At 58.3% G+C, this 56,012-nt stretch carries 54 protein-coding genes (1 of these 54 running past the window's edge); 31 read left to right on the forward strand and 23 right to left on the reverse strand.

Annotated elements, in window-relative coordinates; genetic code table 11:
- The coding region (locus AC2FLX_RS13110; RefSeq protein ID WP_496875444.1) for a thiamine pyrophosphate-dependent enzyme at window positions 1-1,635 on the reverse strand (1,635 nt) is incomplete at its 3' end.
- A gap of 169 nt (window positions 1,636-1,804) precedes the next feature.
- Between AC2FLX_RS13110 and AC2FLX_RS13115 the strand changes: the two genes are divergently transcribed.
- From AC2FLX_RS13115 to grxD, 7 genes are all read left to right on the forward strand, one after another.
- Window positions 1,805-2,713 carry a LysR family transcriptional regulator gene (locus AC2FLX_RS13115; protein WP_480748376.1) on the forward strand — a complete coding sequence of 303 codons (909 nt, stop codon included), beginning with the start codon at window positions 1,805-1,807 and terminating at the stop codon, window positions 2,711-2,713.
- Window positions 2,714-2,985: 272 nt separating this feature from the next.
- Window positions 2,986-5,256 (forward strand): mechanosensitive ion channel family protein, encoded by a 2,271-nt coding sequence (locus tag AC2FLX_RS13120; protein WP_496809645.1) that lies wholly within the window; start codon window positions 2,986-2,988, stop codon window positions 5,254-5,256.
- 61 nt (window positions 5,257-5,317) lie between these two features.
- Window positions 5,318-6,412: a BamA/TamA family outer membrane protein gene (locus AC2FLX_RS13125; RefSeq protein ID WP_496809646.1), complete on the forward strand. Its 1,095-nt coding sequence runs from the start codon at window positions 5,318-5,320 to the stop codon at window positions 6,410-6,412.
- An 88-nt stretch (window positions 6,413-6,500) separates the two neighbouring features.
- Complete coding sequence (purL, locus tag AC2FLX_RS13130) at window positions 6,501-8,660, forward strand: phosphoribosylformylglycinamidine synthase subunit PurL (RefSeq protein WP_496809647.1); 2,160 nt, start codon at window positions 6,501-6,503, stop codon at window positions 8,658-8,660.
- Window positions 8,661-8,808: 148 nt separating this feature from the next.
- Entirely contained in the window at window positions 8,809-9,045 is a 237-nt protein-coding gene (locus AC2FLX_RS13135; protein ID WP_480748372.1) for a BolA/IbaG family iron-sulfur metabolism protein, read from the forward strand.
- Between the two features lie 183 nt (window positions 9,046-9,228).
- Window positions 9,229-9,462, forward strand: a complete 234-nt coding sequence (locus tag AC2FLX_RS13140; RefSeq protein WP_496744146.1) for a hypothetical protein — start codon at window positions 9,229-9,231, stop codon at window positions 9,460-9,462.
- A 33-nt stretch (window positions 9,463-9,495) separates the two neighbouring features.
- A complete protein-coding gene (grxD, locus tag AC2FLX_RS13145; protein WP_480748370.1) occupies window positions 9,496-9,858 on the forward strand; it encodes a Grx4 family monothiol glutaredoxin in 363 nt (120 codons plus the stop codon).
- Between the two features lie 81 nt (window positions 9,859-9,939).
- Here the strand turns inward: grxD and AC2FLX_RS13150 are convergent, their stop codons facing one another.
- The 3 genes from AC2FLX_RS13150 to AC2FLX_RS13160 are packed head-to-tail and all read right to left on the reverse strand — an operon-like array spanning window position 9,940 to window position 11,356.
- Window positions 9,940-10,290 carry an MliC family protein gene (locus AC2FLX_RS13150; protein WP_496744144.1) on the reverse strand — a complete coding sequence of 117 codons (351 nt, stop codon included), beginning with the start codon at window positions 10,288-10,290 and terminating at the stop codon, window positions 9,940-9,942.
- Complete coding sequence (locus AC2FLX_RS13155) at window positions 10,287-10,682, reverse strand: cell division protein ZapA (RefSeq protein ID WP_480748368.1); 396 nt, start codon at window positions 10,680-10,682, stop codon at window positions 10,287-10,289. Before AC2FLX_RS13155 ends, AC2FLX_RS13150 begins: the two co-directional genes overlap by 4 nt.
- On the reverse strand, window positions 10,682-11,356 hold the full coding sequence (locus tag AC2FLX_RS13160; RefSeq protein ID WP_496809648.1) for a hypothetical protein: 675 nt from the start codon (window positions 11,354-11,356) through the stop codon (window positions 10,682-10,684). The genes AC2FLX_RS13155 and AC2FLX_RS13160 overlap by 1 nt, the downstream gene beginning before the upstream one ends.
- Window positions 11,357-11,591: 235 nt before the next feature.
- On the opposite strand from AC2FLX_RS13160, the gene tkt reads away from it, so the two are divergent.
- Window positions 11,592-13,613, forward strand: coding sequence for a transketolase (tkt, locus tag AC2FLX_RS13165; RefSeq protein ID WP_496809649.1), 2,022 nt, complete (start codon window positions 11,592-11,594; stop codon window positions 13,611-13,613).
- Between the two features lie 99 nt (window positions 13,614-13,712).
- Here tkt and AC2FLX_RS13170 read toward each other — a convergent pair whose 3' ends face one another.
- Window positions 13,713-14,300, reverse strand: coding sequence for a hypothetical protein (locus AC2FLX_RS13170; RefSeq protein WP_496809650.1), 588 nt, complete (start codon window positions 14,298-14,300; stop codon window positions 13,713-13,715).
- Window positions 14,301-14,931: 631 nt separating this feature from the next.
- Window positions 14,932-15,882 carry a DUF808 domain-containing protein gene (locus AC2FLX_RS13175; protein ID WP_496806896.1) on the reverse strand — a complete coding sequence of 317 codons (951 nt, stop codon included), beginning with the start codon at window positions 15,880-15,882 and terminating at the stop codon, window positions 14,932-14,934.
- A 183-nt stretch (window positions 15,883-16,065) separates the two neighbouring features.
- On the opposite strand from AC2FLX_RS13175, the gene gap (AC2FLX_RS13180) reads away from it, so the two are divergent.
- The 3 genes from gap (AC2FLX_RS13180) (at window position 16,066) to gap (AC2FLX_RS13190) (ending at window position 18,449) form a co-directional block, all read left to right on the forward strand.
- Complete coding sequence (gene gap / locus AC2FLX_RS13180; RefSeq protein WP_480748363.1) at window positions 16,066-17,067, forward strand: type I glyceraldehyde-3-phosphate dehydrogenase; 1,002 nt, start codon at window positions 16,066-16,068, stop codon at window positions 17,065-17,067.
- A gap of 76 nt (window positions 17,068-17,143) precedes the next feature.
- Window positions 17,144-17,287, forward strand: a complete 144-nt coding sequence (locus AC2FLX_RS13185; protein ID WP_496744133.1) for a hypothetical protein — start codon at window positions 17,144-17,146, stop codon at window positions 17,285-17,287.
- A gap of 82 nt (window positions 17,288-17,369) precedes the next feature.
- A complete protein-coding gene (gap, locus tag AC2FLX_RS13190) occupies window positions 17,370-18,449 on the forward strand; it encodes a type I glyceraldehyde-3-phosphate dehydrogenase (protein ID WP_480748361.1) in 1,080 nt (359 codons plus the stop codon).
- Here gap (AC2FLX_RS13190) and coaD read toward each other — a convergent pair.
- The 3 genes from coaD to AC2FLX_RS13205 all read right to left on the reverse strand — a co-directional run bounded on the left by coaD (window position 18,381) and on the right by AC2FLX_RS13205 (window position 20,380).
- The gene (gene coaD / locus AC2FLX_RS13195) at window positions 18,381-18,872 is read right to left on the reverse strand and encodes a pantetheine-phosphate adenylyltransferase (RefSeq protein ID WP_480748360.1); all 492 of its coding nucleotides are present in this window, start codon (window positions 18,870-18,872) and stop codon (window positions 18,381-18,383) included. The two genes, gap (AC2FLX_RS13190) and coaD, sit on opposite strands and share 69 nt — an antisense overlap.
- A 106-nt stretch (window positions 18,873-18,978) precedes the next feature.
- Window positions 18,979-19,416 (reverse strand): CBS domain-containing protein, encoded by a 438-nt coding sequence (locus AC2FLX_RS13200; RefSeq protein ID WP_496744129.1) that lies wholly within the window; start codon window positions 19,414-19,416, stop codon window positions 18,979-18,981.
- A gap of 61 nt (window positions 19,417-19,477) precedes the next feature.
- Window positions 19,478-20,380, reverse strand: a complete 903-nt coding sequence (locus tag AC2FLX_RS13205; protein ID WP_480748358.1) for a LysR family transcriptional regulator — start codon at window positions 20,378-20,380, stop codon at window positions 19,478-19,480.
- A 100-nt stretch (window positions 20,381-20,480) separates the two neighbouring features.
- Between AC2FLX_RS13205 and AC2FLX_RS13210 the strand changes: the two genes are divergently transcribed.
- Both AC2FLX_RS13210 and AC2FLX_RS13215 read left to right on the forward strand, forming a co-directional pair.
- Window positions 20,481-21,980, forward strand: coding sequence for a CoA-acylating methylmalonate-semialdehyde dehydrogenase (locus AC2FLX_RS13210; RefSeq protein ID WP_480748357.1), 1,500 nt, complete (start codon window positions 20,481-20,483; stop codon window positions 21,978-21,980).
- A gap of 194 nt (window positions 21,981-22,174) precedes the next feature.
- On the forward strand, window positions 22,175-22,771 hold the full coding sequence (locus AC2FLX_RS13215) for a L,D-transpeptidase (RefSeq protein WP_480748356.1): 597 nt from the start codon (window positions 22,175-22,177) through the stop codon (window positions 22,769-22,771).
- 56 nt (window positions 22,772-22,827) lie between these two features.
- Here AC2FLX_RS13215 and AC2FLX_RS13220 read toward each other — a convergent pair whose 3' ends face one another.
- Complete coding sequence (locus tag AC2FLX_RS13220) at window positions 22,828-23,319, reverse strand: fasciclin domain-containing protein (RefSeq protein WP_480748355.1); 492 nt, start codon at window positions 23,317-23,319, stop codon at window positions 22,828-22,830.
- A gap of 50 nt (window positions 23,320-23,369) precedes the next feature.
- The gene (locus AC2FLX_RS13225; RefSeq protein WP_480748354.1) at window positions 23,370-24,206 is read right to left on the reverse strand and encodes a class I SAM-dependent methyltransferase; all 837 of its coding nucleotides are present in this window, start codon (window positions 24,204-24,206) and stop codon (window positions 23,370-23,372) included.
- A 171-nt stretch (window positions 24,207-24,377) separates the two neighbouring features.
- On the opposite strand from AC2FLX_RS13225, the gene AC2FLX_RS13230 reads away from it, so the two are divergent.
- From AC2FLX_RS13230 to AC2FLX_RS13250, 5 genes are all read left to right on the forward strand, one after another.
- Window positions 24,378-25,493 carry a carboxylate-amine ligase gene (locus AC2FLX_RS13230; RefSeq protein WP_496809651.1) on the forward strand — a complete coding sequence of 372 codons (1,116 nt, stop codon included), beginning with the start codon at window positions 24,378-24,380 and terminating at the stop codon, window positions 25,491-25,493.
- A gap of 122 nt (window positions 25,494-25,615) precedes the next feature.
- The gene (locus AC2FLX_RS13235) at window positions 25,616-26,758 is read left to right on the forward strand and encodes an acyl-CoA dehydrogenase family protein (protein ID WP_480748352.1); all 1,143 of its coding nucleotides are present in this window, start codon (window positions 25,616-25,618) and stop codon (window positions 26,756-26,758) included.
- A gap of 8 nt (window positions 26,759-26,766) precedes the next feature.
- The gene (locus AC2FLX_RS13240) at window positions 26,767-27,807 is read left to right on the forward strand and encodes an enoyl-CoA hydratase/isomerase family protein (protein WP_496809652.1); all 1,041 of its coding nucleotides are present in this window, start codon (window positions 26,767-26,769) and stop codon (window positions 27,805-27,807) included.
- Between the two features lie 3 nt (window positions 27,808-27,810).
- Window positions 27,811-28,683 (forward strand): 3-hydroxyisobutyrate dehydrogenase, encoded by an 873-nt coding sequence (gene mmsB, locus AC2FLX_RS13245; protein WP_496809653.1) that lies wholly within the window; start codon window positions 27,811-27,813, stop codon window positions 28,681-28,683.
- Between the two features lie 103 nt (window positions 28,684-28,786).
- Window positions 28,787-29,215: a hypothetical protein gene (locus tag AC2FLX_RS13250; protein ID WP_496809654.1), complete on the forward strand. Its 429-nt coding sequence runs from the start codon at window positions 28,787-28,789 to the stop codon at window positions 29,213-29,215.
- 2 nt (window positions 29,216-29,217) lie between these two features.
- On the opposite strand, the gene AC2FLX_RS13255 is transcribed toward AC2FLX_RS13250, so the two are convergent.
- The 3 genes from AC2FLX_RS13255 to lpdA all read right to left on the reverse strand — a co-directional run bounded on the left by AC2FLX_RS13255 (window position 29,218) and on the right by lpdA (window position 34,505).
- Window positions 29,218-29,802, reverse strand: coding sequence for a VOC family protein (locus tag AC2FLX_RS13255; RefSeq protein ID WP_480748348.1), 585 nt, complete (start codon window positions 29,800-29,802; stop codon window positions 29,218-29,220).
- A 77-nt stretch (window positions 29,803-29,879) separates the two neighbouring features.
- Window positions 29,880-32,738 (reverse strand): excinuclease ABC subunit UvrA, encoded by a 2,859-nt coding sequence (gene uvrA, locus AC2FLX_RS13260; protein ID WP_480748347.1) that lies wholly within the window; start codon window positions 32,736-32,738, stop codon window positions 29,880-29,882.
- A 372-nt stretch (window positions 32,739-33,110) separates the two neighbouring features.
- Window positions 33,111-34,505 (reverse strand): dihydrolipoyl dehydrogenase, encoded by a 1,395-nt coding sequence (lpdA, locus tag AC2FLX_RS13265; protein WP_480748346.1) that lies wholly within the window; start codon window positions 34,503-34,505, stop codon window positions 33,111-33,113.
- A 216-nt stretch (window positions 34,506-34,721) separates the two neighbouring features.
- Here lpdA and AC2FLX_RS13270 point away from each other — a divergent pair, with 216 nt between their 5' ends.
- Window positions 34,722-35,156: a hypothetical protein gene (locus AC2FLX_RS13270; protein WP_496744114.1), complete on the forward strand. Its 435-nt coding sequence runs from the start codon at window positions 34,722-34,724 to the stop codon at window positions 35,154-35,156.
- Here the strand turns inward: AC2FLX_RS13270 and AC2FLX_RS13275 are convergent.
- From AC2FLX_RS13275 to AC2FLX_RS13290, 4 genes are all read right to left on the reverse strand, one after another.
- Complete coding sequence (locus tag AC2FLX_RS13275; RefSeq protein ID WP_480748344.1) at window positions 35,153-35,731, reverse strand: DUF924 family protein; 579 nt, start codon at window positions 35,729-35,731, stop codon at window positions 35,153-35,155. The genes AC2FLX_RS13270 and AC2FLX_RS13275 overlap by 4 nt on opposite strands.
- 109 nt (window positions 35,732-35,840) lie before the next feature.
- Complete coding sequence (locus tag AC2FLX_RS13280) at window positions 35,841-37,112, reverse strand: MFS transporter (RefSeq protein WP_480748343.1); 1,272 nt, start codon at window positions 37,110-37,112, stop codon at window positions 35,841-35,843.
- A gap of 108 nt (window positions 37,113-37,220) precedes the next feature.
- Complete coding sequence (gene queA, locus AC2FLX_RS13285; RefSeq protein WP_496809655.1) at window positions 37,221-38,267, reverse strand: tRNA preQ1(34) S-adenosylmethionine ribosyltransferase-isomerase QueA; 1,047 nt, start codon at window positions 38,265-38,267, stop codon at window positions 37,221-37,223.
- Between the two features lie 44 nt (window positions 38,268-38,311).
- On the reverse strand, window positions 38,312-41,611 hold the full coding sequence (locus AC2FLX_RS13290; protein ID WP_496809656.1) for a YhdP family protein: 3,300 nt from the start codon (window positions 41,609-41,611) through the stop codon (window positions 38,312-38,314).
- Between the two features lie 165 nt (window positions 41,612-41,776).
- Here AC2FLX_RS13290 and AC2FLX_RS13295 point away from each other — a divergent pair, with 165 nt between their 5' ends.
- From AC2FLX_RS13295 to AC2FLX_RS13320, 6 genes are all read left to right on the forward strand, one after another.
- Window positions 41,777-42,241: a peroxiredoxin gene (locus AC2FLX_RS13295; protein WP_480748340.1), complete on the forward strand. Its 465-nt coding sequence runs from the start codon at window positions 41,777-41,779 to the stop codon at window positions 42,239-42,241.
- Between the two features lie 21 nt (window positions 42,242-42,262).
- On the forward strand, window positions 42,263-43,117 hold the full coding sequence (locus AC2FLX_RS13300) for a ferritin-like domain-containing protein (RefSeq protein WP_496809657.1): 855 nt from the start codon (window positions 42,263-42,265) through the stop codon (window positions 43,115-43,117).
- A 183-nt stretch (window positions 43,118-43,300) separates the two neighbouring features.
- The gene (locus AC2FLX_RS13305; RefSeq protein ID WP_480748338.1) at window positions 43,301-44,629 is read left to right on the forward strand and encodes a DUF5930 domain-containing protein; all 1,329 of its coding nucleotides are present in this window, start codon (window positions 43,301-43,303) and stop codon (window positions 44,627-44,629) included.
- Window positions 44,619-45,128: a bactofilin family protein gene (locus AC2FLX_RS13310; protein ID WP_480748337.1), complete on the forward strand. Its 510-nt coding sequence runs from the start codon at window positions 44,619-44,621 to the stop codon at window positions 45,126-45,128. The genes AC2FLX_RS13305 and AC2FLX_RS13310 overlap by 11 nt, the downstream gene beginning before the upstream one ends.
- A gap of 158 nt (window positions 45,129-45,286) precedes the next feature.
- Window positions 45,287-45,976 (forward strand): aquaporin Z, encoded by a 690-nt coding sequence (aqpZ, locus tag AC2FLX_RS13315; protein ID WP_496809658.1) that lies wholly within the window; start codon window positions 45,287-45,289, stop codon window positions 45,974-45,976.
- Window positions 45,977-46,155: 179 nt separating this feature from the next.
- The gene (locus AC2FLX_RS13320; protein WP_496809659.1) at window positions 46,156-46,512 is read left to right on the forward strand and encodes a hypothetical protein; all 357 of its coding nucleotides are present in this window, start codon (window positions 46,156-46,158) and stop codon (window positions 46,510-46,512) included.
- A 12-nt stretch (window positions 46,513-46,524) separates the two neighbouring features.
- Here AC2FLX_RS13320 and AC2FLX_RS13325 read toward each other — a convergent pair whose 3' ends face one another.
- From AC2FLX_RS13325 to AC2FLX_RS13335, 3 genes are all read right to left on the reverse strand, one after another.
- Window positions 46,525-47,487 carry a DUF3179 domain-containing protein gene (locus tag AC2FLX_RS13325; RefSeq protein WP_496744100.1) on the reverse strand — a complete coding sequence of 321 codons (963 nt, stop codon included), beginning with the start codon at window positions 47,485-47,487 and terminating at the stop codon, window positions 46,525-46,527.
- A 124-nt stretch (window positions 47,488-47,611) separates the two neighbouring features.
- Entirely contained in the window at window positions 47,612-48,157 is a 546-nt protein-coding gene (locus AC2FLX_RS13330; RefSeq protein ID WP_496809660.1) for a peptidylprolyl isomerase, read from the reverse strand.
- The gene (locus AC2FLX_RS13335) at window positions 48,150-48,656 is read right to left on the reverse strand and encodes a peptidylprolyl isomerase (protein ID WP_480748332.1); all 507 of its coding nucleotides are present in this window, start codon (window positions 48,654-48,656) and stop codon (window positions 48,150-48,152) included. Before AC2FLX_RS13335 ends, AC2FLX_RS13330 begins: the two co-directional genes overlap by 8 nt.
- A gap of 133 nt (window positions 48,657-48,789) precedes the next feature.
- Here AC2FLX_RS13335 and AC2FLX_RS13340 point away from each other — a divergent pair, with 133 nt between their 5' ends.
- The 5 genes from AC2FLX_RS13340 (at window position 48,790) to AC2FLX_RS13360 (ending at window position 54,317) form a co-directional block, all read left to right on the forward strand.
- The gene (locus AC2FLX_RS13340; RefSeq protein ID WP_496809661.1) at window positions 48,790-49,986 is read left to right on the forward strand and encodes a phosphoglycerate kinase; all 1,197 of its coding nucleotides are present in this window, start codon (window positions 48,790-48,792) and stop codon (window positions 49,984-49,986) included.
- Between the two features lie 144 nt (window positions 49,987-50,130).
- On the forward strand, window positions 50,131-50,430 hold the full coding sequence (locus AC2FLX_RS13345; RefSeq protein WP_480748330.1) for an FtsB family cell division protein: 300 nt from the start codon (window positions 50,131-50,133) through the stop codon (window positions 50,428-50,430).
- A gap of 180 nt (window positions 50,431-50,610) precedes the next feature.
- A complete protein-coding gene (pdhA, locus tag AC2FLX_RS13350; protein ID WP_496744093.1) occupies window positions 50,611-51,600 on the forward strand; it encodes a pyruvate dehydrogenase (acetyl-transferring) E1 component subunit alpha in 990 nt (329 codons plus the stop codon).
- 15 nt (window positions 51,601-51,615) lie between these two features.
- Window positions 51,616-52,989, forward strand: a complete 1,374-nt coding sequence (locus tag AC2FLX_RS13355) for a pyruvate dehydrogenase complex E1 component subunit beta (RefSeq protein WP_496809662.1) — start codon at window positions 51,616-51,618, stop codon at window positions 52,987-52,989.
- A 14-nt stretch (window positions 52,990-53,003) separates the two neighbouring features.
- Window positions 53,004-54,317 carry a pyruvate dehydrogenase complex dihydrolipoamide acetyltransferase gene (locus AC2FLX_RS13360; protein WP_496809663.1) on the forward strand — a complete coding sequence of 438 codons (1,314 nt, stop codon included), beginning with the start codon at window positions 53,004-53,006 and terminating at the stop codon, window positions 54,315-54,317.
- A 44-nt stretch (window positions 54,318-54,361) separates the two neighbouring features.
- Here the strand turns inward: AC2FLX_RS13360 and AC2FLX_RS13365 are convergent, their stop codons facing one another.
- On the reverse strand, window positions 54,362-55,051 hold the full coding sequence (locus AC2FLX_RS13365) for a winged helix-turn-helix transcriptional regulator (protein ID WP_496809664.1): 690 nt from the start codon (window positions 55,049-55,051) through the stop codon (window positions 54,362-54,364).
- Window positions 55,052-55,147: 96 nt separating this feature from the next.
- On the opposite strand from AC2FLX_RS13365, the gene AC2FLX_RS13370 reads away from it, so the two are divergent.
- Window positions 55,148-55,954, forward strand: a complete 807-nt coding sequence (locus AC2FLX_RS13370) for a class I SAM-dependent methyltransferase (protein WP_496809665.1) — start codon at window positions 55,148-55,150, stop codon at window positions 55,952-55,954.
- Window positions 55,955-56,004: 50 nt separating this feature from the next.
- Here the strand turns inward: AC2FLX_RS13370 and cysE are convergent, their stop codons facing one another.
- Window positions 56,005-56,012, reverse strand: the final stretch of a protein-coding gene (gene cysE, locus AC2FLX_RS13375; RefSeq protein ID WP_496809666.1) for a serine O-acetyltransferase. 802 nt of this gene lie beyond the right edge of the window; only the last 8 of its 810 coding nucleotides appear in the window; its start codon lies beyond the right edge, outside the window — the gene reads right to left on this strand; the stop codon is at window positions 56,005-56,007.

Raw genomic sequence — 56,012 nt, forward strand, 5'->3', positions numbered from 1 at the left:
GTCGGCAGTCAGATCGCCTTCGTTGTGCTGGCCGCCGGTCATGGCGACCGCATCATTGAACAGGATCTTGAATGTGATGTTCGTGCCCGCAGCCAGAGCGGCCCGGATCGCCTGAACGCCGGAATGGTTGTAGGTTCCGTCGCCCAGGTTCTGGAACACGTGTTTGGTGGTCGAAAACGGCGCCTCGCCGATCCAGTTCGCACCCTCGCCGCCCATCTGGGTGAAGCCGGTCGTGCTCCGGTCCATCCATTGCACCATGTAGTGGCAACCGATCCCGGCATAGGCCCGGCTGCCGTCCGGCACCTTGGTCGAGGTGTTATGCGGGCAGCCCGAACAGAAATACGGCAGGCGGGATGCGATTTCCTGTGCATTGTCGGCGCGGCGGGCATCGTCAAGTTTGCTCAACCCCGCGCGAATGCCGTCGGTATCGTGCCCCTCTTCGATCAGGATGTGTCCGATCTTTTCGGCAATCATCACCGGATCAAGCGCGCCGCGGGTCGGGAACAGTTCGTCGCGGTGCATGGTTCCTGCCCCACCCTTGTACCAACCATAGACGCGACGGCCGCGGCGGTCGTCAAAGATCGCCTCCTTGACCTGCACCTCGATCAGCTTGCGTTTTTCCTCGACGATGATGATCAGATCCAGGCCCTCGGCCCAGTCATGGAATCCCTGCATGTCCAGCGGGAAGGTCTGGCCGATCTTGTATGTGGTGATCCCCAGCCTCTCGGCTTCTTTCTCGTCAATGTGCAGCAGCGACATTGCATGCACGAGATCGAGCCAGTTCTTGCCAGCCGCCGCGATGCCGATCTTGGCGCCGGGTTTGCCCCACATGCGCTTGTCCATCTTGTTCGCATGAGAAAAGGTTTCGGCGGCAAACCGTTTGAAGTCGATGATACGCCCCTCTTGCAGGTGCGGAGTATCCCCCAATCGGATGTTCAGGCCGCCTTCGGGCATGTTGAACTCGGGCACCACCAGGTTCATGCGGTCGGGTCTGCCATCCACGACCGATGTCACTTCGATGGTGTCCTTCATGGTCTTGAGACCGACCCAAACGCCGGCGAACCGGCTGAGTGCAAAGCCGTAGATACCGTAATCGAGGATTTCCTGCACGCCCGCCGGGCTGACCACGGGCATGTACATATCGACCAGCGACCATTCCGATTGGTGCAGCACGGTCGAGCTTTCGCCGGTGTGGTCGTCCCCCATGGCCATCAGCACACCGCCATGCGCGCCGGTTCCAGACATGTTGGCGTGTCGCATCACGTCGCCTGAGCGATCGACCCCCGGCCCCTTGCCGTACCAAAGGCCGAACACGCCGTCGTATTTGCCATCGCCGCGCAACCCCGCCTGCTGACTGCCCCACAGGGCAGTCGCGGCCAGATCCTCGTTCAAGCCATACTGAAACACGACGTCATTCTGCGCCAATTGCTTTTGCGCGCGGCTCATCTGGAGGTCGACTGCCCCCAGTGGTGATCCGCGATAGCCGGTGACAAGCCCTGCGGTATTCAGGCCCGCCTGACGGTCTCGTTCCTTTTGCATGAGCATCAGGCGCACCAGCGCCTGCGTTCCGTTCAAAAGGACCGGGCTCTTTTCCAGATCGAACCGGTCATTGAGCGAAATCTTTTGCTGACTCATCCGACGTCTCCCCTCGCCAAACAGCGTGCTACACGTTGCCTCAATATTAGGTCATAATTTCTGACCTGTATAGGTAATTTTCTTGTTTCCGTTACAACGTCATCGTTTGAATGTGGAAATTGTTACCTCTTTCATATAGGGCTGCTGGCTCATAACGAAAGTTGCTGCGATGGATTGGGACAAGCTCAGAATATTTCACGCGGTTGCCGATGCGGGCAGCCTGACACATGCCGGGGACAAACTGAATCTGTCGCAATCTGCGGTCAGCCGACAGATCCGAGCACTGGAAGAATCACTCAATTCGACCCTGTTTCATCGCCATGCACGCGGGCTGATTCTCACCGAACAAGGCGAATTGCTGTTTGACGCCACATCCGCCATGTCCAAGCGGCTGGACGCCGCCGCAGCGCGTATTCGAGACAGCGAAGACGAGGTATTCGGCGAATTACGCGTCACCACGACCTTTGGGTTCGGAACTTTGTGGCTGGCGCCACGCCTGCCCAAGCTTTATGAGAAATACCCCGATCTGAACATCGATCTGATGCTGGAGGAGCGTGTGCTGGACCTGCCGATGCGCGAAGCAGACGTGGCGATCCGGATGAAAGAGCCCAGTCAGGCTGATCTTGTCAGAAAACGTCTGATGACCGTGCAGATGCAGCTTTACGCCACAAATGGCTATCTCGACAGTCACAACGGAATGCCGCAATCCCTGAGCGACATGGTAAACCACCGCCTGATCTGCCAGAATCCGTCCGCCGCACAGGTCGGTGCCAGCGCGTCACTTGTCCAACATCTGATGACGTACAATCCCGGCTCGTTGTTGACCGTGAACAATTATTTTGGGGTGTTGCAGGGCGTTCTGCACAATCTCGGAATTGGCGTCCTGCCTGACTACGTAACCGAAGATTTCCCGGATCTCGTTCGGGTTCTGCCTGATATCGAAAGCGCGGATGTTCCGGTGTATCTTGCCTATCCCGAAGAACTGAGACATTCACAGCGCATCGCGGCGTTTCGCGATTTCGTGCAGGATGAGATCATCGCGCACCGCAAGCATCTGAGGCAACTCGGAAAACTGTAGCTATGCACGCTGATCATATCGGACATGAGGCGCTTGCACCCTAGTTTCTCTTGAACGGTCGGTAACTCATTACTAAATGACATCTCGAAGGCGGTGATGCTGCAACGCTTACTTCCTTCATACCTCCCTGTTGGACTTTGGCCGAGCTTAGAGCTCGGCCTTTTTTTTGCTTTTTCCCCGACCCGCCGGATTCTATGGATTTCTCTGGAAAATATGTGGCAACAGCATATGATCGCGGAAAACAAACACAATTTCGTTACCGAGGGTCTTATATGTTCCGCTTCTTCCGCTTGGTTGTGGCAGCCTTTCTTTTTGCCATCCTGGGAACTGTGTCGATCGCGCAGGTACCTGGCAGCAATTTGTCGGCCAGTTCCGCAACAACACCCGTCGTTCCCGAAGATCTGACACCAGATCAGGTGGACGATCTTGTGGCGCGAATGTCGGACGACCAGGTCAGGGCGCTCTTGCTGGAACGCCTTGATGCGGTGGCGAAAAAGCAATCTGACTCCGGCAGCCCGAAAAAAGGCCTCGTCACTTCCATCACAGATACCGTCAATGCGATGGCTGCATCCTGGGTAGACGTGATCAGGAAATTGCCATCTCTCTTTTCCAAACAACTTGAAGCGATTACCAATTTTGCCACCACTTTCGGGTCAGGAAGGCTGCTTTCGCTTTTCGGATACACCTTGCTGGCACTGGCAATCGGATATGCTGCCGAAAAGGCCGTAGGCCTGTGGACAAGGAGATGGACCAGAGCCGTTCCCGGCGATGCGTCCGCCGACCTCCGTGGGGCAGTGACTTTCCTGTTCCGCCGTTTCTGTCGGGAACTGCTGGGCCTGGTCGTGTTCTATTATGTCTTGGTGTTCGTCGGACGGAGGTTGCTTGACGAACAACAGATCGCCCATGTGGCGCCATTCGTCTTTTATCTGATCTGGTTTCCAAGACTTGGTGCTGCGATCTCGCGCTTTGTTCTGGCCCCCGAAAAATCTTCGCTGCGATTGGTCAATGTCAACGATCACTGGGCGAAGTACCTGCACCGCAACTTGATCGGCCTTTTCCTGCTGATCGGTTTCACCTTGTTCATCATCGTATTCAACGTCGAAAATGGTGTATCGATGGCCGAAACCCGCCTTGGGTTCTGGCTGAACACCTCTATTCACATCTATATCGCGCTGATTGCCTGGACCGCCCGCGACGGCCTGAGCGATATGATGCGCGGGACGGATCCGGACCGCACCCAATTCGATGAACGCGTGGCGGAACTTTATCCTTACTTCGCCATCGGCGTATCGGTCGTGATGTGGTTCGTCGTCGAGTACCTGTCAGCAATCCGCAATCCGGAGGTTCTGGCCACTTTGGCGGAAGGCGCCCATTTCACGACCATGTTCTGGCTTTTGATCGTGCCGGCCATCGACACCCTGATCCGCGGGCTGGTGCGCCACCTGCAACCTCCGATGATCGGAGGCGGGCCGATTGCCGAGCGCGCATACAAGTCGACAAAACGCAGCTACATCCGGATCGGGCGCGTTCTTGCCGGGGTTTTTGTTGTCCTGATGATCGCAAATGCATGGGATCTGGACTTGCAGGAAATTGCCGGTGTCGGCACGGATGCCGGTGGCAAGGTGATCCAGTTCTTCATCATCGCGGCCATTGGCTATATTCTGAACGAAATCGTCTCTTTGTGGATCAACCGGCGTCTGGCCAGGGAGCAGACCGCGTCGGAACAGAGCCCGGACGAAGAAGCCGGCGAAGGCGGCGGTGCCGGCGGTTCAAGACTGGCAACGGTGCTGCCCTTGCTTCGGGTGACGGCTCAGGTCGCGATTGCCGTGATATTCGGCCTCTTGGCTCTTGGAGCGCTGGGCCTTGACATTACGCCCTTGCTGGCAGGGGCCGGGATCATGGGATTGGCCATCGGTTTTGGCGCGCAAAAGCTGGTCTCGGACATAGTCGGCGGCATCTTCTTCCTGATCGACGATGCATTCCGCGTCGGTGAATATGTCGATGTTGGTGGCACCACCGGGACCGTTGAAAAAATCTCGATCCGTTCGATGCAATTGCGCCACCATCGCGGCCCGGTTCACACCATCCCGTATGGCGAAATCCAGAAACTGACGAACTACAGCCGCGACTGGGTGATCATGAAGCTCAAGTTCACGGTGCCCTTCGACACTGATCCGAACAAGGTCAAGAAGATCTTCAAGAAAATCGGTGCCGAAATGATGGAAGATCCGCTCCACAAGGAAGGGTTCCTGCAACCCTTCAAGTCGCAGGGTGTGTTCGATTTCGATGACGTGGGCATGATCATCCGGGGCAAGTTCATGGCAAAGCCGGGCAAGCAGTTCACCTTGCGCAAGGAGATTTTCAACAGGGTCAAATCCGCATTCAAGGAAAACGGTATCGACTTTGCCCGCCGCGAAGTTCGCGTCGCGATTCCGGGACTGGAAGAAGCCGAACACCTGACCGACGAACAGAAAGCTGCGGTCGGAGCGGCCGCCGGAGAGGCGGTGAACCAGCAAGTCGCGCAGCAGGAGCAGAAAAAGTGAGGCTTTGGATGCAAGGTGTCCCCGACGAGGAGTAGATTTGGTTCGAAGTGCGGCGAGCATTGTGACGGCGTTACTGCTGCTAATGGCAGGAAGTGTTTCCGCCCAAAATGCGCGCGGGGTGGTCGATGCCAATGTCGGCGGCCTGGAACATGCCAGCGAGGATGAGAAATACGGGTTCAGGCGCGGTTCATTCGTGGTGGCCCCTATCCCATTTTCCAACCCTACGATTGGCTCGGGGCTGGTGCTGGGAGCCGGGTATTTGTTTCAACTCGACGAAGGTTCCGACCCGTCCTTCATCGGTGGAGGGGGGCTTCGTTCGGACAATGGCAGCAAGGCAGGCGCCGCGGCAATCAGCCTGAAACTTGATGACAACCGGTGGATCATCAAGGCGCTCTATGGCAAAGCTGACCTTCGATATGATCTGTATACCGGCACGGGGATCATTCCGATCCGGCAAGACGGAACGCTGGGCAAACTGAGCGTATCCTATGGGGTGACGCCGGATCTGTCATTTGGGGCCTCATTCCGCTATCTGGATACAACCATCACCCCCGCCTTTGCGGGGTTGCCGCCAATTCCTCCACCATTCGATCAGTTTCTGAGGGCGGAGATCGGCAATGTCGGCGTTGTATCCGACTGGGACACACGCGACGACACGATCTATCCCACTCGCGGCCACGCGCTGCATTTCGAGGCATTTCGCGGTTATGGCCTCAGCGGGCTGATTCAGGATTACTCCAAATCCTATGTGAACTACACTTTCTATCTCAGCCCCTGGGACCGCTCGGTCATAGCCAGCAGGTTGTCGTTATGCGCGTCATCCTCAGAGACGCCATTCTTTGATCAATGCGGGCTTGGCACCGTGGATGCGTTCCGCGGTTTTTCCGCCACCCAGTTCCTCGATCTGCGTTCGGCTTCGCTTCAGGTCGAGTTTCGTCAGCGCCTTTCCGACCGCATCGGGTTGGTCGCGTTCGGGGGCGTCGGGCAAGTAGGCCCTCACTTTCAGGATCTCGACGCCGACGGAACGCACGCAGCCTTTGGCATCGGCGCGCGCTACAGGGTGTCAAAAAAATTTCCGCTGGACTTTTCCGTCGATGCCAGCCGGAATGACCAGCACGAAAACACGCTCTATATATACGTCGGCCAGCGTTTCTGATCCATCTGCGCGTTCTTGGCACTTTCCCCCGGCACGCCCTTGCCCTAAAAGGCCCGCAATATCGGCCAGCTTGGGGACAGGACAGACGATGCAAGAGCCCGCCATCACACCGGAACTGATCGCAGCCCATGGGCTGAAACCCGATGAATACGACATGATCCTTGAAATCATCGGGCGCGAGCCGACCTTTACCGAGCTTGGAATTTTCTCGGCGATGTGGAACGAGCACTGCTCTTACAAATCCTCCAAGAAATGGCTTCGCACGCTGCCCACCTCGGGTCCGCAAGTGATCTGTGGTCCGGGCGAGAACGCGGGCGTCGTCGATATCGGCGATGGTCAGGCGGTGGTGTTCAAGATGGAAAGCCACAACCACCCGTCCTACATCGAGCCGTACCAAGGTGCGGCAACTGGTGTCGGCGGCATCCTGCGCGATGTTTTCACCATGGGCGCGCGCCCTATCGCCTCGATGAACGCGCTGAGCTTTGGAGAGCCCGGCCACCACAAGACCCGCCAGTTGGTCAATGGCGTCGTCGAGGGCATCGGCGGCTATGGCAACTGTTTTGGCGTACCTTGCGTTGGTGGCGAAGTCCGGTTCCACCCGGCCTACAACGGAAACTGCCTTGTGAACGCCTTTGCTGCGGGTCTGGCTGACAGCGACAAGATTTTCTATTCTGCCGCCTCGGGCGTCGGCATGCCGGTGGTTTACCTGGGCGCCAAGACCGGTCGCGATGGTGTCGGCGGCGCCACCATGGCCAGCGCCGAATTTGACGACACGATCGAGGAGAAGCGTCCCACCGTTCAGGTCGGCGACCCCTTTACCGAAAAACGCCTGATGGAGGCCTGTCTGGAATTGATGCAGACCGGCGCCGTCATTTCGATTCAGGACATGGGCGCGGCGGGCCTGACCTGTTCGGCGGTGGAAATGGGCGACAAGGGCGGTCTGGGCATCAAGTTGGACCTCGATGCAGTACCGCAACGCGAAGAGAACATGACCGCGTATGAGATGATGCTCAGCGAATCTCAGGAACGCATGCTGATGGTCCTGAAGCCCGAGAAAGAGGCCGAGGCCCGTGCAGTTTTCGAGAAATGGGATCTGGATTTCGCTATTGTCGGGGAAACGATTGCCGAAGACCGTTTCCTGATCGAGCACAATGGCGAGATCAAGGCCGATCTCGTTTTGTCAAAGCTGTCATCCACCGCGCCGGAATATGACCGCCCCTGGGCGCCCACACCTGCGGCGGAACCTTTGGCCGATGTACCGCAGATCGATCCGGTGGACGGCCTGCGCGCCCTGCTCTCTTCGCCCAACTATGCGGCGAAGCAGTGGGTCTATGAGCAATATGACACCATGGTCATGGCCGACAGCAGCCGCACGCCCGGTCTGGGCGCAGGCATGATCCGGGTGCACGGCACCGGCAAGGTGTTGGCCTTTACCAGCGATGTGACCCCCCGATATGTGCGTGCCAACCCCGAAGAAGGCGGCAAACAGGCAGTGGCCGAGGCCTATCGCAATCTGACGGCCGTTGGCGCGAAACCACTGGCGTCCACTGACAACCTGAATTTCGGCAATCCGGAAAAGCCGGAAATCATGGGGCAGTTCGTTGGTGCAATCAAAGGTATCGGCGCGGCCGTGGCCGCACTGGACATGCCGATCGTATCGGGCAACGTGTCCTTGTATAATGAGACAGATGGTCAGGCGATCTTGCCAACCCCGACAATCGGCGCAGTTGGCTTGCTGACCTCGACCGACGAGATCATAGGCAACGAAGTACGCGAGGGTCATGTGGCGCTGGTGATCGGTGAGACCGCGGGCCACCTTGGCCAGTCTGCGCTTTTGGCCGAAGTGTTCCACCGCGAAGACGGCGACGCGCCGCATGTCGATCTTGAGGCCGAAAAGCGCAATGGCGATTTCATCCGAGCCAATCGCGGCATGATCAAAGCCTGCACCGACCTCGGCGACGGCGGCCTTGCACTGGCGGCGTTCGAGTTGGCCGAAGCGGCGGGCGTGGGCGTTCATCTGGATGACGCACCGACCGAATTCCTGTTCGGCGAAGATCAGGCCCGCTATCTGGTTGCCTGCAACTTCGATCAGGCCGAAGCGCTGATGATCGCCGCTGGTCAGGCGGGCGTGCCGCTGGTATCCGTCGGCCGCTTCACCGGCGACAGTGTACGCATCGGTAGTTCCGAAGCCTCGCTGGCGGAGTTGAGTGAGATATTCCGCTCCAGCTTTGCCACCGCCGTGGCCTGATCGTCCGGCTGTACTTTCTGTCTGAAATAGCGGCAAATCCTGTGCTCTGACAATGGCGCAGGCTTTGCATCTGCGCGCAGCCGTGACGCACTTGCGCCCCTCTGCGCATCGCTCTACATCTTGGGAAAGACCTATTGGAGTTACCTACATGCCGATGAGCGCTTACGAAATCGAAAAGCTGCTGCGCCAAGCCTTTCCGGATGCGGACATTCAGGTCGGTGGCAATGATGGCGTTCACATGTCCGCCATGGTGGTGGATGAAAGCTTTCGCGGCAAGAACCGGGTTCAGCAACAGCGTGCGGTCTATGCGGCACTCAAAGGCAAGATGGACGGCCCGGACGGAGAGTTGCACGCACTGGCATTGACGACAAAAGCGCCGGAGTAGTGGATGAACCAATCGGATGGGCGTTACTACGGCTCGTTTATCTGATTTTGGATATTGTCAATTTCGTCGCAATACTCTTCTGCGACCTGCCAAAGCTACTGAAACACGGGCCTAGATATTGGCGCGTTACACGAAAAATGAGACGCCGCGCTTACGAACGACGCAAGGGATGAGTATCGATACATGACGTCTTGGCTGATATGGATCGGTTGCGGAATTGTCGCCTTGGTGGTTGCCGCCGCTGTGATTGAGGCTTATCTCAAACGCAACATCAGACGCCGGTTGTCGGATATGCGCCCTGACCCCGAAACCCTCAAACGCCGCCCGTGGGAGGCCGATGGGGTGTCAAAGGTGCATGACGAGAACCAAAGGTTGGAAAAAGGAAACTGGTGGCTTAGCCGCCGGATGACGAAATGAACCGCCCGTTGGGCAGATACAAGGACACGCAAGATGAGCGATGCAAAAACCCGGATCGACGAAACCGTCAAAGCCAATGATGTCGTGCTCTACATGAAAGGCACCAAGGAGATGCCTCAATGCGGCTTTTCCAGCCGCGTCGCCGGTGTGCTGAACTACATGGGTGTTGATTATACCGACGTCAACGTTCTGGCGGATGACGAAATCCGCCAAGGCATCAAGGACTATTCCGACTGGCCGACCATTCCGCAGCTTTACGTCAAGGGCGAGTTTGTCGGTGGCTGCGACATCATCACCGAGATGACCCTGTCGGGCGAACTGGACTCGATGTTCGACGAGAACGGCGTGAGCTATAACAAGGAAGCCGCCGACAAGATCCGCGAAGCCAACGCTTGATCTGACGGTCAGAGCGGGTGGTCATCGGGCTGCGCGCTCTGGCATTCCAATAGGCCGGCGTCACCGCTTGCCTGTCATGCTCTAGCGACTGGAACAGTTCCTGTACAAGATCCGTTCAGGGGCTGTTGATCCCGTCGCCTGATGAGTGATCGTCGCATCCCAGCCTTTCGAGCGCAGGACATAGGTGCCAACCGCATCAACCGATTCATAGCGGATGCCCGAACCGCTGGGGGCTTGCCGCATCGATACGAGCACCCCGTCAACAACCATGGCCGCCGCCGACGTTCCGTCTGTTGCATTGAAATAGGACACCGGGATCTGAGTACCGCCTTCGCAAGTGAAGCTGACAGAAAGAATGTCGATCTCAGCCACGGCACTCGTGGCAAGAACTGACAGTGCCACGCCGCAGGCAAAAAAACGCGCACCCCTCATTTGCCTGCCTTCTCTTCAATAGCCGCGGCAAGAGACTCGGCCCGCGCCGCCATTTCGGCCAGCGTGTCCGTCACCGAAGGCGGGATGACTGCAACCTCGATCCTTTCGGGTTCCGGCATTGGTGCGTTGCGTAACGCCACCAACTGCGCCTCGCGTTCGGCAAGTTTCGCCTCAACCGCCTTGATCCGGTCCTCGGCTGCCGCGGCCTTGTCTGCAAGCATCAGCCCGGCCATCAGCAGCATGCGGGCTTCGGGCATCCGCCCGATCTGATCGGACAGAACCTGCGCCTCGTCATCGAGCATCTTGGCGGCTGCGTGCAGATAGGATTCCTCACCCTCCTGACAGGACACGTCGAAACCGCGCCCGCCGATATGAATGGTCACGTCCGGCATTACTCCACCTCTCCTTCTGCCAGGTTGGCATTGGCCAAAAGCGGTTCCAACCGGGCCAGTACCGCGCGCGCTTCGGCGGCATCGGTCGCCCGTACCGCGCGCAAGGCTTCCAGTTCCTTTTCGGCCGCTTCGTTGAGCAGTTCATGATCGGTCAATCCGGCTTCGGCCGCCGCCTTGAGCTTGGCGATCGTGTCGCGCAGCTCGTCATTGGATTTCCGCAAACGTCGAAGATCGCCGTCCAGCCGGACCATCGCCTCTGCGTGGCTGACCCGTTCAGCACGAAGCATTTCCAGTTCCGCACTCAACTCCGCCACACGCTCGGAATTGGCCAGTTCTGCCTTGAGCGCCGCAATCTCGGCCTTGAGCGGACCCACTTCCTCTACCGCGTCCAGGGCGGCTTTGGCCTCGGCCAGTTCAGACCGCAACGCATCGGCCATTTCGCCGCCGCTCAACTCATCTCGCAGCGCCGCAATCTCGGCAGAATGGCGATCTCTCAGCGTATTGAGACGCTCTTCAAGTTGCGCGTTTGCCAGCCGTTCTTCCTGCAAGGCTTCGCTCAGCCCTGGTTCCTGACCGCCGTCAGTCGAGGCCTTTCCTTCCAGTGCGTCGACACCGGCACTGATCCGCTCCATTGCGGACAGGATGCGGTGGTGCAATTGTTCGATCTGGCTCATGCCTGTTTCACCTTTGATCCAAGGTTCATTGTTTTGCCTGCCGCCACGAATCGGAGGGGGCTGGCGATAGCACTAGTCTAACGAAACGGGGCGGAAAATACCCCCCTTTTGCTTTCAACGACTTGCAGGCCACAGTTGAGGTCCCCGCCCCGTTTCGTGCCGGGTTCTGCTTGCACTTTGAGGGTTGGATGCTATTGAGCGCGCAATTCGCCCGTAATTCAAAGGAACAAGTCCCGTGGACCTGACTGCGCTGCGCAATGCCAACCCCGAACACTGGGCCAAGGCCTCGGCCATCCGCTCTCTGACCCTCGACGCTGTGGCCACTGCCAATTCCGGCCATTCCGGCATGCCGATGGGCATGGCCGATGTGGCGACGGTTTTGTTCGAAAAGCATCTGAAGTTCGATGCCGCAAATCCGACATGGCCGGATCGTGACCGGTTCATCCTGTCTGCTGGCCACGGTTCGATGCTGATCTATTCGCTGCTCTATCTGACCGGCAGCGCTGAAATCACGCTGGACGAGATCAAGAACTTCCGCCAGTTGGGCGCCAAAACCGCGGGCCATCCGGAGAATTTCCTGGCAAGCGGCATCGAAACCACCACCGGCCCGCTGGGCCAGGGCATTTCCAATGCCGTGGGCTTTGCCATGGCCGAGGAAATTCAGCGTGCGCACTACGGCGGGAAAGTTGTCGATCACTATACGTACGTGATTGCAGGCGACGGCTGTCTGATGGAAGGCGTCAGCCAGGAAGCGATAGGTTTGGCGGGGCGTCACGAACTGAGCAAGCTGATCGTGTTCTGGGACAACAACAACATCACCATCGATGGCACCGTCGAATTGTCGGACCGCACCGATCAGGTGCGCCGTTTCACCGCCTCGGGCTGGCATGTTATCGAAATCGACGGTCATGACCCCAAAGCCATTGACGCCGCCATCGAGCAGGCCAAGAAATCGAAGAAACCGTCGATGATCGCCTGCAAAACCCATATCGCGCTTGGTCACGCGGCGCAGGACACTTCGAAAGGCCATGGCGCGCTGACGGATGCCGAGCAGCTGAAAGCCGCGAAAGCAGCCTATGGCGCACCGTTGGGCGCCTTCGAGGTTCCTGCCGACGTCAAGGCGGCGTGGGAAGCTATCGGGGCACGTGGCGCGACCGAACGGGCAGCCTGGGAGGAGCGCTTTGCCGCCCTTTCGGACCGCAAGCAGGCCGAGTTCAACCGCGCCTATGCCTTTGAAGCACCCAAAAAGCTGGGCAGCGTCATCCGGGCGCTGAAAAAGCAGGTCTCGGAAGACCAGCCCAAACTGGCAACCCGCGCTGCATCGGAAAAGGTGCTGAGCGTGGTCAACCCGGTGATGACCGAAACGGTGGGCGGCTCGGCCGATCTGACCGGCTCGAACAACACCAAGACCGGCGATCTGGGCGTGTTCGATCCGGAAAACCGCAAGGGCCGGTACATCTATTGGGGCATTCGCGAACACGGCATGGCGGCAGCGATGAACGGCATGGCGCTGCACGGCGGTATCCGCCCCTATGGCGGAACCTTCATGTGCTTTACCGACTATGCCCGCCCGGCGATGCGTTTGGCCGCGCTTATGAAAATTCCGACGGTTTTCGTCATGACCCATGACTCAATCGGATTGGGCGAAGACGGCCCCACCCATCAGCCGGTCGAGCATCTGGCGATTTCTCGCGCGACGCCCAACACCTATGTCTTCCGTCCCGCCGACACGGTGGAGACCGCTGAAAGCTGGGAAATGGCGCTGACGTTCAAGAACAGCCCATCAGTGCTGTCGCTGACCCGTCAGGGCGTTCCGACCGTGCGCACCGATCACAAGACCCGCAACCTGACCTCGCAAGGCGCGTATGTTCTGGCCGAGGCAGAAGGTAAGCGTCAGGCCATCCTGATCGCCACCGGGTCCGAGGTGGCCATTGCGATGGACGCCAAGGCAAAGCTGGAGGCCGAAGGGATCGGAACCCGCGTCGTTTCGATGCCTTGCATGGAACTTTTTGCCGAACAGGACGAAGCCTATCGCAAAAAGGTTCTTCCCGCAGGCCCGGTTCGCGTCGGCATCGAGGCTGCCGTGCGGGCGGGCGGCTGGGATCGCTGGCTGCTGGGCGAACGTGGCCGCGAGGCCAAGGCCGCCTTTATCGGCATGTCGAGCTTTGGCGCGTCGGCCCCGGCGGATGAGCTGTACAAACACTTTGGCATCACGGCAGACGCAACGGTTGCCAAGGTGAAAGAGTTGCTAACTTAGCCCAAACCGCGATCCAAGAAAAAAACAGGAGCCCTCGGGCTCCCTCTTACTTTCGACTATTCACTCAAAGTCATCGGAATTCGAATCTGACCGATGTACCTACTGCAGCAAAACCACAGACACGCCACTGCGCCTGGCCAGCTCTTTCATCAAGTATTGCCTGTTCTTTTTTAGCGGAAAAGGAATTCCGCTCATTCCCAATCCAAAGGGATCGCCACGAGTGTATTCCTCTTCAGCCAAGATGTGTTGATTTGCTTTGATGCAATTATACTCTCCACCCCTCCCCCCAGTTACCGGATTAATTGTCTGGGGTCCGTACTTCCAACAGAGCTGCGCATATTTCGATCCACGAACAGGTGCTTTAACAGTCCATTCCCCCACTACCACATCCGTATTTCCTGGATACCACAAAAAGGCTCGACCTTCTGGGTCGAGATATTCAACCTGAGTTCCGTGCTGGACATTGTAGTCCAGATATGTCGCACCTGAATATCGTTCACGCATTCCTGCAACTGAAAAGGTTGCAGAGGGATACCTTTCAATCTCAGCAGACCATCGGGCCTGATCTATCTTAAGCTTTTCTTGAAACTCTCTAGGGGTCAAACCACTTGAACAACCACAGATCGAACCAGAAAGGACTACAAGGATAAGGGTTTTCGTCAGCGGCACCAGAGGTTTACGCTCCATCCAAATCTCGAATACTCGGCTGCGGGAATGGATTTTCCGATGGCCCCGGTCGGTACCGGTTGGCCAAGAACGGGAACAGTGCCGGGCGGAACTGAGTATTGTCGTCCAAACGAATTCCTTGTCACCTTCCGCCCCTGACACACCGTTTGAAGCGCAATGTCCTGTCCCATCTTGAAGGCGTTACTCGCGTTCTCATCGGTGCCGTAAGCCGCAGCAAATCTTTCGGCGGTCTCACGATTCAGCGGTGACAAAAAGATGTTGGACTTAGAGTAGGAGGTTCCTTCCGAAACTATGAGTCTAACACTTACTGGATAACCCGCGTGTGGACCGTCGTTTGGTCTTTTAGAAACCGAGGCGCTTATGTAGCGCAACTTCTGCTGTTCGGTCGGCATTTTAATAATTACATACGAGCTAACAAGGCTAGGGTCTGAGTAGGTTGGCGCGGGCGTTCTTGTTGTCTGGTGTGAAGCAGAACAAGCCGAAAGAAGAGAGACGGAAACAGCCAGTACGGCGATGGCTCGCTTCGATATGCGATTCAACAGTTTTACTCCTAGAAACAAAAGGTTGTTTAATTGCCTAACCACAGAGGCAGGGTTTCGTTTTGAACGTATGGTCCTTGGCTTATTATACTTCAAGTCTTAAAAAATACCGGCCCCACAACCTTGGTTGCCAGCGGGATCAACAGCAGCCCCAGCGCCACCCCGAACACCCCGTCCATCGCCGCCTTGGCTGTCCACTCAGCAAAGCCGGCCCAGCCGGCGGGCACGGAATGACCGACGGCATAGGCCCAGTCGTGGATCAGATGGCCCAGCCAGCCAAAGCCCAGCACCTCCAGCCCGTGGATGATGATGGAGCCGCCGACCCACAGCATCGCCGCGGTGCCGACCACCGACAGGATCTTCATCAGCACCGGCATGAACTTGACCAGCCCGCGCCCCAGGCCACGGCCCACAGGCGTCGGCGCGTTTTGCGCCAGGAAAAGGCCCACGTCGTCCATTTTCACAATCAGCCCGACCGAGCCATAGACCGCGACAGTCACGCCAACACCGACCACGGCCAGCGTTGCCGCCTGCATCCAGACATTGGGCACCTCGATGGCCGCCAGAGCAATCGTCATGATTTCCGCCGACAGGATGAAATCTGTCTTGATCGCCCCCTTGACCTTCTGCGCTTCCAGGTGGCCGGGATCCTTGATGCTCATGTCCTCGTCGATGGCATGACTGCCATGCGGGAAAAGCACGTGAAAGATCTTTTCCGCGCCTTCGAAACACAGATAGGCGCCGCCAATCATCAGAAGCGGTGTGATCAACCAGGGCGCGAAATTCGCCAGCAACATCGCCACCGGCAAAAGCAGGATCAGCTTGTTGAACAGCGAGCCACGCGCAATTTTCCAGATGATCGGCAGTTCCCGCGCCGGAGCGAAACCCTGCACGTATTTCGGCGTCACCGCCGCATCGTCGATGATCACGCCTGCGGTTTTGGCGCCAGCCTTCCCCGCAGCTGCCGCCACGTCATCGACTGATGCCGCCGCGACCTTGGCAATTCCCGCCACATCATCCAGCAAAGCCAGAAGACCACTCATTCCCGCGTCCTTTCGCTCATCCTGCCGCTTTGGAACCCTACCTGATCCAAGGCTTAGCGCAAGCGTTAGCGCAACCGCTCAAGTTTTGCGCTAACATATTCAATTTACGCCGCTTTTGATCTTTCTGTACAGGTCTGGCGCGTCTATATGGCCTGCAAGTTTCACGTCATTCGGAGTCGCAATATGACCATCAAGGTTGGCATCAACGGTTTTGGCCGCATCGGTCGCTGCACCCTGTCCCACATCGCCGCTTCGGGTCGCGATGATATCGAGGTGATCAAGGTCAACGCGACCGGCCCACTGGAAACCGCCGCCCACCTGATCAAGTATGACAGCGTGCATGGCCGCTTTCCCGGCGATGTGACCATCGGCAACGGCACCATGAACCTGGGTCGTGGCGATATGCAGATGTTCTCGACCTACGACATGAACGAGCTGGACTGGTCGGGCTGCGACGTGGTTCTGGAATGCACCGGCAAGTTCAACGACGGCGAAAAGGCCAAGGCGCATCTGGAACGTGGCGCCAAAAAGGTGCTGCTATCCGCGCCCGGCAAGAACGTCGACAAGACCATCGTCTTTGGCGTCAATGACGACCAGCTGGAAGCCGGCGACAAGATGATCTCGAATGGCTCCTGCACGACCAATTGCCTGGCACCTCTGGCCAAGGTTCTGGACGAGGGCGTCGGTATCGAGCATGGAATCATGACCACCATCCACGCCTATACCGGCGATCAGCCGACGCTGGACCGCCGCCACAAGGATCTGTATCGCGCCCGCGCTGCAGCCATGTCGATGATCCCGACCACGACCGGCGCCGCCAAGGCTTTGGGTGAGGTCCTGCCGCGTCTCAAGGGACGTCTGGACGGCTCGGCCATCCGGGTGCCCACCCCGAACGTGTCAGCCGTTGACCTGACTTTCCGCGCAGGCCGCGACGTGACCGCTGAAGAAATCAACGCATTGGTCAAGGCGGCCGCCGATGGCCCGATGAAGGGCGTGTTGGGGTATGAACCCGCGCCGCTGGTGTCGACAGACTTCAACCACACCGAAGAAAGCTCGATCTTTGCGCCCGATCAGACCCGCGTAGTCGATGACCGCATGGTGCGCGTGCTGGCCTGGTACGACAACGAGTGGGGTTTCTCGGTTCGAATGGCGGACGTTGCCGTAGCCATGGGAAAACTCGGCTGAATTTGACTTAACACCTTGAGATGAAACGCCCGCTCAGGTTATCTGGGCGGGCGTTTTCAATTGCACCGGGGCCCACATGACCAACAGAATCGCCGTCTGGTTTTTGGTTCTGCTGCTGGGAGCCGTCATGCTTGATTACAGCCTGTTCGGCACCGAGCACCTGCTTTTCCTTGGCAAGAAACTTTACGATTTTCTGGATTGGCTCGCCTTTTGGCGATGACGAGCGTCAAGTCTTGACATTTGGTGTTACTTCGCGATGTTAGCGCTAACTTTTCTTGGGAACGCGAACTTTCGGAGCGAATATGACAATCAACCTTGCCATAAATGGATTTGGCCGCATCGGTCGGGGGATACTTCGTGCGTCCATGGAAAGCGGGCGCAAGGACGTGCAAATCGTCGCGATCAACGACTTGTCTTCGCCACAGATCAATGCGCATCTCTTTGAATTCGACAGCGTCCATGGCCGATATTCGAAGCCCGTGAAACTGACCGACACGCATCTGGATGTTGGGGCCGGGCCGATCCGGTTGACCGGCATTCAAGCTCCTGAAGATCTGAATTGGTCTGACGTGGACGTTGTTCTGGACTGTACCGGAGTATTCCGAACCCACGAAGGCGCCGCGCGCCACCTGAAGAACGGGGCAGGCAAAGTTCTGATTTCCGCACCGGCCCGAGGGGATACTCCGGTCAAAACCGTTGTTTTTGGCGTCAACGATCATGAACTCACCGATGAGCATCGGATCGTGTCAAACGCCTCCTGCACGACGAACTGCCTGGCTCCTGTCGCTGCCGCGTTGGATGCAGGTGTTGGTATCAAGCACGGCTCGATGACGACGGTGCACGCCTATACCGTCAGCCAACCCGTCCACGATACGGCGACCAAGGACCCCTATCGCTCGCGCGCTGCAGCCTTGTCGATGATTCCCAGCACAACTGGCGCCGCTGCGGCGGTCGGTCTTGTCCTGCCGCAATTAGCCGGAAAGCTCAGCGGGCAGGCAATCCGGGTGCCTACCCCGAATGTCTCGGTTGTCGATCTGGTTGTCGAGGTGTCGCGCCCCACCACGGTTGAGGAAGTCAACCGGATGCTGTGCGAGGCTGCTGCCAGAATACCGCAGGTTCTTGCGGCGGAGGACCGTCCCCTCGTTTCGGTCGACTTCAACCACGATCCGCATAGTTCCACAGTGTCCCTGTCCGAAACCACCGTTACCGATGGCACTCTGGTTCGGGTTCTGGCCTGGTATGACAACGAATGGGGCTTTTCAAACCGGATGCTGGATACGGCTGCGGTGATGGGAGCGATTGGTTCGCGATCTTCAGTGAAGCCGGTCCACCAAGGCGTCGCGAACTCGGGGCGTGACGAACTTCGACACGTCCCCGCCTAAGCGGGCAATTTCCTTGACCAGTTTCGAGGCGATGGCCTGGTGCCGCGCCTCGGCCATCAGGAATACGGTTTCGACGGAACTGTCCAATGCCCGGTTCATGCCGACCATCTGGAATTCGTACTCGAAATCCGCGACCGCGCGCAGACCACGAATGATGATTTGCGCGCCTACGTCATTTGCGCAATCGATCAGAAGGTTCTCAAACGGGTGCGCAACGATCTCAGTTCCGGTTTGTTCACTCAACTGCGCGCATTCGGCCTCGATCATCGCCACACGCTCTTCCAGATTGAACAACGGACCCTTGTCCCGGTTGATCGCAACGCCGATCACCAGTTTGTCCACCAATGCTGCGGCACGGCGGATAATGTCTATATGACCCAAGGTAATCGGATCGAAGGTACCGGGATACAATCCAACCCGCATGTCGCTCTCCTGCGCAAGATTGTTTCTGCGGAAGCAAACACAACTTCGCTGCAGGTGCAAGAGGGCACGCCGCCCACGGCGCACCCATGCTTCAACCCGCAGTGAATCAGTGACCCATGATCATACCTTCCAGGGCATCCTTTTCCATTGCCAGTTCAGCAAGTTGCGCCTTGACCGCGTCACCCAGGGTCACGATGCCGATCAGCTTACCTTCTTCGACCACAGGCATATGGCGGAACCGCCTTTCAGTCATCTGTGAAAGAATATCCTGAACGCTGGCCAGACTGGTGCAGGTCACAAGATCGGATGTCATGTACTCGCTGACGGCCTGTGTCAGGCATCCACTCCCGCTTGCGGCAAGCTCTCGTACGATGTCGCGTTCGGATAGAATCCCGACGGCTGTCTGCCCGTCATCATCCGACACCACGACCGTCCCGATGCGCTTTTCCGCGAGGATTTTCGCAACCTCCGACACAGTCGCGGAGGATCCAACGGTGACCACGCCCGAGGTCGCCTTGGATTTCAGAATGGCCTGTACGAGCATATGCAATACCTCCGAAATATAATTGCCGTATTACAAAGCGTTGCTGCATTGCATGGCCCTGTCAAGATGAAGCTGCCGCCTCCAGCCGCGCTACCTCGTCGCGTATGCCGCGGCTGAGCGCCTCGGCGAACCGGTTCAGACGCTCGTTGCGCTTGTCGCCCAAATGCCGCACCAGATGAAACCCTCGGGTCAGACTGATCTGATCGGTCAGGATTTTCCTGAGCTGCGGATGGAATGGCAAAGTGAAATCATGGGCCACGCAAACCCCGGTTCCCAACGTCACCTGGCGCAATTGGACAGAGACCGAATTGGACGCGAGTGGAACCCGTTCGATACCAATGTCGTTCAGGTAATCCAGTTCCCGGTCAAAGATCATATCGGGGATGTAACCGATCATGCGATGGCCCTTGAGGTCCTCAACCGAATTGATCCGGGGATGGGAGGCGAGGTAATCTTGCGTGGCAACCAAGTGCAGTTTGTAGTCACTGATCCTCTGCACCAGCAATTGCCCCGCCGTGGGCGCGCTCACTGTCACCGCCATATCCGCCTCGCGGCGAGACAGATTGATGATCCGAGGCAATGCAAGAATCTGGATGTCGAGATCGGGATTCGCGTCGCTGATCCTGGCGCAGACTTGTGGCAACAGATAGTTGGCGCTCCCGTCCGGTGCCCCGATGCGGATCTGGCCTGACAGTTTTTCAGCCGGTCCAGCCATTGCCCCTGCTGCCAGTCGCATCGCCTCTTCGGCCTGTTCACCATGTTTCAGCAACCGTTCCCCGGCGGGCGTCAGCACATAGCCCTGTGGCGATTTCGTGAAAAGCGGAGCACCGAGAGCGGTTTCAAGGCGCGATATCCTGCGACCGACAGTTGCCGGGTCCAGTTTAAGCTGCTTTCCGGCACCTGACAGGCTTTCCTCCCGCGCTACGGCAAGAAACACCTTCATGTCATCCCAGTTCGGCTCCATTCCGCACCTACAAATTTGCAAAACTGCTTTGGAATATTGCCTCTGTTCAGTTGATTTATGCAAGCCTATGGTGCGCGCAACGTCACCGGAGGAGTTTCACATGCAAGAACTTTATCACTTCATCAATGGCAAACACGTCGCTGGCACGTCCGGCCGTACTGCCGATGTCTTCAACCCCGCAACTGGCGAAGTGCAATATCAGTGCCCGATGGCCAGCGCAGCCGAAACCACGGCCGCCATCGAACAGGCAGCTGCCGCACAGCCACAATGGGCCGCCTTCAACCCCCAGCGCCGCGCTCGCGTAATGATGGCCATGGTCGGTTTGATGAACCGCGACATGGACAAGCTGGCCGAGGCGCTGAGCCGAGAGCATGGCAAGACCCTGCCCGACGCCAAAGGTGACCTGCAGCGCGGTCTCGAGGTGATCGAATACTGCATCGGCGCGCCGCAGATGCTGAAAGGCGAATTCACCGACAGCGCCGGCCCCGGCATCGACATGTATTCGATGCGCCAGCCGTTGGGCGTGGTGGCCTCGATCATGCCGTTCAACTTTCCCGCCATGATGCCGCTGTGGCACGTGGGCCCTGCACTGGCTTGCGGCAACGCCGTGGTGCTGAAGCCCTCTGAACGCGACCCATCGGTGCCGCTGATGTTGGCGGAACTGTTCGTCGAGGCCGGACTGCCCGAAGGCGTCTTCCAGGTCGTCAACGGCGACAAGGAAGCGGTTGATACCCTTCTCGACAGCGACATCATTCAAGGCGTGTCTTTCGTGGGCTCCACCCCGATCGCGCAGTACATCTATGCCCGCGCCACCGCGAATGGCAAACGGGCCCAGTGTTTCGGCGGTGCCAAAAACCACATGATCGTGATGCCCGATGCCGACATGGATCAGGCGGCAGACGCTCTGGTCGGCGCCGGCTTCGGCGCGGCAGGCGAACGCTGCATGGCCGTATCGGTCGCCGTGCCGGTGGGCGAGGAAACTGCCGATCGTCTGATCGAAAAGCTGGTTCCGCGCATCGAAAAGCTGAAAGTTGGCCCTTACACTGCCGGTGACGACGTCGACATGGGCCCCGTCGTGACTCGTGAGGCAAAAGAACGGATCATGGGCTTGATCCAGTCCGGTGTCGATCAGGGTGCGGAGCTGGTTGTCGATAACCGCAACTTCTCATTGCAGGGTTACGAAGACGGCTTCTTTGTCGGCCCGCACCTGTTTGACCGCGTCACCCCCGACATGGACATCTACAAAACCGAGATTTTCGGCCCGGTCCTGTCCACTGTGCGCGCCGGATCTTACGAAGAAGCCATAGGTTTGGCGATGAGCCACGAATATGGAAACGGCACCGCGATTTATACCCGTGATGGCGACACCGCCCGTGATTTCGCCAGCCGCATCAACATCGGCATGGTCGGTATCAATGTTCCGATCCCGGTTCCGCTGGCCTATCACACCTTTGGCGGCTGGAAGAAATCCATGTTCGGCGACCTGAACCAGCACGGCCCCGACAGCTTCAAGTTCTACACCCGCACCAAGACCGTGACCGCCCGCTGGCCGTCCGGCATCAAGGAAGGCGGCGAGTTCAACTTCAAGGCCATGGATTGATCGACCTGCAACAACCGTCTTGACGACCCCGGCCAAACGGTCGGGGTCTTTTGTTCAGGCAGTTCTTTGCCGGACACAACCTGATTTCGCATCACGCTCACGCAAATTTCGAAAATTCCATCTTTAAAAGTGAACGCGCAGCGCATAATTTCCCGCGCAAATACATATCGAGCAGCGACATTCCGGAGGCAATCTTGTCCCAGCCCAAAATATCACGCCGCAGCATTCTATTGGGTGCCGCCACTACTTTGGCCACCCCTGCCCTCGTTCGCGCGCAGAGCGCTTTTCCGGCAGAGGAACCTCCGATCGAGACGCAGGTGCCCGTACGTCGCAATATCTCGTCTTTCTCGCAACAAAGCTGGCAGGACCATTTTGACCAACTGGGTGTCGGTTGCCTGCTGGCGGACATCACCAGCCGCGCGGTGCACTATTGGGGTGGCGATGGGCAGACGTATCGCCTGTACCCGTCCTCGGTACCGATGAGCGAAGAACTGACAAAGCGCGGCTATACTGAAGTTGTGCGCAAAACCGAGAACCCAAGCTGGACCCCGACGGCGTCGATGCGCGAGCGGGACCCGACCCTGCCTGTTCGTATCGATGGCGGCGACCCAGGAAATCCGCTTGGCTCCCGCGCCATGTATCTGACCTGGCCCGCATATCTGGTTCATGGCACGCACGACACCCGAAAGATCGGGCGTCAAAGCTCATCCGGTTGCATTGGCCTTTACAACCGCCACGTCGAGGAACTGTATCAACTGGTGCAGGTCGGCACCCAGGTCCGGCTGGTTTAATAACAAAAAGCCCCGGCCACCAAGGGCCGGGGCAGTCTGCCTGAACACAGGGGTGCTCACTCAGGCAGCAGGACCGTATCTATGACGTGAATCACTCCGTTCGACGCTTCGATATCGGCCTGAACTACCTTGGCTTTGTCTACCTTTACGCCATTGCGAGCGTTTACGCTCAGCCGGTCGCCCTGCACGGTCAGAACTTGCGCGCGTTTACCGGCAATATCACCCGACATGATCTCGGCCGGCACGACGTGATAGGTCAGGATGGCGACCAGTTGATCCTTGTTTTCCGGCTTCAACAGATTTTCCACCGTTCCCTCGGGAAGTGCCGCGAAGGCTTCATCCGTTGGGGCGAATACCGTGAATGGCCCTTTGCTTTTCAGCGTTCCCACAAGGTCCGCAGCCTGAACCGCCGCAACCAGAGTGTTGAAAGAACCTGCTGCGACCGCTGTGTCGACAATGTCCATTTCTGCTTTGGCCTGCAACGGCACCGCGCCCGCGAATGCAACGCTTGCCGCAGCTACGGCTCCCAAAAACCCTCTTCGAAACATATCGGAAATCTCCTCTCCCGCTTGTGATGAAAGGAGATACGCAGCCTTTTTCAGATCGGATCAAAATTAATTTGAGTAATTTTCTGAACCCAGAGGCTTTGGGCCCTGCCAGCCTTGAGAAATGGCAATTCCTCTACTGCATCCGGGCGGGCTTGCTGCAAGTAATAACCGGGCCAAAGCATCTCGAATCCACCGGACTGAAGCAGGGCGTGCAACACGTACTGTTCGGCCCATCCCGGGCAATCATAAAAAAACCGTTTCGGGTATTCATAGGGTAGGAACACGTCATGCACGTGGATGACCACACCAGGCTTCAATTGCGGGATGATGCGGCAGAACAGATGCGCCACGTCGTTGCTCATCCTTACGACATGGCTGGAGTCGATGAACAGGATGTCATCCGCTTCGAGCTCGGCAAACAGCTCCGGCTCCACGTCTTCAAGGCGCTTCTGTTCAAACCGATCCACCACATGCGCGATGTCGGCCCTTGGATACGGGTCGATCGCGGTAATCCGGGTATCCAGCCCGCCGTCGATGCTGGCCTGACGTGTTACCCTGGTAGAATTGCCGCATCCAACCTCGATCACGCGCTTTGGCTGATACCGTCGGACCATTAGGTAAAGCGCGTCCGCATCTGGACTGTCGAAATAGCCGTTTTCAGTGCGGTATCCTGTCTGGTTTTTGGATGGGTCCTTCAACGCTGCAAGTGCATTGCCGTGGGCCTCATAGTCTTCGACCAGGCTGGTGATATCGAAATCCTGCATCCCCGGCGACAATGTATATGCGGGGCGATCCAGGCCTCCTGCCCGTTCAAAGGCTTCAAGCCTCGCGCGCTCGTCCAATTCTCTGGTCTTGTCGATCAGTTTTACCCCGAATGAATCCAGCATCGCGTTTATCCGGGGGAACTTTCTGGGCTTCACCTGAGCGGTCCTTTTTCATTGCGGCTTCGCGCCTCAATACCCGGCCCACAGCGCCTTTCGCAAGAACCTGCGCCCAAACCCTTGGCAAAAAGGGCATTTCCGTATTCACTAGACGAAATTTCGAACGGGAGGCACGACATGCAGCAGGAGTTTACGCTGGGTATCGAGGAAGAATACCTGCTGGTCGACAAGGATTCCCTGCAACTTTCCGAAGCACCTGCGGCATTGATGGAAGCGTGCCAGAGTGATTTCGAAGGTCAGGTCAGTCCGGAGTTCCTGCAATGCCAGATCGAGGTCGGCACCCGCCCCCACGCCACGATTGCCGGCGCACGCGACGACCTCAAGCGTCTGCGGTCCTGCGTGTCCCAACGCGCCGCAGAGCACAATCTGGCGCCGATCGCCGTGTCATGCCATCCCTTCGCCAACTGGAAAGATCAGCATCACACCCGCAAGGAACGCTATGACGCATTGCAGCATGCCCTGGGCGGCGTTGCCCGACGCATGCTGATTTGCGGAATGCACGTTCATGTCGGCATCGAAGACGCATCCCTGCGCGCCGATCTGATGCCCCAGTTGTGCTATTTCCTGCCTCATCTTCTTGCCTTGTCGACCTCGTCACCCTTCTGGAATGGCGAGGACACAGGCCTGTCCTCATATCGCCTGACAGTCTTTGACAACCTGCCGCGAACCGGATTGCCGCCGAGTTTTGGCAGTTGGGCGGAATACCAGCGTACCACCGGTATTCTGGTTGAACTCGGCGTGATCGAGGACACGACAAAAATCTGGTGGGATTTGCGGCCATCGCATCGGTTTCCGACCCTTGAGACCCGGATCATGGATGTTCAGCCGAGACTGGAACATACGCTGTCGCTGGCCGCAATGAACCAGGCGCTTGCGCGCATGCTGTGCCGCCTCAAGGACCGCAACCTGCGCTGGCGCCACTATGACCGTTTCCTGATCGGAGAGAACCGCTGGCGCGCGCAACGCTATGGTGTAGGCGAAGGCCTGATCGACTTCGGTGACCGGTCGATCAAGCCGATGATCGAGTTGATGGACGAATTGATAGGCATGTTGGCCGAGGATGCCGAAGCTCTTGGAACGCTGCCTGAGATTGCTCGTCTGCGCCAGATTGCCAATACCGGCACCTCCGCGACCCGCCAGCGCCGGGTCCATGCTGAAGCCATTTCCAGAGACGAAGATGGCGGTCAGGCAGTCGTTAGACACCTGATCGAAGAATTCCACGCAGACCTCTAGTCTGTCGACAAGCCAAGTCAGGCCGCATCAAACAGCAATGGCTCTTTCTGTCGTTGAAAAACTTCTGTAAGAATTCAGAAATAAACAGTCGTTCAATTCATCGCGCGCAAGGGAGACAGGCCATGGATTTCGCACTGACCGAGGAACAGACAGCCATTTTTGACATGGCCCACGCCTTTGGGCAGGAAAACATCGCCCCCTTTGCCCGTCAATGGGAGGCCGAGGGCACGATCCCAAAAGAGCTGTGGCCACAGGTTGGCGAACTTGGGTTTGGCGGCCTTTATGTCTCGGAAGAAAGTGGCGGCTCGGGTCTGACCCGGCTCGACGCGACGCTAGTCTTCGAAGCCCTGTCGATGGCCTGCCCCTCGGTCGCGGCCTTTCTATCGATCCACAATATGTGCGCCAAGATGCTTGACAGCTTCGCCAGCGACGAGCTGAAGGCGCGCATCATGCCGGATGTGTTGAGCCTCAACACCGTGCTCAGCTATTGCCTGACCGAACCCGGCTCGGGGTCGGATGCGGCAGCCCTGAAGACCCGTGCCGAACGCACCAACGAAGGTTACACGCTCAACGGCACCAAGGCGTTCATCTCGGGTGGCGGATACTCCGACGCCTATGTCTGCATGGTGCGCACCGGTGAAGACGGTCCCAGGGGGATTTCAACCGTTTATGTCGAGGATGGCACCCCCGGCCTCAGCTTTGGCGCGCTGGAACAAAAGATGGGCTGGAAAAGCCAGCCGACAGCGCAGGTCCAGTTTGACGATTGCAAGATTCCCTCCGGTAATCTGGTGGGAACCGAAGGCGATGGTTTCAAATACGCGATGATGGGCCTGGATGGCGGGCGCCTGAACATCTCGTCCTGCTCACTTGGGGCCGCGCAGACTGCGATCAACATGACCCTTCAGTACATGTCCGAGCGCAAGGCTTTCGGCAAATCCATCGATCAGTTCCAGGCGCTGCAATTCCGGCTGGCGGATATGGAGATCGAGCTGCAGGCGGCACGCACCTTTCTGCGCCAGGCCGCATGGAAACTGGATCAGGGCACGCCGGATGCCACGAAATTCTGTGCGATGGCCAAGAAGTTTGTAACCGAGACCGGATCGAAAGTCGTGGATCAATGCCTGCAGTTGCACGGCGGATACGGTTATCTTGCTGATTACGGGATTGAAAAACTTGTCCGTGACCTGCGCGTGCATCAGATCCTCGAGGGAACGAACGAGATCATGCGCGTCATTGTGGCCCGACACATGCTTGCCAACCGCTGAGGGATTCCATGGCTGACATCGACATCCGAGTGACCGGACGAGCCGGCCGGATCACCCTGACCCGTCCGCATGCGTTGAATGCGATGAGTTATGAGATGTGCATGGCAATCGATACCGCCCTGCGCAATTGGCGCGAGGATGATGATGTCGATCTGGTGATCCTGGATGCCGAAGGCCAAAAGGCTTTTTGCGCCGGTGGTGATATTGCCGAGCTTTATGAAACCGGGATCAAGGGCGATTTCGGCTATGGCCGCACGTTCTGGCGTGACGAATACCGCATGAACGCGATGATTTTCGAGTACCCCAAGCCGGTCGTGAGCTTCATGCAGGGCTTTACCATGGGCGGCGGTGTCGGCATCGGGTGTCATGGCACCCACCGGGTTGTTGGCGAAAGCTCCAAAATCGCCATGCCGGAATGCGGCATTGGCCTGATCCCCGATGTGGGTGGGACGCTGATGCTTTCACTGGCGCCGGGCCGGGTGGGTGAATATCTGGGGTTGACCGCCGGGCGCATGGGGCCGGACGACGCCATTTTTGCGGGCTTCGCAGACCACTATATCCCGCAGGAAAAGTGGGGCGGCCTGATCGAAATGCTCGAAGCCTCGGGCGATGCCGAACACGTCGCAACCCATTCAGAACCCGCGCCCGAAGGTACCCTGCGCCCAGCTCAGACGGACATCGACCGCCACTTTGGCGGCGAGTCATTGGGCGATATCCTGACATCCCTGCGGACCGAAGATACCGATTTTGCCAAAGGCACGCTCAAGGCGCTTGGACGCAACTGTCCGATTTCCATGGCATGCACGGTTGAAATGCTCCATCGGCTTCGCGGCCCGTCCCTGACGATCCGCAAAGCGTTGGAGATGGAATACCGGTTCACCTATCGGTCGGCGGAACACGGCGATTTCCTTGAAGGTATCCGTGCACAGATCATCGACAAGGATCGCAATCCCAAGTGGCAATATGCCGACATGAACGTTCCCGCCGTGGCCGTTTCCAAAATGCTGCAACCACTTGGCGCAGACGCACTGACATTCAAGGAGGAATGAAAGATGAAAATCGGGTTCATTGGTCTGGGCAACATGGGCGCGCCGATGGCCGCCAATCTGGCCAAGGCCGGGCACGAGGTTGTTGGCTTTGATATGGCCGACGTGTCGATCGACGGTGTCCGGATGACCGACAGTGCGGCAATGGCTGCAACGGATGCCGAAGTGGTCATCACGATGCTCCCCAACGGTCAGATCCTGCGATCGGTGGCTGGTGAGGTGATCCCCGCCATGTCCAGGGGCGCGGCGCTGGTCGACTGTTCCACCGTGGACGTGGACAGTGCCCGCGCGGTGGCCGAACAGGCAAACGCGGCAGGGTTGCTGTCGGTCGACGCCCCTGTTTCGGGCGGCATCGGCGGCGCGGCAGCCGGGACGCTCACATTCATGGCTGGAGGCTCGGCCGAAGCGTTTGCCAAAGCCGCACCGCTGTTTGAGATCATGGGGCAAAAAGCCGTACATTGTGGCGAAGCCGGAGTCGGACAGGCGGCCAAGATCTGTAACAACATGATCCTCGGCGTCACCATGATCGCCACATGCGAAGCCTTTGCGCTGGCCGACAAGCTGGGCCTGGACCGGCAAAAGATGTTCGACGTGGTTTCAACTTCTTCCGGCTACAGCTGGACCATGAACGCCTATTGTCCCGCTCCGGGCGTCGGTCCGCAAAGCCCTGCGGACAATGACTACAAGCCGGGTTTTGCAGCTGAACTGATGCTCAAAGACCTGCGTCTCAGCCAGCAAGCCGCCGAAAGCGCCGATGCGGATACTCCAATGGGCAAGGCCGCCACCGCGCTTTATGAAGCTTTTGTCGAAAACGAAGATGGCAAGGGCATGGATTTCAGCGCCATGCTACCCCGGTTCGAAAAGCGGAGTCGTGACTGACGGCAGGTTTTCGCCCAGTGGTTTGAAAAGCGGGCGCAATTCCCCATCTGATGAGGTAACGCTAGTTCAACAGCCTCAGCGTTACCGCATAGGAGCATGATCGATGAAAATGCTAGCCTTTACCGCCGCGATTCTTGCGCTGGCCCTTAGCCCGGCAGTTGCTATGGCTGGCAATGGGAACGGCAAAGGAAAAGGCAAGGGAAACAACAACAACAACAACAACCGTGTGAAGATTGAGCGCGTATCGCCAGACTATGGCCGCGATGATCGCCGGTACTACGGTTCTGGCGGTCATTGCCCACCTGGCCTTGCCAAAAAGGCGGTGCCTTGTGTTCCGCCCGGTCAGGTCAAGAATCGCTACTACACCGGGGACTACATCTATCGCGACTACATCCGGATCGACGATCCCTATCGCTATGGTCTGAGGCGCGATGGTTATTATGTCCGCGCTGGCGACTACGTCTACAGCGTCGACCGTGATACCCATAAGGTGTTGAACCTGATCGGCGCGGTTGCCGATATCCTGAACTGACTTCAGCGATACGGGTTCTTTGGCGAGCGGTCCTGTGACAGGCTGTCTTGCCTGCTTTGCACCAAATCTCCGATTGCATCCGCCAAATGGATGCGGTCGATGTTGTAGTCGCCTCTTTCGACCCGCAACCGGTGTGCCCGGATCAGAACATCTGCGTGAGTACAGCCTGTCGGCGGATCGAACCGATAGCTTGCCAGTTCGATCAGCAATCCCAGCGGGTCCTTGAAATAGATCGAATCCATGAACCCCCGATCCTTGGGGCCGGAATGGCCGATCCCCCGTTCCTCAAGCCGCTCGACGGCCTGCCAGAACGTCGCTTGAGACACATTGAAGGCCAGATGGTGCACGCAGCCCGGATCGGTCGGTGTACGTTCGCGACTGCCTTGTCGATTTTCATTGGTGAATACCGTGATCAGCCGCCCGTCACCGGGGTCGAAATACAGATGACCTTCGTCCGGATTATCAAGGTTGGGCTGGTCGAACACAAAGGGCATGCCCAGCACGCCCTCCCAAAAATCAAGGCTGGTTTGCCGGTCCGCTCCGGTTAACGTGATGTGATGCACCCCTTGGGTCTGCAACTTGCGCATCTTCTCTCCTCCCTTGTTACAAAGAGGGTGCCACAGTCTGGCACGCGTTGCAGCCCGGAAATGATTTGGTCGATGCCCTACTCGGCCGCAACCCGTTCGGGATTCAACATCGGCTTCAGATACCGCCCGGTATGGCTGCGTTCGCATTCGGCCACGTCCTCTGGGGTGCCTTCGGCAACGATCCGTCCACCGCCGTCACCGCCTTCGGGGCCGATATCGATGATGTGGTCGGCGGTTTTCACCACGTCCAGATTGTGCTCGATCACCACGACAGTATTGCCCTGTTCGACCAATTCATGCAAAACTTCCAACAGCTTGCGCACGTCTTCAAAATGCAGACCTGTGGTGGGTTCATCCAGAATATAAAGAGTGCGACCTGTCGAACGCTTGCTGAGTTCCTTTGACAGCTTCACCCGTTGCGCCTCACCGCCGGAAAGCGTTGTGGCCTGCTGACCGACCTTGATATAGCCCAGCCCCACCCGCGCCAAAGCATCCATCTTTTCGCGGATCGACGGCACCGCCTTGAAAAACTCCTGCGCATCCTCGACCGTCATGTCCAGCACATCTGCGATGGATTTGCCCTTGAACTTGATTTCAAGCGTTTCGCGGTTGTAGCGTGCGCCCTTGCAGGTTTCGCAGGTGACATAGACATCGGGCAGAAAGTGCATTTCGATCTTGATGACACCGTCACCCTGACAGGCCTCGCACCGCCCGCCCTTGACGTTAAAGCTGAACCGACCGGGCTTGTAGCCGCGCGCCTTGGCCTCGGGCAGACCGGCAAACCAATCGCGGATCGGGGTGAACGCCCCCGTGTATGTCGCCGGGTTCGACCGCGGTGTGCGCCCGATGGGGCGCTGGTCGATGTCGATGACTTTATCCAGAAACTCAAGCCCCTTGATCGTTTCGCATGGCGCTGGGGTTTGCCGCGCGCCATTCAACCTCATCGAGGCGGTCTTGAACAGCGTTTCAATGGTCAACGTTGACTTGCCCCCACCCGAAACGCCGGTCACACAGACGAATTTGCCGAGTGGGAAAACGGCGGTCACCTCCTTGAGGTTATTTCCGGTGGCCTTTACCACAGTGACCTTCTTGCCGTTGCCGACGCGACGATCCGCCGGAATCGCGATCTCGCGCATGCCGGACAGGTATTGGCCGGTGATCGAAGCAGCGTCCGCCGCGATGTGTTCGGGCGTTCCATGGCTGACCACTTGCCCGCCATGCACCCCAGCGCCTGGGCCGATGTCGAAAACGTAGTCCGCCTCGCGGATCGCTTCTTCGTCATGTTCGACCACAATCACCGTATTGCCCTGATCGCGCAGGTTCTTGAGCGTGCCCAGAAGCCGGTCGTTGTCGCGCTGGTGCAGACCAATCGACGGTTCATCCAGCACATAAAGCACCCCGGTCAGACCCGAACCGATCTGGCTGGCCAGACGGATGCGCTGGCTCTCGCCGCCCGACAAGGTCCCACTTGAACGCGACAACGTAAGATATTCCAATCCCACATTGTTCAGGAACCCCAATCGTTCGCGGATTTCCTTGAGAATGGCGCGCGCGATTTCGTTCTTCTGCATGCTCAGATGGTTCGGCGCGTCCTCGATCCAGGCCAAAGCTTCGCGGATCGACATCTGCACCACGTTACCCACATGCTGGCCCGCGATTTTCACCGCCAGCGCTTCTTCGCGCAGGCGATGGCCACGACATGTTCCGCAGGGTCGGTTGTTTTGATAGCGCTCAAATTCCTCGCGAATCCAATTCGAATCCGTCTCGCGATAGCGGCGCTCCATATTCGGGATTACGCCCTCAAAGGTGCGGGTGACTTGATAAACCCGCCCACCCTCGTCGTAGCGGAAGGGAATTTCTTCGTCGCCAGAGCCATACAGGAACACTTGCTGCACCTTCTCGGGCAGATCCTTCCAAGGGGTGTTCTTGTCAAACTCGTAGTGGCGCGCAATGGCCTCGATTGTCTGCAGGAAATAAGGCGACTTGCCCTTTCGCCAAGGCGCCAGCGCCCCGTCGTAGACCTTGAGCGTCTGGTCGGGCACCACGAGGCGTTCGTCAAAAAACAGCTCGACCCCCAGACCGTCGCAATCCGGGCAAGCCCCGAATGGCGCGTTGAATGAAAACAGGCGCGGTTCGATCTCAGGGATGGTGAAACCACTGACAGGGCAGGCAAAATTCTCGGAAAACGTGATCCGCTCCGGATCACCGTCGCGCGGTGCGGTCTCCAGAATGGCGATGCCATCGGCCAGATCAAGCGCGGTTCGCAGGCTGTCGGCCAGACGAGTCTCCATCCCTTCACGGACCACCAGACGATCCACCACCACATCGATATCGTGGCGGAATTTCTTGTCCAGCACCGGAGGCTCGTCCAACTCATAGAACTGACCATCGACCTTGACCCGCTGGAAACCCTGCTTGCGCAGCTCCAGAAACTCCTTTTTGTACTCGCCCTTCCGGTCGCGCACGATCGGCGCAAGCAAATAGCCGCGCGTGCCCTCCTCCATCGCCATAATCCGATCAACCATGTCCTGCACCTGCTGCGCCTCAATGGGCAGGCCGGTGGCCGGGCTGAAGGGAGTGCCTGCGCGGGCAAACAGCAGACGTAGATAATCGTAGATCTCGGTTACCGTGCCAACGGTCGAGCGCGGGTTTTTCGAGGTCGTCTTCTGTTCGATCGAAATCGCGGGGGACAGGCCGCTGATGTGATCCACATCCGGCTTTTCCATCATATCGAGGAACTGGCGCGCGTAGGCCGACAGGCTTTCGACATAGCGCCGCTGCCCTTCGGCATAAATTGTATCGAAGGCCAGCGAGGACTTGCCCGAACCCGACAGCCCAGTGATCACTACCAACTGGTCGCGCGGAATATCCACGTCGATTCCCTTGAGATTGTGCTCACGCGCGCCACGCACTTCGATATTCTTCAGTTCCGCCATGACCTACCTCGGCAACAATTCCTAATAGATAGTTGAGACAGCCTGAGTCTCCAACCAAAAAATAAGAACATACAAAGAACATTCATACAGTACCATGGATAGACCAACTGGGGCTCTGCCCCAGACCCCGGGATATTTGAGGCCAGATGAAGTAACGGATCCTTAACCCGTTTTCGGCAGAGTGACCCCGCGGTGCAGGCGGGGACGCCGATGACCGCGCCAGGTGAAGCGCCCCGACCGGTTCGGGGCGCGGATCCCGTGTTCATCTGGCCTCAAATATCCCCGCCGGAGGCACTGGCTTTCGCCAGAAAGCCCAACAAAAAAAGCCGCGCCAGAGGCGCGACCTTTTGAGAATCCAATTGTTTTTCGGGATCACATGTGGATCACCCGCCCGTAAGCGTCCAGCACGCTTTCATGCATCATTTCGCTGAGCGTGGGATGCGGGAAGACGGTGTTCATCAAATCTTCTTCCGTGGTCTCCAATTGGCGGCCCACCACATAACCTTGTATCATTTCAGTGACCTCGGCACCGATCATGTGTGCACCCAGCAATTCGCCGGTCTTGGCGTCGAACACGGTTTTGACCAGCCCTTCGGGTTCTCCCAGCGCAATCGCCTTGCCGTTACCAATGAAGGGAAAACGGCCCACCTTGACTTCATACCCCAGTTCCTTGGCCTTGGCTTCGGAATACCCCACTGATGCCACCTGCGGGTGGCAATAGGTGCAGCCTGCAATGCTTTCAGGTTTGACCGGGTGCGCGTGCTTGCCCGCGATCAGGTCCGCCACCATGACACCCTCGTGGCTTGCCTTGTGCGCCAACCACGGCGCACCCGCAATATCGCCGATGGCATAAAGCCCCTCGACCCCGGTACGGCAGAATTCATCCGTCACCACATGGGTGCGATCGATCTTGACCCCCAGGGCTTCGAGCCCGAGGCTTTCCACGTTGCCAACAATACCCACGGCGGAAATCACCGTGTCGAACTCGTGCTTTTCGATCTTGCCCTTGACCTCGATATGGGCGGTGACCTTTCCCTTGCCGCGATCAAGTTGCTTGACCATCGCCTTTTCCATGATGGTCATGCCCTGTTTGGTAAAGGCTTTCTTGGCAAAAGCGCTGATTTCGGCATCTTCGACAGGCAAGACACGATCCAGAACTTCGACCACGGTCGTATCTGCGCCCAGAGTATTGTAAAAGCTCGCGAATTCGATGCCGATCGCGCCCGAACCGATGACCAGAAGCTTCTTGGGCATGCGCGGTGGCTGCAGCGCGTGCTTGTAGGTCCAGACCAGATCGCCATCTGCCTCCAGTCCCGGCAATTCCCGGGCGCGTGCACCGGTAGCAAGGATGATGTTATTTGCGGTCAGTTCCTCGGTGCCCTTGTCGGTCTTGACGCTGACCTTGCCCTTGGCGGGGATCGTCGCCTCCCCCATTACAACGGTGACTTTGTTTTTTCTCAACAGGTGGCCGATACCACCCGACAACTGCGCCGCCACCCCGCGCGAACGTTTGACCACCGCATCCAGATCGTAACCGATATTTTCAGCCTTCAACCCGAAATCCTTGGCCCGCTCCATCAAGTGGAACACTTCCGAAGAGCGCAACAGAGCTTTGGTCGGAATGCACCCCCAATTCAAACAGATGCCGCCCAAATGTTCACGTTCGACAACAGCGGTTTTCAGGCCCAGCTGCGCTCCACGAATGGCGGCGACATAGCCGCCGGGGCCTGCGCCGATTACGATCAGATCAAAGGATTGTGCAGCCATGTTTCCCTCTCGGCGCCGGTCGTTTCAAAACTAGTTTACCATTAAACTAATTTTCCAAGCACATCAACAACACTTCCCCGCGACAAATGCGACGCGAGGTCAAACAGTATGTGACAAGCGGTTTCCAGCCTATACGCGACCACACCGTTTGGCTAGAAAAGAAGGCGTACTGATTGGCATAGCACAATTTCACATCCGGGTTCAGAGGGATCAGATATGGCCAGGACACTCAAAGACTTGCTTCTCGCGATGCTCAACGCGACATTGATCCTTTTGGCGTTGTGCCTGTTTCTGGGATGGAAACTGCTGTCGACCCTCGACGGTTTCAAGGAAGATTTCGCCCAAAGGCTCGAGCTGCTACAGCCGCTGCGCACGCAGACACAAGACATCACGGGCGAGCTGAAGGGACTTAGAAATGATCTGAAGGAGCTTGGTGAGAATAACGGGGAGATTTCGCCAGCCGTGGCCCAGAGAATTCTGGGAGTGCTGGCCCGAACAAATGCGATTGAGCAGAGGCTTGAAAAAACTCAGTCTCAATTGGCGGATCTGGCGGATGCCCCAGAGAAACTGATCGATCACGCCATCGACGCGTCCGCTGCGGCCATAGCCAACAGCATAAACGACATCAGAAGTTGCACCCCAGCGTCTTAGATCGCGGCTTGCAGTTCCCGCACGGTCTGACCGTATCCACCACTGCTGACATAATCAGCTTCCTGCGGTGTCATCTCGCGATGGAGAGCTTCGTTGCGATACGGAAAACGCCCGAACTTGCGGATGATCTCGCGATGCGCTTGTGCGTGCAACAGATTGCCGGCACCTGATTGCGGCATACGCTGATGCAGCAGACGAACGCAGCGTTCCTGATCGCACAGGTTTTCCGAATGCATCAACGGCATATAGAAAAACTGCCGTGCCGGCTCATCGATCCTCAGATCCCAGCCCCTGTCGATCGCGCATTTCGCGGCGGACAGAGCCGCGCGGTCTGATGCGAACGCGCGCCCCTCGCCCCGGAACATGTTCCTCGGAAATTGATCCATCAGGATGATGTATGCCAACGTCCCGCTTGGATAGGTCAGCCACAGCGCAAACTTGCCCTGACATGCACCATTCCAGCTTTCGAGAAACTTGTCGCGAACAAGCGCGTCCAGCGCTTCATCCTGCTTGTACCACCCTTCGGGCCCAACTTCATCTAACCAAAAACTCAATACTTCTTCAGGACTTACCATTGCCCTTGCTCCACTAATGTTCCCCCCCAGGGGCACTACTTGTATTAAAATGACTTTTACCAACTTGTTACAATAAAATATTGCAACATTCGCGACACATTTCCAACCACTAAGCTACATCCTGTGCGTCGCGCTCTTCCTGCCCGGCTTCGATCGCAACCTCTTGTGCAACCTCCAGCACGACGGGCGATGCTGTCGGATAGAGCGTGGTCATCGCGCTTGTCTCGTCTATCGGGGTCGAGGCACGCTGCGTCATCCGGTAAAGAGCGTAAAGTGTCATCACGAACAGAAGTCCCGAGAAAAACAGAAAAAAACCGGACGGACCAAAAACACTGTCCCCCATCATCCACCCAACGATCACTGGGCCGGCAATTGCGCCGAGACCGTTGATAAAGACCAACCCACCCGAGGCGGCGGCCATGTCTTCGTGCTCAAGATAGTCGTTCGTATAAGCGATGAGCAGGGAATACAGCGGGTTGGTCATGCCCCCGATCACGAATGCCGCAGTAAGAAGAACATGGAAACTGTTGCCGAAAATCATCGCAATTAGTGCGGTTCCACCGCCAACGGCGGCGGCCAGCATGATCAGAACGCGCCGATCCATGCGATCCGAGAACCACCCCAGCGGATACTGCAATACCACTGCTCCTACATAGAAAGCCGCAACAAAGGTCGAGATTTCCACAAGGCTCAAGCCTGCCCGCGCGCCATAAACCGCAGACATGCCGAACTGAGCGGAAAAGACACCGCCTAACAGGAACATCCCTACACATCCCAGCGGCGAGATGTTCATCAACTGTTTCAGCGTCATCGGTTTTGTGGTGTCGAACGCAGGTGTCGGCGAGATCGACAGAAGAATCGGACCGAACGAAATCGACACCAGGATCGACGCGATGACAAAGGTCTCATACCCCGCAGGATCGCCAAGCAAAAGCAGGCCCTGGGCGGTAATGATCCCGGCCATCTGTACGATCATGTACAGCGACAGTGCCTGCCCACGGTTTTCATTACTTGCCGCGTTGTTCAGCCAGCTTTCAGCGGTGACATAGACCCCGGAAAAGCAAAACCCGATGATCACGCGACCAAGCGACCATGCGACCGTGTTGGCCAGCATGGGATACATGATCATCACGGCAGAAATGAACGAGGCCAGCGCCGCAAACACACGTACATGGCCAACCCGACGGATCATCTCGGGCGCGAGCCGCGACCCACCAAGAAAGCCCAGGAAATAGGCGGACATGACAAAGGACATCTCAAGGGTCGTAAACCCCTCGATCTCGCCCCGAACGCCCAGCAATGTACCTTGCAGACCATTGCCAACCATCAAAAGGCCCATGCCCAGCAAAAGCGCCCACGCGCTGGAAAGTACCTGAATCATCGGAGCCTCTGTCTATTTCTGCCGCGTTTCGCGTTAGTGTCCACGCAGATATCATTTGTAGGCGCTTTTCGACAACATTTGCCGAAATTGCGCTTTGGAACACGCCATTCAGGGGAACAAAAGCGACGCATCCCCGTAGGAAAAGAACCGGTATTTCGTTTCGATTGCGTGGGCGTAAACACGCTGCATTCGATCACGCCCCATCAGGGCTGAAACCAACATCAGCAAAGTCGATTTGGGCAGGTGAAAATTGGTCATCAGGGCATCTGCGACGTGAAATTCGAATCCAGGGTAGATGAAGATGTCCGTCTCACCTTCCCAGGGTTCGATTTCTCCGCCTCGCGCGGCACTTTCGATGAGTCGCAGCGCGGTTGTGCCAACCGGAATGACCCGACCGCCCGCCGCCTTGGTGGCCCGGATCTCGTCGACCGCCTGCGCACTGACCCGCCCCCATTCCGCGTGCATCCTGTGGGTGGTCACATCCTCGACTTTCACCGGCAAAAAGGTTCCGGCCCCCACATGCAAAGTGACATGAGTGAACGCTATCCCCTTGTCACTTAGCGCCTGCATCAGCGCATCGTCGAAATGCAGCGAGGCTGTCGGGGCCGCCACCGCTCCGGAATGCCGGGCCCAGATGGTTTGGTAGTCCGTCTTGTCCTGCTCGTCTGCGGGCCGTTTCGCGGCGATATAGGGCGGCAAGGGCATTGCACCCGCCTCTTCCAACGCGCAGTCAAAGTTTTCTCCCGCGAGGTTGAAGCGCAAAAAAGCCTGCCCCTCGTCTACTCGCTCCAGAATGGCGCTGAGCCTGTCGGAAAAGACTATCTCCTCACCGAGTTTCACTTTCTTCAGTGGCTTAATCAGCGCTGCCCATGTGCCCTCGGCCTGAGGGTCGAGCAACGTCGCCTCTATCGCGGCCGAAACCGGGCCTTGCGAGCTTTGCCTGTGCCGACGCCCGCTGAGCCGAGCCGGGATAACCCGCGTGTCATTCAGCACCAACCGGTCTCCCGGTCGCAACCAGTCCGGCAGATGAATGGCTGTGGAATCCGTGATCCGATCGGCCTCTGCCACCAGCAAACGCGCAGAAGAACGCGGGCTGGCAGGGCGGGTGGCGATCAGGTCTTCGGGCAGGTGGAAATCAAAGTCGCTCAGTTTCATGCGCGCGCTTTATCTTGCCCAAAAGGATTCGACCATCACCCACTTCATCGATCGCTGCCTTGCAAGCGTTTCGTTGGCTTCTCTGCCGCCTCGTTCTCGGGGGTCAGCAGTTCACTCGCGTCATCCGGCAAGGCTGGTGGCGGTGTGCGCAAAAGGTTTCGCAAAAAGACAGGAGCCAGTCCGGACAAGGGATTTACGCCCACTTTCGGATCGGATAGCGGGCCGCTCAGTGTATAGTTGAATGCGAACACACCCTCGCCCTTGCGGGTCAGAACACTGCCGATCGCATTCAGCAGGTAAACCGGCGTCACTGCCCCCTGCAAATCCAGCCAGCGGCGCTCTGTATCCACCTTTCCGTCAAATGAAAGCCCGATGGACGGGCCAACCGCACTACCGCTCAGCACCGTGACCTCGGACGGTGAAATCCGCATCTGACTGTCGATGCCAGTGAAATATATTCCCTGCCCCGTCATTTCATCCAAGAGACCAACCAGGCTGATTGCATTAAGCAAAGCCGCCATAGCCGGGGCGTCCTTGACCCGGGTATCTGTAATTCTCAGTACGGCATCATAGTGTCCAGAGGCCTGAACCGGTTCGAGAGTAAGGCGAAAGTTGCCCCCATGCGCCTGCGTCAGAATTTCCGAAGACCGCATGACCCCGCCGGCATCCGCCGACTGCAGAATGATACTGCTGCGATCTGCGCGGGGCACCAATTGCCCCGAAACCGATGTTCCGCCATTGACTTGCGCTGTGAAAGTTCCGCCAAGCCCTCCAGACGTGCTGAAGCCGCCCTGAAACCCAGTCAAGGCAATCGTGTCGGTAATCTGCAACCTGTCGAGCCGTACTTCCAGATCCGGGCCACTACCGCCCACAGCGGCCCTTCCACCAGTACCACCAGAGCCGAAAGTGGCGGTTCTCATATCCATTCGACCTCCAAGAATGCGAATGTCGGGCGCCTGATTTCCTCGGCTCACCAACTCCACAGGGATCGACAACCAGTCGTCTATTTCAAAGGAAGAAAGCCGCACGCGATCCATCTGAGACTGATTGGTGAACGATATGGTTCCGGTCGTCTGCAACCCCGCCGCATCGACTGTTAATTCGTCCACGTTCATCCGCGCACCCAAGACAGCTTTCATGGAAAGCGCCCCGGAAGTGTTCGGAGCCTTGCGCCAGCCCAGTTCCGGAATTGCAAGCCCAACCCCGACCAGATCAGACTGTGCTGTCAGTCTCGGAGCTTCACCACCTCCCAGGTCAACGGTCACCTCCGCGTTGCCTTTGCCAGTTAACATCCCATCCGGAAGCCCCGCCTTGATCTCGGCCATCAACCGTGGCGACAACTCGATCTGGCCCACCAACTGGCTTTGTTCCGGCGTGGAACCGCCAATGGGCTGTGTCCAGCGACCCCGCATCGGAACCGACCCGAAATACCCCTCCCCCGAGATCGAGACTTGCGTCTGATCCCCAGCAAGGTCGAGACGGTCAGCGCGCACCTTGATACCGGGAACAAGCTTGTCGCTGCTCACATTACCCAGATCACCGGTATAGTGAAATTCCATATCCTCCAGCTCGACCCCGTCCCGCAAAGGCAGGGCCAGCGTTCCCTCAAAATCCACCAGACCTTGCGCCAGATCCACAGGCAGGCCGGCTTTGGTCATGACTTCCAATGGTGGAAGGTCCAACAATGAAAGCGCCGCCGTGGCGCTGCCGTGCGCGCGGATTCGAGCAATACCTGGCGCAGCTTTCTTGATGCCGATGTCCGGAATGATAAAGGACGTACCTGCCGCATCGATCGCACCGCCCTGATCCGGAACCACCCGCCCCCGCTGGGCGGTAACCGTAAACCTGCGCCCCACCAAACTGGCCTGCCCCTGGGCATCGACGATAGGCGGAAGGGTCTTGGCAAATTTGATCGTGGCGTCCTTGTAGTCGAAATCGGCATAAAGCTCCGGGGGCGATCCGGGCTTTAGCCTGACGGCAAGATCGAGATCTTCCAACCGCCCATCCAACAGGTTTTCCGACACCCATTCGCGAGGCTTGATAGCGGCTTTTTCCGGCCAGTATTGCAACAATTGTGCGGGCGTCAGATGATCCAGTTGCGCATCCAGATCCACGCCCCATCCATTCGGCAATCCTTTCAGGTTCCCGAAGGCTTGCAAACGGCGGTCCTTGTCCTCGACAACCAGTTGCCCGATCCGCAATTCGAAAGGCGCAAGTTTCAATTGAAAATCGATCGCCGCGCCTGACAATTCCAGTGCTTCGGCATATACTCCGGCCGGGTTGGCCTTGATCCCCGACGACCGGAACTGTGCGGTAAGGCTGTGCAGTTGGCCGGATTCCACACCCTCAAGATCCGCACGGCCGTCGATCATGGCAGACCCCCACGGCGAGGCAATGGAAATCTCGCTGAAATCCAGAAACTGCCGTTTGGGGTCATAAGAGAAATATGTCCGGGCGGTGTCGAATGGAATGGGACGCACTTCGGGATTGGGCTGCAGGACGCCCTTGGCGATCTGCAACGTCGCAAAGACCGGGTCCAATGTTCCGTCTGCCCCGACGCTGCCACGCAACGCGCCAGACAGCGGCGCGCGCAATACTTGCAGCCAGGCCAGGACCGGGCTTTGCACCGCAATGTCTTCGGCCGGCAGATCGGTGACGCTGACACCGAAACTTGCCTCGGGCGAACCCAGCTTGCTGGTATAGTTGAGCTCGACGGTACTTGCATAATCACGCCCGCCCAAAAGCGAAAAGCCGGTCGCGATGCGGATTTCATCGGCGCCGCGCGTGATCTGGATGCGCCCGCCGTCCATTGTCCACGATCTGTTCTGGCGAAGATCGCTGTAGTGCAGCGTAATCGCGTCCAATTCGAACGAGGTCAGCGCGGACAATGTCGGTGACAGAAACAGGGTGTCGGCTTCTTCGATCAGCTCCCTGATACTGGGCGCTCGTTCCACGGGGGCGCTGTTTTGACCAACGATCAAGGACAATTGGCCGCTCTTTTCGCGTTGCAGAACGATATTCGCTCCACTCATCATAATGCGTTTGGGGCGAATTTCCCCGCGCAACAACGGGCGCATCGCGAGGCTCGCACGCATGTCGGACAGTTGCGCGATTTGGTGCCCCTCACTGTCGCTCAGGGTCACATCCCGCAGCCTCAGACGCGGTCGCCAGCCCTCGTGAATGATGAAACTTACATCCCCGAACTTGATCTGCAGACCGCCGGTGACCTGTTCCAGACGTTGCTCGACGCGGTCCCGCAGCCATTGCGGCGCGTGCATTGTCTGTCCGACAACCATAAGCGCCGAGATCACGGCCAGAACGATCAGAACGAAGCTTCCACGCATTGCCCACACTGCGGCCTTGCGCCTGCGTGAACGGTGACGAGCGGGCTTGTTACTCCCGCCTTCCGGTTTTTCGGATTCGCCTTTGTGTATCTCGGCGTCTTTCAACTTGCCCGTCCCGGCCTAATATGTTGAGCAACATGCACTGATTTCCGCCGGAGAATACTCATGCCCGAAATATCCGATCCCGCTCCCGAATTCACCCTGCCCCGTGACGGCGGCGGAGAAGTCACGTTGTCAGCCCTGCGTGGCACTGCCGTGGTTCTGTTTTTCTACCCCCGTGATGATACTCCGGGCTGCACCAAGGAATCCATTGGATTTTCCGAGCTTTTGCAGGAGTTTGCCGATGCGGGCGCAAAAGTGTTCGGGATTTCCCGCGATAGCGTGGCCAAACATGACAAGTTTGTCGCCAAGCACAGCCTGACCACCCCGCTTTTATCTGATGAAGGATCGACCGTATGCGAGGATTATGGCGTCTGGGTGGAAAAGAACATGTACGGTAAAAAATCCATGGGCATCGAACGCTCGACATTTCTGATCGATCCGCAAGGGCAAATCGCGCAAATCTGGCGAAAGGTGAAGGTGCCCGGCCATGTCGAAGAAGTGCTGCAAGCTGTCCGCAACCTGACTTGAGCCAATCCTTGCGCATTGCGAATGGAGCAAAAAGACGTGCCCCTGACTCTGACTGAAATGGCAACCCAGGTTCTGACCACAGCGGATGGGCACGCCAAGACCGCCCTGTCGCAGAAACATGCTGCGGCGTGGTTCGCCTTTCGCGCCGGGAACGCTCCGGCAATCGATATCGGCACGGCGTCTCCTCCGCTGCATCCGGCCCGTCCTGATCGCCCGGAGCTTCTGTCGCCGCGAGATGTTCCCAAGCGGAGACCCGGATCCGAGGCTGGTCGGATCGCGCTTTTGCATGCCGTTGCGCATATCGAGCTTAACGCAGTGGACCTGCATTGGGATATCATTGCCCGCTTCGGGCACATCCCGATGCCAGTCGGATTTTATGACGACTGGGTAAAATGCGCCGCCGAGGAATCACGCCACTTTGAGCTGGTTTGCGAATGTCTGGACTCGATGGGCAGCCACTATGGCGCTTTGCCCGCACATGCCGGGATGTGGCGCGCGGCCGAGGACACGGCAGAAGATCTGATGGGGCGTCTGGCCGTGGTTCCGATGGTGCTCGAAGCCCGCGGTCTGGATGTAACCCCCGGAATGATTGACATTTTCCGCAAAGCCAGGGTGCAGAAAGCCATTGATGCGCTGGAAGTGATCTATGCCGAAGAGGTCGGCCATGTGGCCTATGGGTCAAAATGGTTCCATTTTCTTTGCGGGCGGCAAAACACCGATCCCAAAGAGGTGTTCCACCAGCTCGTGCGGCGCTATTTCCACGGGGCGCTAAAACCCCCTTTCAACGAAGAAAAACGCGCCGAGGCGGGGCTGCCACCCGATTTCTACTGGCCCTTGGCAGATGAACTGCCGCCCCCGGGAAAGACGATCGTCTAGACCTTTCGGACACCCGAGATCGGCAAGAACCCGCTCATCCCAAGCGTGTTTCTTCTTCGTTTTTCGACCGACTGGTTAACAAACTTGCCCCAATCGCCTCACCTCGCTATGCAAGCGCCCCAAGGGACGGTCGCATCCACTCTCGATCTGTTCCTTCACAGGGGATGAAAAGAGGAAAGGCGCGTGCGGACACGTCTGACGATCAGAATTCACGCTCTGCTTGAGAAACATTTTCCCGAGCGCAGAGTGTTCCTCAAATCGGACAACGATACGCGCTTCATCCGGTTGCGGCCGGAAACTCAGATCGTCGCATTTTCCGGCGTCACCCTGACGCTTGCCTGGACCATCGTGGCCACGGCCATCATCCTGATGGACAGCATCGGATCAGGCAATTTCCGAGAGCAGGCAAAAAGAGACCAGGCGACATACCAGGAAAGGCTCAACATCCTGTCACAAGAACGGGATATGCGCGCCGAAGAAGCCCTGGCAGCGCACCAACGGTTCAACGCGGCCCTCGAACAGGTTTCAGCAATGCAATCGGAACTGCTGAAATCCGAAAACCGGCGGCGCGAGTTGGAAACCGGGATCGAAGTGATCCAGACCACTTTGCGTGAAACCATGAAGCAGCGCGAAGTGGCCCGTTTGGCGCTGGCAAATCTCGAGCAGAATACAGGCGAAGACGCGGCCAGTGCAAAGCTGGCCGCGTCGGCCCCTGTTCAGATGGCGTTCATGTCCGAAGCTTTGTTGCGAACCGCGCAGGAGCGCGATCTGATTGAGGCCAACGCACAGTCGGCTTTGGATCAACGCGACGATCTGGAACTGGAAATTCAGCTTATGCGCGAACGCAGCGACCAGATTTTCCGTCAACTCGAAGAGGCAATGGCCATCTCGGTCGAACCGCTGGACAAGATGTTCCGGCAGGCGGGTATGCCCACTGACCGCATCCTCGAAGAGGTTCGACGCGGCTATAGCGGTATGGGCGGTCCGCTGACCCCTTTGTCGTTCAGCACGCGCGGTGAAGAACCGACCGCCGACGAGATTCGCGCCAACAATTTGCTAGAGCAGATGGACCAGCTCAATCTTTACCGCATCGCGGCCGAAAAGGCGCCTTTCGCCAGTCCGGTTCATTCCGCAGTTCGGTATACCAGCGGCTATGGCTATCGCCGGGATCCGAAATCCGGCGGTAAGCGCATGCATAACGGGTCGGATTTCGCAGGCTCACACGGCACCGATATCTTTGCCACCGCGGATGGCGTTGTCACTCATGCTGGCTGGCAATCAGGTTTTGGACGGCTTGTGAAGATCAAACACGCTTTCGGAATCGAGACACTTTACGCTCATAACACGTCTATCCGCGTCAAGGTCGGACAAAGGGTCTCGCGCGGGGATCATATAGCTGATATGGGTAGCACCGGACGGTCGACCGGCACACATCTGCACTATGAGGTGCGCGTGAACGGGAAACCCGTGAATCCAATGACTTACATCAAGGCTGCGAGAAATGTTTTCTAAGAGCAAAATCAACGAGCCGGCATCCAAGGCACCCGAAGCGGCCAAGCCCGCAACTCCATCGACCCCGCCAAGCCCGGCACCTGCAGAAACCAAGGCAAGCGCGCCCAAGCCAAAGCCGCCCGCATCGGTGCTGTCGTCGGATCTTCATATCACCGGCAACATCAAGACCACCGGCGACATTCAGGTCGAAGGCACGGTCGAAGGCGACATTCGCGCCCACCTGTTGACCATTGGCGAAACGGCCACAATCAAGGGTGAAGTCACGGCTGACGATGTCGTGGTCAATGGCCGCATCGTGGGCCGCGTCCGTGGACTGAAAGTGCGCCTGACCTCGACCGCACGGGTCGAAGGCGACATCATTCACAAGACAATCGCAATCGAAAGCGGTGCCCATTTCGAGGGCTCGGTGCAGCGTCAGGACGACCCGCTGAACCCCGGTCGTTCCGGCAACAAGGGCGCCGGCAATCCAGCCGCGGCAACAGCTGAAGTCAGCCAGTAATTCGGCTGAAATTACGACCTTTGAGCGCCTCGGGAAGCCCCGGGGCGTTTTTAGTTGAAAGACGGCTTCACGCTGCAAGCGGATTGCTGAACATTTTTCTTCCAATTGAAACAAATGCCTGCCTACTATCATGCATTCAACTTTGGGAGGAACGTTGGATGTCTTCAAAGCTTTTAGCGGAATTTTTCGGCACGTTCTGGCTGGTTCTGGGTGGGTGCGGCAGCGCAGTTCTTGCAGCAGGTGTCGCAGACGTTGGCATCGGCTGGCTGGGCGTGGCGCTGGCCTTTGGCCTGACCGTACTGACCATGGCCTTTGCCGTCGGCCATATCTCGGGTGGGCATTTCAACCCTGCCGTCAGCCTTGGTCTGATGATCGCGGGCCGGTTCGAGGCGAAAGACCTGATCCCCTACTGGATTGCCCAGGTCGTGGGTGCAATCGTTGCGGCGGTCGTTCTGTATGTGATTGTCTCTGGCGCGCCCGATTTCACCGGCGTCGGCGGATTTGCGTCAAATGGCTATGGCAGTGCTTCGCCCGGTGGATATTCGATGATGTCCGGATTTGTGACCGAGGTCGTGATGACCGCCTTTTTCCTGTTCATCATTCTAGGGGCAACGTCCAAGGGCGCCCCAGCCGGGTTTGCGCCGATCGCCATCGGTCTCGGCCTGACGCTGATTCATCTGGTTTCAATTCCCGTCACCAACACTTCGGTCAACCCGGCGCGGTCGACCGGTGTGGCGCTGTTTGCCGACGGACCAGCGCTGACCCAACTCTGGATGTTCTGGGTAGCTCCGCTAATCGGAGGCGCAATCGGCGGCCTGATCTGGAAAGCTGTCTCAACCGACGACTGAAAGATTGCGCGACACCTTACAAACGCCGCCTCATCGGGCGGCGTTTTTCATGAACGTCTCCGGCCCGCCCCTGGTATATGGGTCAGTTCCGTACGCCGAACTCTCGAACACATTTCCGATTCAGGTTCCCGCGTGATATCATGCCCGGGTTTCAGCATTGTATTTTGGAGGGGGAAATCATGATGACACCGGAATTGCGCGCCACCTATTCCCTGGCACGACAGACCCATTATTTCAGGATCATGCAAACGACCATATTCTCGTTCATTGCATTGGCGGCGATCATTCATTTCGGGCCTCAGGGCTTTTCGCCTGCGCTGGCCATGCTGGTGATCGTAACTACGGCTTATGGCATCCTCGCTGGCGGTACTGCGCTGGACGATATCATCAACCTGATCGCCGACCTCTCTCCGGACATGGCCGAGACGAATATGGGCAAGGGGATCAAATCCCGGAACATGCCGATGCTCAAAATGATTTCGGCCTTTCTTATCGGGCTGACCGGGCTGGCGGAACTTGTCGCGCTTGCGGCCTGAATACTGCGCGGTTCATCGCCCTAGCATCCATTGCCCGTTCGGCCAGAAAGCATGGAAGGCAAAGGCGAACATGACATCATGGGGCACATCACGTCCCTGCCCGTCGCGAACGCGGATCGATCCCACATCACGCCCATTGCGAATGAGGCCCGTATCCAGTGCCGAGGCCTGACCGGCCTTCCATGTTATGCGCACACCCGCCTCTTTCACGTCAGCCTCCTCGCTGAGCCGCTTCATGGGCCAGGCTAGATTTCCAACCCGCACGACGCGTTCCAGAGGGTGGATGCCATGCGGTGGCATCTCGCCGGAATACAGGAACGGTTTGCGCGACCCGTCATAGCCACGATAAGGATTGCGCCCATATGACCGGCTGTATTCCGGCTCGGCCATGACCAACCCATCCGGGTTGCGGGTGGAAAAGTCCTGCCAGCTTTCCATCCAGGATGGCAGGGTTTTCAGCCGGGTCCCGGTCAGTTGCCCCACGATCGCCTCACCCACCGCCTGTTGCCACCAGCTTTGGGTTTGCCGGTCATACATCACCATGTCCGAGAACCGCAGTTTGCCGCTGACACCAAAACTCAGCTCGCCACTTGCCGTCCTGCGATCAAAGGTAATCGCCGAGTTGCAAAGCGGACAATAGGTAACCGCGACCGGAACACTTCCGATCCGGTCATTCACGATCTCATGCCAGATCAGATAGCGGATCGGGTAGGCCCTAGGCCCTTGGCCGTCGATCTCGACCGTGATTACCGGCTCGCGGGAACTGATCCGGGTTTCCTCGCTGACGACCTTAAACGCAGGTTCGTCAATCGCCGGTATCCCGTCCTTGGGCGGGCCGCCTGACTGAATCTCGGACCAGTTTCGCACGCTTGTACGGTTGAAGTCGGTTTCGGGCCATTCAGTCCGCCAGAACTCGGGACTGGCCCACACTTGTGCGGCCAGGAAAACGGCGATTGCGATCGAAAGAACACGCATGCGGCTTGCTCCCGCCAGATGCTCAATACTGAGCGCGACACGTTCGCAAAGCCACCCCAGCGCACACAGACGTGATGCAATGTGCGAGAGCCCGGCGCAGAGGTTTTCCGCGCCGGGCGCGCCGTCACTCGCTGACGGTGACCTTTTTCATGACATCGGGCTGCCCGATCACAGCACCATTGGGGCCTTCGCCGCGCTTGATGGCATCGACCACATCCATGCCATCCGTGACTTTACCCACGACGGTGTACTGACCGTCCAGGAACGGGCCTGGTGCGAACATGATGAAGAACTGCGAATTGGCGCTGTTCGGATCCTGCGCCCGCGCCATGCCAACAATGCCCCGATCATAAGTGATGTCCGAAAACTCGGCCGCAAGGTCCGGCCGGTCCGACGCACCAGTGCCCGCGCGGCGCATGTCGCTGCCCAGTTTGCCATGCTGCACATCGCCGGTCTGCGCCATGAAACCCTCGATCACGCGGTGGAACACAACCCCGTCATATTGACCGTCTGCCGCCAGTGCCGCGATCTGTTCGACGTGCTTGGGAGCGACGTCCTCGAACAGATCAATGGTGATTGTGCCATTGGCCTCACCTTCGATCTCGATCTCAAGCCCGGTGGCCAGGGCCGGGCTGGCCAACAGGGCAAATACGGCTGTCAGTTTACGCATCGGCGGCCACCTTGACGCTGATCATGCGATCGGGGCTTGCGGGCGGCTCGCCACGCACGATTGCGTCCACATGCTCCATCCCGGCAACCACACGACCATAAACCGTGTATTGGCCGTTCAGGAAATGATTGTCCTTGAAGTTAATGAAAAACTGCGAATTGGCCGAATTCGGGTTGGCCGAACGCGCCGCGCCCAGCGTTCCGCGATCATGCGGCAGCTTGGAAAACTCAGCCGGCAAATCCGGCAGCGAGGACCCACCCGTTCCCGCCATACGGATGTTGAACCCGTCTTCCATATCGCCATGCTGAACGTCGCCTGTCTGGGCCATGAAGCCGTCGATTACCCGGTGAAAGCACACGTTGTCATATTCTCCGGCGCGCGCCAGCTCCTTCATCCGCCCGCTGTGTTGCGGGGCGACATCAGGCAGCAGTTCGATAACCACATTGCCGTTCTTCAACTCGATGATGATGGTGTTTTCGGGATCCTTGATCTCGGCCATTGGGCCCTCCTGTCGATGGATATTGCGCGAATACCTAAGCCCCACGCGCGCGAATGCCAAGTGATGCATTGACCTTGACGCGAAATGCAGGAAAAGAACCGCCCAAACCGGATGCAATCAGCGGAGCGGCAAAATGGGCTGGAAGACACTCGACGACATGAATCTGAGCGGCAAGCGCGTGCTGGTGCGGGTCGATATCAACGTACCGATCGTGGATGGCGTGGTGACCGACTCCACTCGCATCCGCCGCATCGCTCCGACCGTGCGCGACATCCTTGCCGCCGGTGGCCGTCCGATCCTGCTGGCCCATTTCGGTCGCCCCGGCGGCGAACGGCGCGAGAACCTGTCGCTGAAACAACTGGTCCCGACGCTGGAACGCGCCTTTGAAACCAAGGTCCGTTTCGCTGCCGATTGCATCGGCCCGGCTGCCGAGCTTGCCGCTGAATCCTTGCAACCGGGAGAGGTTCTGCTGTTGGAAAACACCCGGTTTCATGCCTCCGAAACCAAGAACGACCCGGACCTTGCCGCAGGTATGGCGCGGCTGGGCGACGTCTATTGCAACGACGCGTTTTCCGCGGCCCACCGCGCTCATTCCTCGACCGAGGCCATCGCCCGCCTGCTGCCCGCCTGTGCAGGCCGCCTTATGCAGGCAGAGTTGCAGGCACTGGAAAGTGCGCTTGGTGCTCCAAAACGCCCGGTCACGGCAGTTGTCGGCGGCGCCAAGGTGTCGACCAAGCTGGAATTGCTAGGCAACCTGATCGATAAGGTGGATTATCTGGTGATCGGTGGCGGCATGGCCAATACCTTCCTCGCCGCCAAGGGCCATCACGTCGGAAAATCTCTGGCCGAACGGATCATGAAAGACACCGCCGCTGAAATTCTTGCCAAGGCCGAGGCGTCTGGCTGCAAGATTGTCCTGCCCAGTGATATCGTCGTGGCCAAGAAGTTCGAATCCCACGCACCGCATGAAGTTCTTCCCGCCGATCAATGCCCCGAAGACGGGTTGATCCTGGATGCGGGACCCGACAGCGTCGCCACGATCATCGATATTTTCAACCAAAGTCAAACGGTGATCTGGAACGGCCCGCTGGGCGCTTTCGAATTGGAACCGTTTGACGCTGCAACCAACGCAGCGGCCCTGAAGGCGGCCGCCCTGACCCGTGCGGGCAAGCTGACGTCGGTTGCGGGGGGCGGTGACACTGTCGCGGCGCTGAACGCATCCGGGGCCGCCGGGGATTTCTCGTATATCTCCACCGCAGGCGGTGCGTTCCTTGAATGGATGGAAGGCAAAACCCTGCCCGGTGTCGCTGCGCTGGAACAGGATAACTGATCTTCGTTTGGCTTACCCTTTGGAATCAAATCGTGAATCTCAATGCATTTTTGGGATTCACAAGCCGAATCACCTGTGACATATTGAGTGCAGACGCTCGCAAAGGGCGCGTTTCCTGAGGCAGAAATCATACGGCAAAACAGAGTGTCCCGTTCCAGTCGACCCAGTTTAGGTACAGTTTTGTTCTTCGCGGTGGCCTTCGCGTTGGGTGTTTATTTCACCTTTGCGGCGGTACAAGGTGATTACGGGCTATTCCGACGGGTCGAAATTGCGGCGGAACGGGACGCCTTGTCACGCGATCTGACGATGCTTGAGGATCAGATTACCGAAATGGAAAACCTGACCCTGCGCTTGTCGGATACCTATCTTGACCTCGATCTGCTGGATCAGCAGGCGCGCTCGGTGCTGGGTTTGCTGCGCGCGGACGAAATCGTCATTCACTGAAATCGGTCTCCGCAGGAAAAAACCTCGAAAAACGCGCACGTGACCGTACTTTTGTCAAGAAATCGGCAGAACAAGACTTGACCGGACGCTGCGTCACATTTCCCCTCGCCAGGGGGAGAGAAATGCTTTATGAAATAGTTTAACGCTAAACTATCTTGCCGAAAGGGAGAGGTCGCCACGATGGCTGCGCGAAAAACCACAAAGAAATCAAATGTTTCAGCAGAAGAGCTCAAAACCTATTACCGCGAGATGCTGCTGATCCGCCGATTCGAGGAAAAGGCGGGTCAGCTTTATGGCATGGGTTTGATCGGCGGGTTCTGCCACCTTTACATCGGACAAGAGGCCGTTGTTGTCGGTCTCGAAGCCGCTGCCGAAGACGGCGACAAGCGGATCACCTCCTATCGCGACCACGGCCACATGCTGGCTTGCGGCATGGATCCGGGCGGCGTGATGGCCGAATTGACCGGGCGCGAGGGAGGTCTTTCCAAAGGCAAGGGCGGCTCGATGCACATGTTCTCGAAAGAGAAACATTTTTATGGTGGCCACGGCATCGTCGGTGCTCAAGTGCCGCTGGGCGCGGGCCTGGCATTTGCCGACAAATACAAAGGCAACGGTCGCGTGACCTTTACCTATTTTGGTGATGGCGCGGCAAACCAGGGTCAGGTTTACGAGACGTTCAACATGGCTGCCATCTGGAACCTGCCGGTGGTTTTCGTGATCGAGAACAACCAATACGCCATGGGTACGGCACAGTCCCGTTCGACCTCGACCAAGGACATCTTCCATCGCGGCGAGGCGTTTGGCATCCCCGGCGAAATCGTCAACGGCATGGATGTGCTGGCTGTCAAGGAAGCGGGCGAAAAGGCTGTCGCCCACTGCCGCGCCGGCAAGGGCCCCTATATTCTTGAGGTCAAAACCTACCGCTATCGCGGCCACTCGATGTCGGACCCGGCCAAATATCGCACCCGCGAAGAGGTTCAGAAGGTCCGTGAACAAAGCGACCCCATCGAACATGTGCGCGAACTGCTGCTGACCGGCAAGCACGCGACCGAGGACGACCTGAAGGCGATCGACAAGGAAATCAAGGAGATCGTAAATCAGGCCGCCGAGTTCTCGAAAGAAAGCCCCGAGCCGTCCGTGGACGAACTCTGGACCGACATTTACGCCTGAGAGGACGCATAAGACATGGCAACCGAAATTCTCATGCCCGCCCTTTCGCCCACGATGGAAGAGGGCACGCTGGCCAAATGGCTGGTCAAGGAAGGCGACACCGTATCCTCGGGCGATATCATGGCCGAAATCGAAACCGACAAGGCGACGATGGAATTCGAGGCGGTCGAAGAAGGCATCGTCGGCAAAATTCTGATTGAAGAAGGCACCGAAGGGGTCAAGGTCAACACCCCCATCGCAATTCTGGTTGAAGAAGGCGAAGATGCTTCCGCCCTTCCGTCGGCAGCCCCTGAAGCAGCCTCGGTTACCGAGGCCGCGCCAGCGGCAGCTCCTGCCCCCGCTCCTGCCGCATCGGCCCCGGCTGCGCCGGTCGTCGATCTGTCGCCAGACTGGCCCGCGAATACCTCGATGAAAGCCCAGACCGTTCGCGAAGCTCTACGTGACGCGATGGCCGAAGAAATGCGCGGCGACGAAGACGTCTATCTGATGGGCGAGGAAGTCGCCGAGTATCAGGGGGCCTATAAAATCTCGCAGGGTCTGCTGGACGAGTTTGGCTCCAAACGCGTGATCGATACCCCGATCACGGAACATGGGTTTGCCGGTATCGCAGTGGGTTCGGCCTTTGGCGGTCTGAAACCAATTGTCGAATTCATGACCTTCAACTTCGCCATGCAGGCGATTGACCAGATAATCAACTCTGCGGCCAAAACGCTCTATATGTCCGGCGGCCAGATGGGTTGCCCCATCGTGTTCCGGGGTCCCAACGGGGCCGCTGCCCGCGTGGCCGCGCAGCACAGCCAGGACTATGCCGCATGGTACATGCAAATCCCCGGCCTGAAGGTCGTCATGCCCTATTCGGCGGCTGATGCCAAAGGTCTGCTGAAATCGGCCATCCGCGACCCCAACCCGGTCGTGTTCCTGGAAAACGAAATCCTCTACGGCCGCTCTTTTGAGGTGCCGCAGGTGGATGACCTGACCATTCCGCTGGGCAAGGCCCGCATCTGGCGCGAAGGCTCGGACGTGACCATCGTCAGCTTTGGCATCGGCATGCAATACGCGCTGGAAGCCGCCGACAAGCTGGCCGAAGACGGCATCAGCGCCGAAGTGATCGACCTGCGCACCATCCGCCCGATGGACACTGGCGCCATCATCAACTCGGTGATGAAGACCAACCGTCTGGTGACAGTGGAAGAAGGCTGGCCGCAGGGATCCGTCGGCAGCTATATCAGCTCGGTCGTGATGCAGGAGGCGTTTGATTACCTCGACGCGCCGGTCATCAATTGCACCGGCAAGGACGTTCCGATGCCCTACGCCGCGAACCTCGAAAAGCTGGCCCTGATCACCACGGATGAGGTGATCGCCGCCGTCAAACAAGTGACCTACCGGTAAGGAGCGACAGACAGATGCCTACAGAAATTCTGATGCCCGCCCTGTCCCCGACGATGGAGGAAGGCACGCTTGCCAAATGGCTGGTCAAGGAAGGCGACACCGTCTCCTCCGGTGACCTGCTGGCCGAGATCGAAACCGACAAGGCCACGATGGAGTTCGAGGCCGTTGACGAAGGCACCATTGGCAAGATCCTGATCCCCGAGGGCACCGAAGGGGTCAAGGTCAACACGGCCATCGCGGTTCTGCTGGAAGACGGCGAAGGCGCCGATGACATTGGCACGGCTCCGGCTGCGGCCCCGGCGGCTGCGCCCGCAGCCGTCGCGGGCAACGAGGCTGCCACGCCAGCGGCACCCGAGGCGCCCGCCCCTGCCCCGGCCGCTCCGGCCAAGGCAGATGGCGGTCGGATTTTTGCCTCGCCTCTGGCCCGCCGGATTGCCGCGCAAAAAGGTCTCGACCTGACGCAGATTGCCGGTTCTGGCCCGCATGGTCGCATTGTCAAGGTTGATGTCGAAGGCGCAACTGCTACCGCACCTGCGGCAGCCCCTGCCACTGCTCCCGCGGCCGCCGCGCCCGCAGCTGCCCCAGCAGCTCCGTCTGGTCCATCGGCGGATATGGTCGCGCGGATGTACGAAGGCCGCGAGTACGAGGAAATCAAGCTCGACGGCATGCGCAAAACCATCGCCGCACGTCTGGGAGAGGCCAAACAGACCATCCCGCATTTCTACCTGCGCCGCGATATCAAGCTCGATGCGCTGCTGAAATTCCGCGGGCAGCTGAACAAGCAACTCGAAGGCCGCGGCGTCAAGCTGAGCGTCAACGACTTCATCATCAAGGCCGTCGCCAATGCGTTGCAACAGGTTCCGGCCTGTAACGCCGTCTGGGCAGGTGACCGGGTGCTGCAACTGAAACCGTCAGATGTGGCTGTTGCCGTCGCAATCGAAGGCGGATTGTTTACACCGGTCCTGCAGGATGCTGACATGAAATCCCTGTCGGCCCTTTCGACCGAGATGAAAGACCTCGCCGCCCGCGCGCGCGAACGCAAGCTGGCACCGCATGAATATCAGGGCGGCACCTTTGCCATATCGAACCTGGGCATGTTCGGCATCGACAATTTCGACGCCATCGTGAACCCGCCCCATGCCGGTATTCTGGCCGTCGGCACCGGCATCAAGAAACCGGTTGTCGGGGATGATGGCGAGCTGACCGTGGCCACCGTGATGTCGGTCACCATGTCCGTCGATCACCGCGTCATCGACGGCGCGCTTGGCGCGCAGCTACTGCAAGCCATCGTCGACAATCTGGAAAACCCGATGGTCATGCTGGCGTGAGCCAGCACGCCCCCCGCAAAGCCGACCCTCGGTCGGCTTTGTCCCTATCCTGCGACGCGGCGCGAGCCAACCTTGGCCAACGGGCTTAGGTTCAGCCAGTGCAATAACGACCTGCGCGCCCATCCATCGCCCAGAATTTCCAGACGCTGCGTGCCGACCGCCACCTCTGGACGCAGATCACCCCGCACGACACAGATTGCGTCGGCCAGGCTGCACGCCAGATACAGGTTCACCTCGCCCCCGGGGTCATCCACGCAAAGCTCGCATTTCTCCTCGTGATTCAGAAACCACCAGAATCGTTTCGACGGAATCTGATCCGTCAGTTCCAGCCGGATCAGACATCTTTTCCCCCCGAACGCGCCGGGATCACACGAGCTTTCAAGGCTCCACACCAGCAGACCCACATCCAGTTCCTGGTCGCTGAGTTCACGGCGAGTCCACCGCTGGCCCCAGATTCCCAAAGCCTCGACAAGCGGAACGAATTCGCGCCCCGCCTCGGTCAACACGTATCCCTTATGCTGGCCCTCCATTTCGCAGCGCGCGATCACACCTTCGCTGATCAGCCATTTGAGCCGCGACGACAAAAGCGACGGCGACATCAGCGGAACCCCCCGTTGTAATGCCGCGAACCGGCGCGGACCGGTGGCAAGATCCCGCACGATCAGCGCATTCCATCTTTCACAGAATAGTTCGGCCGCCTTGGCAACCGGACAGAACTGACCATAAGATTTCATGGCGTCACCTTTCGCCCTGCTACAGATTTAGAACTATACCTCACGGCCCGTGAAAGATCACCCTGGCACAGCTGAGCAACAAAAGGAGGCAACCAAATGACGACGCAAGCTGCCCGGGCGGGTCAGGTCTCGACTGCTGCCGCTAAGGTCTATGACGAATTTTTTGTGCCGGCGCTATTTGGTGCATGGGCCGGCCCCTTGTGTGATAGTGCCGATGTTTCACCGGGTCAGGCCGTGCTGGATGTCGCTTGTGGAACCGGCGCCACGACGCGCGAAGCGGCGCGGCGCGCTTCTCCCGGTGGCCGGGTGACGGGGCTGGACCGGAATGATGGCATGCTCTCCGTGGCGACAAGCCGAGCAGGACAAATCGACTGGGTATCCGGTCTAGCCGAGTCGCTTCCCTTTCCAGATGCACAGTTTGATACCGTACTGTGCCAGTTCGGCCTCATGTTTTTTGAAGACCGCGTGAAAGCCTTGGGCGAGATGCGGCGCGTGGTCCGCCCCGGAGGCCGGGTTGCCCTGTCTGTCTGGGACCGGACCGAGAACTCGCCCGGTTATGACGGCATGATCCGACTGATCGAGTCGATGTTCGGAACAGAGGCCGCCGATGCCCTGCGCGCGCCCTTCATCCTCGGCAACCTCGACGAGTTTCAAAAAGCGCTCGATGCTGGCGGGATGCAGGCGGCGAAGGTCATTACCGAATCCGGCACCGCCCGTTTCACGTCAATCCGTGAATGGGTTCGAATGGACGTTCGCGGCTGGACCTTGGCCGATTTCATCGACGATGAGGGTTTCGAGGCGCTGGTTGCAGCCGCCGAGGATGGCCTAAGCCAATTCGCCGGTCCGGATGGTACGGTCGTGTTTCCCGCGCCCGCGCACATCGCGGTGTGGGAGCGCCCTTAGTAAAAAAAGCCGCCCACATCAGGCGGCTTTGTCTTTTTAGATGGCCAGAGTTACTGAT

The sequence above is a fragment of the Ruegeria sp. YKSF57 genome, from assembly GCF_059612585.1.

What these genes read in the sequence shown, in the direction of transcription:
- AC2FLX_RS13115 (WP_480748376.1), top strand. Translation starts at nt 1,805, where the DNA reads ATGGATTGGGACAAGCTCAGAATATTTCACGCGGTTGCCGATGCGGGC.
- AC2FLX_RS13120 (WP_496809645.1), top strand. Translation starts at nt 2,986, where the DNA reads ATGTTCCGCTTCTTCCGCTTGGTTGTGGCAGCCTTTCTTTTTGCCATC.
- purL (WP_496809647.1), top strand. Translation starts at nt 6,501, where the DNA reads ATGCAAGAGCCCGCCATCACACCGGAACTGATCGCAGCCCATGGGCTG.
- AC2FLX_RS13135 (WP_480748372.1), top strand. Translation starts at nt 8,809, where the DNA reads ATGCCGATGAGCGCTTACGAAATCGAAAAGCTGCTGCGCCAAGCCTTT.
- AC2FLX_RS13140 (WP_496744146.1), top strand. Translation starts at nt 9,229, where the DNA reads ATGACGTCTTGGCTGATATGGATCGGTTGCGGAATTGTCGCCTTGGTG.
- grxD (WP_480748370.1), top strand. Translation starts at nt 9,496, where the DNA reads ATGAGCGATGCAAAAACCCGGATCGACGAAACCGTCAAAGCCAATGAT.
- AC2FLX_RS13150 (WP_496744144.1), bottom strand. Translation starts at nt 10,290, where the DNA reads ATGAGGGGTGCGCGTTTTTTTGCCTGCGGCGTGGCACTGTCAGTTCTT.
- AC2FLX_RS13155 (WP_480748368.1), bottom strand. Translation starts at nt 10,682, where the DNA reads ATGCCGGACGTGACCATTCATATCGGCGGGCGCGGTTTCGACGTGTCC.
- AC2FLX_RS13160 (WP_496809648.1), bottom strand. Translation starts at nt 11,356, where the DNA reads ATGAGCCAGATCGAACAATTGCACCACCGCATCCTGTCCGCAATGGAG.
- AC2FLX_RS13170 (WP_496809650.1), bottom strand. Translation starts at nt 14,300, where the DNA reads ATGGAGCGTAAACCTCTGGTGCCGCTGACGAAAACCCTTATCCTTGTA.
- AC2FLX_RS13175 (WP_496806896.1), bottom strand. Translation starts at nt 15,882, where the DNA reads ATGAGTGGTCTTCTGGCTTTGCTGGATGATGTGGCGGGAATTGCCAAG.
- gap (WP_480748363.1), top strand. Translation starts at nt 16,066, where the DNA reads ATGACCATCAAGGTTGGCATCAACGGTTTTGGCCGCATCGGTCGCTGC.
- AC2FLX_RS13185 (WP_496744133.1), top strand. Translation starts at nt 17,144, where the DNA reads ATGACCAACAGAATCGCCGTCTGGTTTTTGGTTCTGCTGCTGGGAGCC.
- gap (WP_480748361.1), top strand. Translation starts at nt 17,370, where the DNA reads ATGACAATCAACCTTGCCATAAATGGATTTGGCCGCATCGGTCGGGGG.
- coaD (WP_480748360.1), bottom strand. Translation starts at nt 18,872, where the DNA reads ATGCGGGTTGGATTGTATCCCGGTACCTTCGATCCGATTACCTTGGGT.
- AC2FLX_RS13200 (WP_496744129.1), bottom strand. Translation starts at nt 19,416, where the DNA reads ATGCTCGTACAGGCCATTCTGAAATCCAAGGCGACCTCGGGCGTGGTC.
- AC2FLX_RS13205 (WP_480748358.1), bottom strand. Translation starts at nt 20,380, where the DNA reads ATGGAGCCGAACTGGGATGACATGAAGGTGTTTCTTGCCGTAGCGCGG.
- AC2FLX_RS13210 (WP_480748357.1), top strand. Translation starts at nt 20,481, where the DNA reads ATGCAAGAACTTTATCACTTCATCAATGGCAAACACGTCGCTGGCACG.
- AC2FLX_RS13220 (WP_480748355.1), bottom strand. Translation starts at nt 23,319, where the DNA reads ATGTTTCGAAGAGGGTTTTTGGGAGCCGTAGCTGCGGCAAGCGTTGCA.
- AC2FLX_RS13225 (WP_480748354.1), bottom strand. Translation starts at nt 24,206, where the DNA reads ATGCTGGATTCATTCGGGGTAAAACTGATCGACAAGACCAGAGAATTG.
- AC2FLX_RS13230 (WP_496809651.1), top strand. Translation starts at nt 24,378, where the DNA reads ATGCAGCAGGAGTTTACGCTGGGTATCGAGGAAGAATACCTGCTGGTC.
- AC2FLX_RS13235 (WP_480748352.1), top strand. Translation starts at nt 25,616, where the DNA reads ATGGATTTCGCACTGACCGAGGAACAGACAGCCATTTTTGACATGGCC.
- AC2FLX_RS13240 (WP_496809652.1), top strand. Translation starts at nt 26,767, where the DNA reads ATGGCTGACATCGACATCCGAGTGACCGGACGAGCCGGCCGGATCACC.
- mmsB (WP_496809653.1), top strand. Translation starts at nt 27,811, where the DNA reads ATGAAAATCGGGTTCATTGGTCTGGGCAACATGGGCGCGCCGATGGCC.
- AC2FLX_RS13250 (WP_496809654.1), top strand. Translation starts at nt 28,787, where the DNA reads ATGAAAATGCTAGCCTTTACCGCCGCGATTCTTGCGCTGGCCCTTAGC.
- AC2FLX_RS13255 (WP_480748348.1), bottom strand. Translation starts at nt 29,802, where the DNA reads ATGCGCAAGTTGCAGACCCAAGGGGTGCATCACATCACGTTAACCGGA.
- uvrA (WP_480748347.1), bottom strand. Translation starts at nt 32,738, where the DNA reads ATGGCGGAACTGAAGAATATCGAAGTGCGTGGCGCGCGTGAGCACAAT.
- lpdA (WP_480748346.1), bottom strand. Translation starts at nt 34,505, where the DNA reads ATGGCTGCACAATCCTTTGATCTGATCGTAATCGGCGCAGGCCCCGGC.
- AC2FLX_RS13270 (WP_496744114.1), top strand. Translation starts at nt 34,722, where the DNA reads ATGGCCAGGACACTCAAAGACTTGCTTCTCGCGATGCTCAACGCGACA.
- AC2FLX_RS13275 (WP_480748344.1), bottom strand. Translation starts at nt 35,731, where the DNA reads ATGGTAAGTCCTGAAGAAGTATTGAGTTTTTGGTTAGATGAAGTTGGG.
- AC2FLX_RS13280 (WP_480748343.1), bottom strand. Translation starts at nt 37,112, where the DNA reads ATGATTCAGGTACTTTCCAGCGCGTGGGCGCTTTTGCTGGGCATGGGC.
- queA (WP_496809655.1), bottom strand. Translation starts at nt 38,267, where the DNA reads ATGAAACTGAGCGACTTTGATTTCCACCTGCCCGAAGACCTGATCGCC.
- AC2FLX_RS13290 (WP_496809656.1), bottom strand. Translation starts at nt 41,611, where the DNA reads ATGCGTGGAAGCTTCGTTCTGATCGTTCTGGCCGTGATCTCGGCGCTT.
- AC2FLX_RS13295 (WP_480748340.1), top strand. Translation starts at nt 41,777, where the DNA reads ATGCCCGAAATATCCGATCCCGCTCCCGAATTCACCCTGCCCCGTGAC.
- AC2FLX_RS13300 (WP_496809657.1), top strand. Translation starts at nt 42,263, where the DNA reads ATGGAGCAAAAAGACGTGCCCCTGACTCTGACTGAAATGGCAACCCAG.
- AC2FLX_RS13310 (WP_480748337.1), top strand. Translation starts at nt 44,619, where the DNA reads ATGTTTTCTAAGAGCAAAATCAACGAGCCGGCATCCAAGGCACCCGAA.
- aqpZ (WP_496809658.1), top strand. Translation starts at nt 45,287, where the DNA reads ATGTCTTCAAAGCTTTTAGCGGAATTTTTCGGCACGTTCTGGCTGGTT.
- AC2FLX_RS13320 (WP_496809659.1), top strand. Translation starts at nt 46,156, where the DNA reads ATGATGACACCGGAATTGCGCGCCACCTATTCCCTGGCACGACAGACC.
- AC2FLX_RS13325 (WP_496744100.1), bottom strand. Translation starts at nt 47,487, where the DNA reads ATGCGTGTTCTTTCGATCGCAATCGCCGTTTTCCTGGCCGCACAAGTG.
- AC2FLX_RS13330 (WP_496809660.1), bottom strand. Translation starts at nt 48,157, where the DNA reads ATGCGTAAACTGACAGCCGTATTTGCCCTGTTGGCCAGCCCGGCCCTG.
- AC2FLX_RS13335 (WP_480748332.1), bottom strand. Translation starts at nt 48,656, where the DNA reads ATGGCCGAGATCAAGGATCCCGAAAACACCATCATCATCGAGTTGAAG.
- AC2FLX_RS13340 (WP_496809661.1), top strand. Translation starts at nt 48,790, where the DNA reads ATGGGCTGGAAGACACTCGACGACATGAATCTGAGCGGCAAGCGCGTG.
- pdhA (WP_496744093.1), top strand. Translation starts at nt 50,611, where the DNA reads ATGGCTGCGCGAAAAACCACAAAGAAATCAAATGTTTCAGCAGAAGAG.
- AC2FLX_RS13355 (WP_496809662.1), top strand. Translation starts at nt 51,616, where the DNA reads ATGGCAACCGAAATTCTCATGCCCGCCCTTTCGCCCACGATGGAAGAG.
- AC2FLX_RS13360 (WP_496809663.1), top strand. Translation starts at nt 53,004, where the DNA reads ATGCCTACAGAAATTCTGATGCCCGCCCTGTCCCCGACGATGGAGGAA.
- AC2FLX_RS13365 (WP_496809664.1), bottom strand. Translation starts at nt 55,051, where the DNA reads ATGAAATCTTATGGTCAGTTCTGTCCGGTTGCCAAGGCGGCCGAACTA.
- AC2FLX_RS13370 (WP_496809665.1), top strand. Translation starts at nt 55,148, where the DNA reads ATGACGACGCAAGCTGCCCGGGCGGGTCAGGTCTCGACTGCTGCCGCT.